At 51.2% G+C, this 45,245-nt stretch carries 40 protein-coding genes and 1 tRNA gene; 31 read left to right on the top strand and 10 right to left on the bottom strand.

All coding sequences use genetic code 11. The features are described 5' to 3' along the window. A partial coding sequence (locus tag H6F91_RS23200; protein WP_190789512.1) for a CHAT domain-containing protein occupies positions 1 to 1,024 on the top strand: 1,024 nt, incomplete at its 5' end. A gap of 219 nt (positions 1,025 to 1,243) precedes the next feature. On the opposite strand, the gene H6F91_RS23195 is transcribed toward H6F91_RS23200, so the two are convergent. The 5 genes from H6F91_RS23195 to H6F91_RS23175 form a co-directional block, all read right to left on the bottom strand. Beyond that, the gene (locus H6F91_RS23195) at positions 1,244 to 1,993 is read right to left on the bottom strand and encodes a DUF928 domain-containing protein (RefSeq protein ID WP_190772697.1); all 750 of its coding nucleotides are present in this window, start codon (positions 1,991 to 1,993) and stop codon (positions 1,244 to 1,246) included. Positions 1,994 to 2,280: 287 nt separating this feature from the next. Then, on the bottom strand, positions 2,281 to 3,117 hold the full coding sequence (locus tag H6F91_RS23190) for a DUF928 domain-containing protein (protein WP_190772696.1): 837 nt from the start codon (positions 3,115 to 3,117) through the stop codon (positions 2,281 to 2,283). A gap of 457 nt (positions 3,118 to 3,574) precedes the next feature. After that, entirely contained in the window at positions 3,575 to 5,569 is a 1,995-nt protein-coding gene (locus tag H6F91_RS23185; RefSeq protein WP_199308011.1) for an adenylate/guanylate cyclase domain-containing protein, read from the bottom strand. Positions 5,570 to 5,859: 290 nt separating this feature from the next. Then, the gene (locus H6F91_RS23180) at positions 5,860 to 8,502 is read right to left on the bottom strand and encodes a chloride channel protein (RefSeq protein WP_190772695.1); all 2,643 of its coding nucleotides are present in this window, start codon (positions 8,500 to 8,502) and stop codon (positions 5,860 to 5,862) included. A gap of 397 nt (positions 8,503 to 8,899) precedes the next feature. Then, positions 8,900 to 9,655 carry a DUF1997 domain-containing protein gene (locus H6F91_RS23175; protein ID WP_190772694.1) on the bottom strand — a complete coding sequence of 252 codons (756 nt, stop codon included), beginning with the start codon at positions 9,653 to 9,655 and terminating at the stop codon, positions 8,900 to 8,902. 522 nt (positions 9,656 to 10,177) lie between these two features. Here H6F91_RS23175 and H6F91_RS23170 point away from each other — a divergent pair. From H6F91_RS23170 to H6F91_RS23150, 5 genes are all read left to right on the top strand, one after another. Beyond that, entirely contained in the window at positions 10,178 to 10,837 is a 660-nt protein-coding gene (locus tag H6F91_RS23170; protein WP_190772693.1) for an SDR family oxidoreductase, read from the top strand. A 42-nt stretch (positions 10,838 to 10,879) separates the two neighbouring features. Further along, positions 10,880 to 11,590, top strand: coding sequence for a glycoside hydrolase family protein (locus H6F91_RS23165; protein ID WP_347280075.1), 711 nt, complete (start codon positions 10,880 to 10,882; stop codon positions 11,588 to 11,590). 658 nt (positions 11,591 to 12,248) lie between these two features. Beyond that, the gene (locus H6F91_RS23160; RefSeq protein ID WP_190772692.1) at positions 12,249 to 12,530 is read left to right on the top strand and encodes an HU family DNA-binding protein; all 282 of its coding nucleotides are present in this window, start codon (positions 12,249 to 12,251) and stop codon (positions 12,528 to 12,530) included. A 26-nt stretch (positions 12,531 to 12,556) separates the two neighbouring features. Next, positions 12,557 to 13,651 (top strand): threonine-phosphate decarboxylase CobD, encoded by a 1,095-nt coding sequence (gene cobD / locus H6F91_RS23155; RefSeq protein ID WP_190772691.1) that lies wholly within the window; start codon positions 12,557 to 12,559, stop codon positions 13,649 to 13,651. A gap of 13 nt (positions 13,652 to 13,664) precedes the next feature. Continuing rightward, positions 13,665 to 15,041, top strand: a complete 1,377-nt coding sequence (locus tag H6F91_RS23150; protein ID WP_190772690.1) for an FAD-dependent oxidoreductase — start codon at positions 13,665 to 13,667, stop codon at positions 15,039 to 15,041. A gap of 117 nt (positions 15,042 to 15,158) precedes the next feature. Here the strand turns inward: H6F91_RS23150 and patD are convergent, their stop codons facing one another. Beyond that, complete coding sequence (gene patD / locus H6F91_RS23145; protein ID WP_190772689.1) at positions 15,159 to 15,530, bottom strand: heterocyst frequency control protein PatD; 372 nt, start codon at positions 15,528 to 15,530, stop codon at positions 15,159 to 15,161. 493 nt (positions 15,531 to 16,023) lie between these two features. Between patD and H6F91_RS23140 the strand changes: the two genes are divergently transcribed. Further along, positions 16,024 to 18,288 carry a bifunctional (p)ppGpp synthetase/guanosine-3',5'-bis(diphosphate) 3'-pyrophosphohydrolase gene (locus tag H6F91_RS23140; protein ID WP_190772688.1) on the top strand — a complete coding sequence of 755 codons (2,265 nt, stop codon included), beginning with the start codon at positions 16,024 to 16,026 and terminating at the stop codon, positions 18,286 to 18,288. A 495-nt stretch (positions 18,289 to 18,783) separates the two neighbouring features. On the opposite strand, the gene H6F91_RS23135 is transcribed toward H6F91_RS23140, so the two are convergent. After that, positions 18,784 to 18,870 (bottom strand) — tRNA-Ser (locus tag H6F91_RS23135). A 493-nt stretch (positions 18,871 to 19,363) separates the two neighbouring features. Here H6F91_RS23135 and H6F91_RS23130 point away from each other — a divergent pair. From H6F91_RS23130 to tsaB, 8 genes are all read left to right on the top strand, one after another. Beyond that, the gene (locus H6F91_RS23130; protein WP_190772687.1) at positions 19,364 to 19,732 is read left to right on the top strand and encodes a 2Fe-2S iron-sulfur cluster-binding protein; all 369 of its coding nucleotides are present in this window, start codon (positions 19,364 to 19,366) and stop codon (positions 19,730 to 19,732) included. Positions 19,733 to 20,003: 271 nt separating this feature from the next. Continuing rightward, the gene (locus H6F91_RS23125; protein ID WP_190772686.1) at positions 20,004 to 20,564 is read left to right on the top strand and encodes a thermonuclease family protein; all 561 of its coding nucleotides are present in this window, start codon (positions 20,004 to 20,006) and stop codon (positions 20,562 to 20,564) included. Beyond that, positions 20,561 to 21,445, top strand: coding sequence for an inositol monophosphatase family protein (locus H6F91_RS23120; RefSeq protein ID WP_347280074.1), 885 nt, complete (start codon positions 20,561 to 20,563; stop codon positions 21,443 to 21,445). Before H6F91_RS23125 ends, H6F91_RS23120 begins: the two co-directional genes overlap by 4 nt. 63 nt (positions 21,446 to 21,508) lie before the next feature. Continuing rightward, positions 21,509 to 22,495 (top strand): J domain-containing protein, encoded by a 987-nt coding sequence (locus tag H6F91_RS23115; RefSeq protein WP_190772685.1) that lies wholly within the window; start codon positions 21,509 to 21,511, stop codon positions 22,493 to 22,495. Then, a complete protein-coding gene (locus tag H6F91_RS23110) occupies positions 22,495 to 23,718 on the top strand; it encodes an ATP phosphoribosyltransferase regulatory subunit (protein ID WP_190772684.1) in 1,224 nt (407 codons plus the stop codon). Before H6F91_RS23115 ends, H6F91_RS23110 begins: the two co-directional genes overlap by 1 nt. 361 nt (positions 23,719 to 24,079) lie before the next feature. Continuing rightward, positions 24,080 to 24,307 carry a ferredoxin family protein gene (locus H6F91_RS23105; protein WP_190772683.1) on the top strand — a complete coding sequence of 76 codons (228 nt, stop codon included), beginning with the start codon at positions 24,080 to 24,082 and terminating at the stop codon, positions 24,305 to 24,307. 220 nt (positions 24,308 to 24,527) lie between these two features. Next, positions 24,528 to 25,256: an ABC transporter ATP-binding protein gene (locus H6F91_RS23100; protein ID WP_190772682.1), complete on the top strand. Its 729-nt coding sequence runs from the start codon at positions 24,528 to 24,530 to the stop codon at positions 25,254 to 25,256. Positions 25,257 to 25,262: 6 nt separating this feature from the next. Further along, the gene (gene tsaB, locus H6F91_RS23095) at positions 25,263 to 25,904 is read left to right on the top strand and encodes a tRNA (adenosine(37)-N6)-threonylcarbamoyltransferase complex dimerization subunit type 1 TsaB (protein WP_190772681.1); all 642 of its coding nucleotides are present in this window, start codon (positions 25,263 to 25,265) and stop codon (positions 25,902 to 25,904) included. Between the two features lie 54 nt (positions 25,905 to 25,958). Here the strand turns inward: tsaB and H6F91_RS23090 are convergent, their stop codons facing one another. Further along, on the bottom strand, positions 25,959 to 26,711 hold the full coding sequence (locus H6F91_RS23090) for a phycobilisome rod-core linker polypeptide (RefSeq protein ID WP_190772680.1): 753 nt from the start codon (positions 26,709 to 26,711) through the stop codon (positions 25,959 to 25,961). 712 nt (positions 26,712 to 27,423) lie between these two features. Between H6F91_RS23090 and H6F91_RS23085 the strand changes: the two genes are divergently transcribed. From H6F91_RS23085 to H6F91_RS23015, 15 genes are all read left to right on the top strand, one after another. After that, on the top strand, positions 27,424 to 28,239 hold the full coding sequence (locus tag H6F91_RS23085) for a phycobilisome linker polypeptide (protein ID WP_190772679.1): 816 nt from the start codon (positions 27,424 to 27,426) through the stop codon (positions 28,237 to 28,239). A gap of 82 nt (positions 28,240 to 28,321) precedes the next feature. After that, the gene (locus tag H6F91_RS23080; protein WP_190772678.1) at positions 28,322 to 29,188 is read left to right on the top strand and encodes a phycobilisome rod-core linker polypeptide; all 867 of its coding nucleotides are present in this window, start codon (positions 28,322 to 28,324) and stop codon (positions 29,186 to 29,188) included. Between the two features lie 469 nt (positions 29,189 to 29,657). Further along, positions 29,658 to 30,731, top strand: coding sequence for a DUF3365 domain-containing protein (locus H6F91_RS23075; protein ID WP_190789511.1), 1,074 nt, complete (start codon positions 29,658 to 29,660; stop codon positions 30,729 to 30,731). Positions 30,732 to 31,254: 523 nt separating this feature from the next. After that, positions 31,255 to 31,887 carry a CHRD domain-containing protein gene (locus H6F91_RS23070; RefSeq protein ID WP_190772676.1) on the top strand — a complete coding sequence of 211 codons (633 nt, stop codon included), beginning with the start codon at positions 31,255 to 31,257 and terminating at the stop codon, positions 31,885 to 31,887. Between the two features lie 239 nt (positions 31,888 to 32,126). Then, the gene (locus H6F91_RS23065; protein ID WP_242035944.1) at positions 32,127 to 32,753 is read left to right on the top strand and encodes a sigma-70 family RNA polymerase sigma factor; all 627 of its coding nucleotides are present in this window, start codon (positions 32,127 to 32,129) and stop codon (positions 32,751 to 32,753) included. Further along, a complete protein-coding gene (locus H6F91_RS23060; protein WP_190772675.1) occupies positions 32,750 to 33,505 on the top strand; it encodes an anti-sigma factor in 756 nt (251 codons plus the stop codon). Before H6F91_RS23065 ends, H6F91_RS23060 begins: the two co-directional genes overlap by 4 nt. A gap of 164 nt (positions 33,506 to 33,669) precedes the next feature. Continuing rightward, a complete protein-coding gene (locus H6F91_RS23055; protein ID WP_242035943.1) occupies positions 33,670 to 34,608 on the top strand; it encodes a hypothetical protein in 939 nt (312 codons plus the stop codon). A 745-nt stretch (positions 34,609 to 35,353) separates the two neighbouring features. Further along, positions 35,354 to 35,533, top strand: a complete 180-nt coding sequence (locus H6F91_RS23050; RefSeq protein ID WP_190772673.1) for a DUF4278 domain-containing protein — start codon at positions 35,354 to 35,356, stop codon at positions 35,531 to 35,533. Between the two features lie 219 nt (positions 35,534 to 35,752). Beyond that, on the top strand, positions 35,753 to 36,709 hold the full coding sequence (locus H6F91_RS23045) for a calcium-binding protein (RefSeq protein WP_190772672.1): 957 nt from the start codon (positions 35,753 to 35,755) through the stop codon (positions 36,707 to 36,709). 211 nt (positions 36,710 to 36,920) lie between these two features. Continuing rightward, positions 36,921 to 38,198 (top strand): glycosyltransferase family 4 protein, encoded by a 1,278-nt coding sequence (locus H6F91_RS23040; RefSeq protein WP_190772671.1) that lies wholly within the window; start codon positions 36,921 to 36,923, stop codon positions 38,196 to 38,198. A 69-nt stretch (positions 38,199 to 38,267) separates the two neighbouring features. Continuing rightward, on the top strand, positions 38,268 to 38,498 hold the full coding sequence (locus H6F91_RS23035) for a hypothetical protein (RefSeq protein ID WP_347280076.1): 231 nt from the start codon (positions 38,268 to 38,270) through the stop codon (positions 38,496 to 38,498). 522 nt (positions 38,499 to 39,020) lie between these two features. Next, the gene (locus H6F91_RS23030) at positions 39,021 to 39,656 is read left to right on the top strand and encodes a hypothetical protein (RefSeq protein ID WP_190772670.1); all 636 of its coding nucleotides are present in this window, start codon (positions 39,021 to 39,023) and stop codon (positions 39,654 to 39,656) included. Positions 39,657 to 39,695: 39 nt separating this feature from the next. Beyond that, positions 39,696 to 40,166, top strand: coding sequence for a hypothetical protein (locus H6F91_RS23025; RefSeq protein WP_190772669.1), 471 nt, complete (start codon positions 39,696 to 39,698; stop codon positions 40,164 to 40,166). 508 nt (positions 40,167 to 40,674) lie between these two features. Beyond that, entirely contained in the window at positions 40,675 to 41,079 is a 405-nt protein-coding gene (locus H6F91_RS23020) for a hypothetical protein (RefSeq protein WP_190772668.1), read from the top strand. A gap of 187 nt (positions 41,080 to 41,266) precedes the next feature. Continuing rightward, positions 41,267 to 41,728 (top strand): DUF2267 domain-containing protein, encoded by a 462-nt coding sequence (locus H6F91_RS23015; RefSeq protein ID WP_206754965.1) that lies wholly within the window; start codon positions 41,267 to 41,269, stop codon positions 41,726 to 41,728. A gap of 60 nt (positions 41,729 to 41,788) precedes the next feature. Here the strand turns inward: H6F91_RS23015 and H6F91_RS28380 are convergent, their stop codons facing one another. Together H6F91_RS28380 and H6F91_RS23010 are read right to left on the bottom strand one after the other, a co-directional pair. Further along, entirely contained in the window at positions 41,789 to 41,920 is a 132-nt protein-coding gene (locus tag H6F91_RS28380; protein WP_277874450.1) for a hypothetical protein, read from the bottom strand. Between the two features lie 155 nt (positions 41,921 to 42,075). After that, positions 42,076 to 43,722, bottom strand: a complete 1,647-nt coding sequence (locus tag H6F91_RS23010; protein ID WP_190772666.1) for an NB-ARC domain-containing protein — start codon at positions 43,720 to 43,722, stop codon at positions 42,076 to 42,078. 629 nt (positions 43,723 to 44,351) lie between these two features. Between H6F91_RS23010 and H6F91_RS23005 the strand changes: the two genes are divergently transcribed. Then, positions 44,352 to 44,990: a GNAT family N-acetyltransferase gene (locus H6F91_RS23005; RefSeq protein WP_190772665.1), complete on the top strand. Its 639-nt coding sequence runs from the start codon at positions 44,352 to 44,354 to the stop codon at positions 44,988 to 44,990. Positions 44,991 to 45,245 lie beyond the last annotated feature (255 nt).

Raw genomic sequence — 45,245 nt, 5'->3', positions numbered from 1 at the left:
CGCTCACGGAGGATTGATTCGCTATCGGGTGCCGGAAGCGACGCGATCGCGCCTGATGGAGACTGCCCGTACCTTCCGCAATGACATTACCAACCCCGTCAACATCAACAACACCCGCTATCGCACCTCGGGCCAGCAGTTATATGAGTGGATTATTTCGCCCATCCTGGCAGATTTGCGCCGTTTGGAAATTACTAACCTAGTGTTCTTACCGGAAGCAGGGTTGCGATCGCTTCCCTACTCCGCTCTCTACGACGGTCAGCAATTTTTAATTGAGCAGTTCAGCGTTGGCCTGATGCCTAGCATCAGCCTCACGGATACTCGCTATGTGGATATTCGCGATAGTTCTATGCTGGCAATGGGTATTGCCGAAAGCACTCAGGGCCAAACGCCACTTCCAGCAGTACCGCTAGAGGTAGACGCCCTGGCCCTCCAGGTGTGGGGCGGCAAGGTACTCCTCAATAATGAGAGTACGCTTCAGAACCTTCAGGACGCCCGAGAGCAACAGCCGTTTGGCATTATCCACCTGGCTACCCATGCTGACTTCGTGGCGGGGGATGCAGGTGAATCTTACATTCAGCTCTGGAATGAGCGGCTCCGTATGGACCAGGTGCGGCAGTTGGGTTGGAATAATCCGCCTGTGGAGTTGCTGGTGCTGAGTGCCTGCCGTACCGCCCTGGGGAACGAACAGGCAGAGTTAGGCTTTGCTGGGTTAGCCGTTCAAAGCGGCGTGAAATCGGCAGTCGCAAGTCTCTGGTATGTCAGTGATGCTGCTACAGCCGCTCTCATGGCCCGCTTCTACGAAGGCCTCCAGGTAGAGCCGATTAAAGCGGAAGCGCTGCGCCAAGCCCAGATTGCGATGGCACGGGGAGAAGTTGCTGTAGATGAGAACGGCCAACTGGTGGGATTAGGCAAAGTAGAAAGCCTGCGGCTTCCCCCAGAAAGTGCCCGTGCTGTGATCGGGCAGACATTGTCGCACCCGTATTACTGGGCAGCCTTTACGCTAATTGGAAACCCCTGGTAGGAAACCTGAGTTCGGGTTAAGGGCGTTTTCGAGTGCCGTGCGTTGCGCGGCACTCGAAAACGCTCATTTTGGCGTGCGCTTTGCGCACGCCAAAATGAGCACTTCAGCTTATCCCGAACTGAGGTGAGGTTAGGAAAGCACGCCCAGCAATAAAAAGAGGGGGGCCAAGCCTCCCTCTTTTTATTGCTGGGAAGAGGAAGGCCAAGCCTTCCTCTTCTATTAATTGGCTGGACAGCTCTCCAGTAAGGGGGCATCTGTCAGGTTTTCCAGACCGATGGAACCCAGTAACGTATTCCACTGCTCAAGCGAGCTCATGTCCTCTGGTTGTAGGCAACGCTGCTGTGCCGCCGTGTTTAACGCATCAAACCAGACACCCGCCTGAGCCAATTCCCCTGCATGTTGAGTAGGCGGAGTGGTTGTGAGCTGAGCTTCCAGAGAGGTTTCCGCAGGAATGCGACGCACCCAGCCCTCTGAGATGACGTCACCGGAGCGATCGCTGGTATCACACACCACGGAGAAGAACCAGTGATAGTCTTGATTGGGCGTCAGGCGCGAAAGGGTGGAATTTTCAGCAGCCGGAACCTCGACCCCAACAATGCCCGGTGTCTCATTGGCCGGTAATGTCTCAAGATAAACCTCGTCTCCGTCCTCATCCAGCAACACAAACTCTAATGCCTGAGCATTCACTGCAGGCACATACCAATAGAGTTTGGGGGTTTCTGATACCGTAGTGCCATAGATCGATACCGTACCATCCACCACAAACTGAGGAGCCAGGGCTGTGAGAGGGCGATCGCTCGTCGCACAACCATTCCCGCGAGTTCCTCCTCCTTCCCGGCGACCGGGTAACCCGCGATCAGGCGGTGTATATTGGGCCTGCACCGGCAATGGCAGCACACTCCATAGGGTTGCCGTCAACAGAGTCAGCGAAATAGCGGCACGGCTGAGGGAATGGAACGGAATACCCATAGGAAACTCCTGAGCAATTTACGTAAGAGCGGATAGAGCTAGTAACAAGCCAATCCCAGAGATTGGTTTTCGCTTAGTTTCAAGATACCCTCAGCCTGATAGAAAACTAATTGCTTGGACGAGCATCTACTAAGCCATGTTTTAGAGCTTGCTGGCAGGGTTGTTTTTTATGGGTGAAGTACACGCAAACAACCTTATAAAGAAGACCCTAGAACGGTAGGTCCATCAAAAACTCTTGGGGTCGTAGGCCTCAAAAATTCTTGATATTTAACAACGCATTAAAGCACTTAGTGCCCAGCCGTTAGGGCTGGTTCTGAGCCAGTAGGATGGGCCGTAGACGTCAGAGGTAACAATGCGTCGGGAACTAATTCTTCTGCCAATACAGTCAGGCCAACAGAGTTGAGCAAGGTTTGCCAGCGAGCTAGCAGGTTTGGCAGTTGAGACACATTATCGTGTGAAGCACCCGCCTCGGGATTAGCGAGGCTAGCCAGCGTGTTGTACCAGATACCCCGACTGGCTAGTAGTTCGGGAAGCTGATCTGGAGCCGTGGCTTGCAGTTCTGCCTGAAGTTGGGTCGAAGGCTCCATACGTTGAATCCAACTGTCAACTATCAGGTTAGCCGAGGCATCATCTGCATCACAGACCAGGGTGAACGCCCAGTTATAGTCCTTTCCGACCTCTAGAGGAGCCAAATTAGCGGTTTTGGGTAGGTCAATGCGAAGCACACCTGAGCGATCGGAAACCCGGTAGGAAGCATGATAAACCGACTCGCCGTCCGCATCCATCAGGTCAAACTCCGCAGCGGCCGCCTGCTCCGCAAAAGACTTCGGCACATACACAAAGAATGAGGGATATTCATCCAGGGTATAGCCGAAATTTTCTGCAGGTACCAGAGCGACCAGGCCGCTACGGCTGGGATCGTTGGGGTTATACCCCCAACAGCCTCGGGTACCGCCTCCTTCACGACGACCGGGCATGCCTCGATTCGGAGGTACAAAGGTCTGGGCCTCCGCTGGCATAGGAATGGCCGAAAGCAGCAGACCCAGCAGCAGCAAAAAGCGTACAGCAAAGCGCCCTGACGAACAAAACAAGGTAAACAGCAATCTAGGTTGGGTAATATTCATGGAAGCGGGCTGGAGGAATGATAGGGGATAAGAATAAGTGAAGCTTGCAGGCACAACTGTTAGACCGATGATTACAACCATCGATCTGGCCAACAACACTCTCAAAAAGCCATTCAGCCTGACAGGGAACCCTGATAGGAACCCAATCGAACCTGAATGCACTGAGCCGAAACTTCGGAATGACCCTCAGATCAAAAACCTCTGTTCCATAGAAAATTAAAACTGGAAGCAGACTTTAGGATGCTAGCAATTTGACCCTGAATACTTAACATCCGAACACATTTGTTTCGAATACTTACGCTCTATAGATTCATGTCCACCTGGATTGTTTCCGGTATTTCCCAGATTTACAGAAACTACACAATTTTACGGCTCTGAAGCTTGGGTGGTAGAGGTGCGCGTACAACACCTTTACCACCAAAGCTTTAGAGCATAGGACTGTTCTCAGAAATACAGATTAGACGCTTGTGCTACGACCCTCTTCAGGAACCGGGATCACGTCAATCGGCGGTGGAGGTAGCAACGCATAACCCAACACCCGATAAATATTGATTTGCTGCTGCTTCCCGTGGAGTGACATAGGCCCCCAGGATTCCACCTCAAAATGCTCTTTGATGTGCACCAGCGTTTCTTCAGCGATCAAGATGCGGCAGGGATCTACCTGCCGTTCCTTTGCACAGCTCTCTAAGCGGGAGGCAATGTTGACACTATCGCCAATCACACCGTATTCCATGCGATCGCGCCCTCCCAAACTTCCTACCACCACTGGCCCCGTGAAAATACCCACCCGCATTTCCACCGCCGAAAATCCCCGCTCCTCCCAGCCTTTGTTCAACAACCGTAAACGTTTCGCCATGGCCAGCGCACACGATACCGCCCGGTATGCGTCCTCATCCACTTCCCGCTCTTCCAGGCGCGGCATCGGTACCCCAAACACCGCCAGCAAACCATCTCCCGTAAATTTGTTGATAATGCCCTGGTGCCGCTGAATTTCTTCTGTCATCGCTTCCAAATATTCGTTCAGCCATTCCAGTAACGCTTCCGGAGCCATTTGCTCGGAAATGTGGCTAAATCCACGAATATCGGTAAAAAGCATCGTGGCAACCAGCCGTTTTCCCGGCAGTTTGCCCGACTCGAGTAAGCGATCGCGCGACTGCCACAACGCATTGGCAATCTCAGGAGAGGTATTTTGACCTAGTAGCGTCATCACCATTTTCTGTTGCTGATGCGCTTGCTGCGCGCGATTGGTAACCACTAGTCCCGCACTGAGAAGAGCGGCGATCGCTGGAGCCACCGTCGGGACCCATCGATCTTGCTGAAACTGAAGCACGCAAGAACCCACCAGCAATACTATCAACCCTGAAGCACTCAACCCCAAGGCCACCGGATGCCGGACCATCCAGGCTAAACTGCCCGCCAGCAGTGACCAGGCCAGAATCCACAACCATTCCTGGGGGTCACTCCAGAACTGGAACAACGGCTCACCATCCAGTACTGTACTGATGATCTGAGACACCATCTGGGCATGAATCACAACCCCGGCCATCTGATGGTCTTCTTGCTCTCCAGCACTGTAAGGGGTGTAGAACAAGTCTTTCGCACTCGGGGCAGTGGTGCCAATCATGACCACCTTGTTACGGATCCAGGATGCTGGCACTTCATTGCGCACTACCTGAGTGAGCGTAACCGTCCGGGCTACATCCCATCGCCTCCGGTACTTGAGCAAAACCTGATAGCCTCGATCATCCAGTTGCTCATAAGCTCCTGACGATTTTCCGAGGGGATGGAACTCAACCGAGCCTATCTGCATTACGTTGGAATCCGTTGCGCTGGGTGCTGGGGTTATCCCTTCGGGTTCCAAATAAGACAGGGCCAGCCGCAACGCAAAGGAAAAGAAGGTCGTGTCTTCTGTCGAGGCAAACAGCAAATTACGCCGCACAATGCCATCTTCATCGACAGGTAAATCATTAAAACCAATGCGTTCCTCTGGCACATGAGGGGGTGGAGGCACAGCATCGGCCCGTTCGCCTAGCTTGGTAATGGCAATCAGGTGCGGTGATTTGAGTTGTTGTTGCAGTTCGGCATTTCCAGGTTCCTGTGGAACATCCCGATGCAGGTCTAACCCAATGACGCGGGGTTCGTACTGTTCCAGGTTGCGTAGAGCTTTGGCCAGGGTGGCATCGTCGGGGGTAGAACGAGCCATCGCTTGAATATCACTTTCCGTAATGCCGACAATTAACAGCCGGTCATCGGCAGGCTGGTCTTCTCGAAGCCGCACTATACGGTCAAAAGCTTTTAATTCTAGAGGCTGCAACCAACCCAGTTGCTTGGCGCCAACGACCAAACTCACAACGGTCAGGCTGGTCACGCCAATAACACGCAAGCCGGGTAAAACTTGCGGTTTCTGCTTCTCCCAAATCTGTTTGATTTGGCGGAGATCGATCCAGTTCACAGGGGAATCCCTTGAAGAGTAGATGAACAGTAGCGTGATGCACCCAGGTTGAAGCAACGCTTAGGCTAACCTGGCCCTCTAGCACAGGCAACCCCTAAGCCTGAAATCAGCGACAGATAAGCACCTCTGCAGCCAATAAAACGAACACTCTCACAACCAAACGCGGGGATCTCACCGCTTACTTCATACAACTCATCAATGCGCTGATCCTGATGAGATTTCTATTTTGATCCGATCATCCTTATTTTCCCCAGATTTTTGCCATTTCTACCACTGACAATTTCTGAAGATTAAGTAGATTCACTGGTAATAGTACCCCGAACGAGCAGAACAGTGGAAGAACTGTTACGGGCGATCGCTTCGGGTATATTCCCTTGCATCACTTGAGCTAATAACCCTTCTCGACTGGCTCCCAGCACAATCACATCGTAATGCTTCTGAGCAGCAAGGCGTACAATCGCCTCCGGCACGGAGTCGCCCCAGACAGGCTGAGCATAGATAGGCACGTTGCTGGTGTGTTGCATAAGCAGTGACGCGGCCTCTTGCAGCAAGTCTGAGTTAACCACCGGTTTGTCGATTAATAACACCTGACACAACCGCACCTCGGGCTGCTGCGCCAGGGTTAGCATCGCTGGGAGCAATTGTAGGGCTGCCTGAGAATTAGGGCCACCGGCCAGGGGCAGTAACCAACGATCAAAGCGGGGCGTGTCGCTCAGCCTGGCCAGCAATACTTCGCAAGGGGCCTGGCGCACCAAGGTATCCACCACACTACCCAACACTCGCCCCGGTGTACTGGTATTCCCCTTCCAGCCCATCAATACCTGATCAATGTGGCGCTCTTTAATGGTTTCCAACACGGCCTGCGAAACATCGTGGGCAACCCGCACCTGGGTATGAATCGAAATCGGTGCGTCCTGCCCCAACGCCTCAATGTGCCGCAATAAGCGACGACTGGCGGTGGTTCGGACGGGGGTTGTGGCTGGAGATCTGCCTCGCGACACCGGAATGACCTGGAGCAGTTCTAATTCGTACTGGCGATCCGTGGCCAGGGCTACAGCTAACTTCATCAGCAGGGGCGCGGTTTGAGGATTGCTTAAGGGAAGTAACAATCGGCCCCGCCCCGTGTTAGGCGATCGCGTCTGATACACGACGTAGGAGGGTTCCGGCTGAGGCCCAAAGGGGCGGCCATCACCGCTAATCTGATCAGACTCTGCCCGAATAATATCGGCTCGGGTAATGATGCCCACCAGCCGCGTTCCCTCCGTCACAGGCAAACGGCTGAGCTGAAAGCGGTTGAGCATATACAGCACGTCTGTCAGAGGGGCATCGGGCGTGACTGTGAGCGGTTGGGGTGTCATAATCTGCGACAGCGTTGCGGCGTCAGAATCCGGCACCTGGACTGATCGAGTTGCCAGGTCGGATTGCGTGACGATACCCACCAGCTTGCCGTCATCAACCACTGGGAAGCCTCGGTGATGCGATCGCGCAAACGCCTGCTTCGCTTCATTGATGGGAATTTGACTGGGTAACGTTTCCACCCGTGGCTGCATCACCATTGCGGCCGTCAACTGGCGCCAGGGTTCCCCCTCCACCTCCTTCCGCCCCAGCTCAATACCACTCCAAGCCAGCAGGTGTGTGTAAATCGAGCCGCCTACCAGACGATGGGCTACCAAGTAGGCAATCACCGACCCAATCATCAGGGGCAGTACTAAATTGAAATCTGTCGTAATTTCAAACACGATCACAATGGCAGTAATCGGCCCCCGGGTGACGGCACTAAAAAACGCTCCCATGCCAGCCAGGGCATAAGTTGTCGTTTCGCTCACCCCCGCTCCCACCATCAGCGGCCCGCCTATCGCTGTGGCAACTCCATGGGCCAGTAACCCGACGAGCGACCCCAGCGCCGCTCCCAGCACCAGGGAAGGCGCAAACAAGCCCCCTGGAGCACCAGAACCATAGGCCACCAGGGTCAGCAGAAATTTAATAGCAAAAGCTACCAGCAAGAATTGCCATCCCACGGAACCTGTGCTGAGAAAATCCTGTAACCCTGTGTTATCCCGAAATGCACTGGGCAGGAGGGCAGCCACTGACCCCGATACAAATCCTGCCAGAGCGATCCGCCAGGGTAGACCCATCTGCAAAACCTGACGGTTCAACCGCAGACTCGTAAAGATGCCCTGATTAAATAACGCTCCCAAAACCCCTGCCAGCAACCCCAACAGGAGAAAAAAGGGTAGATCTTGCACCGAAAAGGTCGTGTTGAGGCTGGCGATCGCCGCATCTAAACTCAAGCTCCGTCCGCCTAACACCCGCGACACTACCGCTCCAATAAAGGACGCCAGAATCGCGGTGCCTAAAGTTAAGCCCGAAAAATCCTGTAAAAACTCTTCGACAACAAATAACACTCCGGCAATAGGTGCGTTAAACCCTGCTGCCAAACCCGCTGCTGCCCCAGCTGCAATCAACTGACGGCGATGTTCCGGGGAGGTAGGAATCCACTGACTCAGTTGAGCCGCCAGCGCGGCCCCAACATGCACCGTTGGCCCCTGCCGCCCCAGGTTCAAACCAGACCCCAAAACGAGAATCACACTGGCCATTTTTACCAGAGCCACTCGCAGATTCAGCACTTGGGGTACATTCGCCAACACGGCTTTGACTGGGGGAATGCCACTACCCGCAGCTTCCGGGGCTAACCGCTCTACTAACAAGCCAGCTAACCAGCCACCTATCAAACCAATGGTAGGCAAAATAATGACCGCAGGAATGTGAGTAGCCATTTGGACTCGCCACCCACCCAAAACCCCTACACTCTGCTTCAACAGCACAGCTGCTAAGCCAGAAACCAAACCGATAACGCAGGCTTCTGTAATCGCAAACTGTTTAGAACCCACCAACCGTTGGGGAAGGTGCCGGAGCCGATACAAAACATCCATGAGGCGCGACAGGCAAAACCTCAACGACAACGCCGTAAAGACAGCAAACCCATACAATGTGAAGCAACTTCCATCACCTTACAGAATGAATAGCTGCTTCCTCTGCTGTCTGTTAACACTATGCCCCAGAGAGGGGTAGTTTTCGTGCAGGATACACTCGAAACTTACCTATCCTAAGAGACTTGAGTATTGTCAGAGCTTACGCAAGCCCACCACAGATGCGTACGCCCTGAAATGTGAAAACCCAACGAATGATGAAGCGAACTGATCCATTCCATCATCTTTTGGGTTTTTCCTTCATATACAGTTATTGGATGCCTAATTCACATACCGTGTCCACCGAGTTAGGGCTGGAATCGTGGCACAACGTTGGGGTGGTTGACTGTCGGCAACCTGATCACCCCAGGTCTTCACCGGAAAGGGCGGAGGTGTGATGGCGCGACCAGGGATACTTGCGACCTTGATGCGGGAACGGCAAGCCACGGGTCGAGTGAAAGTCTTCTTGCACCTTGTGAGTGAGGCGTCGGGAGACCTGCCGCACGACTTGATTGAGCAGGCGATCGCCCGTTGATTGGATAAGAGTGTGGGGCAGCGCATGGATAAACCTCGGAAACTGGATTGCAACGTCCAGGTGCAGTTTCCACTCCACCCGGGTAATAACATCAGGCGCACCCTTACCGGCACCATTCTGGCCTGGCTGTTCGCAAAGTTGCAACACCGCACGGAAGTCAACATCGTATCCAGGTGGTGTATAGCCGGGTACCGGAATCGTCTCGATGCGATACGAGCCGTCAGCATCCTGGGGCAACAAGTGCAGGCCAACTTTGGGCTCCACCTCATATCCCATTGCTCCAAATTTACCAATGGTCAGGGCATAACCATTGTTTCCTAAGGGATCAGCAGACATAGGACTGGCACAACGACGAAACCACTCAGAGTGAACATCCAAGTAGTCAGCTACAGTACGGGCATTGGCCCACATTTCCATGCAACTGGCGTAATACCCGTTGAAATGAACCGGTTCCATGGCAGTTGGGGGAGCGTCTTCGTGAGTTTCACCAGCCTCTCGGCCGACGTCTCCAAAGGAGGTTGTCAGCCCCAATAAAGCTGATGAGGGATCAATAGATTGATTATCTAAGGAATTTGCTTGCATGGCTTTCTCACAGGGACGGTCAGCGAAGGATTTCGGCCAGCCAAGCTGGCAGGAGATGGGGGAAGAAACCCCCTGATTTCAAGCAGAACGCCAGTCTTCAGACGCATCAGGGAGACCCCAGCCTGCAACGAAGCCACTGAAACTAGCATAGTCTTGGTACAAAACCATGTAAACACAAGGGTTTTACGGAAAAAGTAGAAAAAATCTCGGAAGTTTTATCCAACAGGCCGAAGAATAGGTGAGAAATTCGGGGGGAATTACCGATAGGAGGAGATTAAGGCAGAGGGCAGGAGGCCGAGCAAAGAACCGTTACAGTACTGTTTTGTTTTGCAACTTCTATGCTTTTCAGTCTTAAACCTTCTACCCTTTCCCCCTCGCCCTCTACCCTCTGCCTTTTTCCTGTCTTACCTTCTGCCTCCTGCCCTCTGCCTTCTACCTTTTTCTTCACTCCGATAGATTCCATTTGCCTGGATTCCTGGGAAACGTGTATGGGTTAGTAAAAACCTTTCTTAGGACAAGACAATGAAAGCATTTGTAGCAGGGGCGACAGGTCGAACAGGAAGACGGATCGTAGAACAGCTTGTGGCACGGGGAATCCCGGTGCGGGCTTTGGTGCGGAGTTTAGAGCGGGGCCAGGCAGAGTTGCCGCCTCAAGCTGAGTTGGTTGTGGGAGATGTATCAGATATGGCGGCATTGAAGGAGGCGATCGCTGACTGCACCGTCGTCCTCTGCGCTACGGGAGCGCCTCCTAGCTTTGATCCCAGCGGCCCCTATCGGGTGGATTTCGAAGGCACAAAAAACCTGGTCAATGCCTCTGTTGACAAGAAAATCGACCAATTTGTTCTGGTATCCTCCCTCTGTGCATCTAAATTCTTTCATCCACTCAACGCATTCTGGTTGATTCTGTTTTGGAAGAAGCAAGCAGAACAGTATCTGCAAAAAAGCGGATTGACCTACACCATTGTTCGTCCCGGTGGGCTGTTGGATACTGACAACACGGATGGCCTGGTTATGCAGGGAGCAGACACCCTATCCGAGGGCCGCATCCCTCGAGAGAAAGTAGCACAGGTCTGTGTAGAAGCCTTGTCAGACCCCAATGCCCGCAACAAAGTGTTAGAGATTATCGCAAAACCGGACGTTAGCCCTCTACCAGTAGGAGAACTTTTTGCTAAGGTGGCGTAGGTTCAAGTTTGACTAACCTCGCCCTTTTATTGGAAAGGTTCTGTGCGTTCCTCCACTTCCCCGGCTGATTCCAGTAGCAGTGAACCCACAACGGCCTCTGAAGCCCGCCTGCCCTTGATGCAGCGGGTTATGGTCATGGGGGGCCTGGCTTTGATGGCCGGGGCGGTTTTTATCGATGGATGGCATATAAACCAGAGCATTAACGAGCCCCGATGGGAAGGATATGAGCCAGCTCCCTTGGTGATGGAGGGGGGCGACCCTTATATTCGGGCATTGATGCGGACAATTTCTTACAGCGAGGCCAACGACCCTCAGCCCTATTCCCTGTTGTATGGGGGTGAGCATGTGGAGGACTTAAGCCAGCATCCTGACCTTTGCGTACCGATTGTGGCTGGGCCGAATGTGGGGGACTGTACGACTGCTGCCGGGCGCTATCAGTTTATTACCACCACATGGGAAAGTCAGGCCCACCGTTACCATCCCGATCCAGATGGCTTTTGGATCTGGCAGGAATATAGCTTTGCCCCCGAGTATCAGGATGAGGTTGTTTACGGCTGGTTAAGTGACCCGACAGACTGGGGAACTGACCTATCGCAGCTCTTACGGGACGGACAGTTAAATGAGGTCCTCTACATTCTGTCTCCGACCTGGACAAGTTTAGGGCACGGTATTGAGACCAATGATTTATCTAACGACCTGCCCTGGGTTTACGAGCAGGTGCTTCAGGAAGAGTTGGAGACTGTGTCTCCATAAGAGGCCTAATCGCCTAGTTATAGATGGGGTGTGGTGAAAGGGGCACTTTGTTCTCCTTTCACCACACCCCATCCACATTTGTACGACCTCAGCATCAATTTTAGCGACAGCTATTTTCGTTAGGAGATCAGGCAAGAGTGTGTGCTTTGCACACACTCTTGCCTGATCTCCTAACGAAAATAGCCAGGCGTATAGGGACAAATCTGATGATCGAAGCTGTATTTTTGAGCAAAACCCCCGTAAATCAGTGTGTCTTAGCTAAAAATTTCGTTGAAATTAGGGATTCTAATCAATCAATTTCGTAGCCCAGAAAACTGAATGGGTGGGCTTTTGAGCTTGATAGACGTGAAGTTAGGTAGCCTGATCGCGCAGGCTACCCGTGACGCCTACTAATGGCTAAATTTGCCGATTTTTGCCCAAAAACCGAAGGTCATTTTTTGGATTAACGGAAAAATGAGGCGAAAAATTCCGGAAGTCTACATAAATTAAAGGTTTTGGCGATCCACATTCGATCAGTTGCAACTAGAATGAAGCATTGAAAATCCTGGCTCATAAGGGTTTCAGCCATTTTGTGCTAAAACCGAGCCACGGATCGCCCATGGGTCTCCCTGGAGGCCGACATTTCAAATCCTGCTAGAACAACTCGAAGGAGATTCTCATGAACAAAGGTGAACTGGTAGACAAGGTTGCCGAGAAGGCCAACGTCACGAAAAAGGTTGCTGACGGCGTCCTGTCCGCTGCGATCGAATCCATCATGGAAGCTGTATCTCAAGGCGACAAAGTAACGCTGGTCGGCTTTGGTTCTTTTGAACCCCGCGAGCGTAAGGCTCGTGAAGGCCGCAACCCCAAAACTGGGGAAGCGATGGAAATTCCTGCTACCAAAGTGCCTGCGTTTTCTGCGGGCAAGTTGTTTAAGGAAATGGTTGCCCCTGAGAAATAAGCCTGGGAATTTGTGCAGAGTTTCCTGTGACAAGCTTTTTAGACGGAACGCAACCTGCACATGGGGGGAACTTAGCCTGGGCAGCTTCGCTGACAGGCTGTTCCCCCCTTTCACTGTTGGATTTTTCTGCCAGCATCAATCCTCTTGGGCCACCAGAGTCCGCGATCGCTGCCATTCAGGCCAACCTCCAGCAACTTCGTCATTATCCCGACCCTAGCTATAGAGAATTGCGCCATGCCCTGAGCCAGTGGCATAAGATACCAGCCGAGTGGATTTTGCCGGGAAACGGAGCGGCTGAGCTGCTCACCTGGGCTGGACGCGAGTTAGCAGAGCTGGATGCAACCTACCTGGTTAAACCGGGCTTTGGGGATTACACCAGAGCTTTGACGGCTTACCAGGGCACTATCCTTCCTCTGCTATTGCCGTTGGATCGATCGTCAGGGAATCTGGCTCGACCCTTTCCCAAAGTACAGGCGTTACCGGGCCGCACCGGGTTAATTATCAATAATCCCCACAATCCAACGGGTTATCTGTTTTCCCGGACCTCCCTGAGGCCAATTTTGGACCAATTTTCCCTGGTCATTGTGGACGAAGCCTTCATGGATTTTGTGGGGCCGGAGCCTGCCGAGAGCGTGGCTCGTTGGGTGATGGAGTTCCCCAATCTAGTCGTCATTGGTTCCCTGACGAAGTTTTATAGTTTTCCGGGGTTGCGACTGGGTTATGCGATCGCCCACCCCGATCGCCTCCGTACCTGGCAGGAATGGCGCGACCCCTGGAGTGTGAATAGCTTAGCTGTGGCAGCGGCGATCGCCGTCCTTCAGGATCACACCTTTCAGCAGCAGACTTGGAATTGGTTGTCCGGAGCGCGTTCACAACTGTTCGAAGGGTTACAGAAGATTCCTGGACTAGAACCCTTTCCGGGAACCGCTAATTTTTTGTTGGTGCAGTCAAAAATCTCGGCTATTGCCCTGCAACGGCAGCTTCTTCAGCAAGACCAGATTTTAATCCGTGATTGCGTTAGCTTTGCAGAGTTAGGCGATCGCTATTTCCGGGTCGCTGTTCGCACCCAACCTGAAAATCAACGCTTGCTGGATGCTCTCCAGCGATTGGTTTCGACGTAACGTAGCAGGGATCATGGCCGTTGATTACGATCTCATCATTTTAGGTGGCTCCTCCTTGGGCCGAGATGTAGCCTTAGCAGCAGCCCATTACAAAGCACGGGTGGCCCTGGTTGAGCCACCAACTACAAGGAGTTGGACAGCCGATCTCACCTTTCATACACTTCGCCAGTTGGGGCAGACCCAGAGCGCGACCTCCACTGCCATCCTACCCGGTACTTCAGAGGCCGCTTTGAAGCTGGCTCGGCAGCGGCTCGAGAGTTTTCAGGAAGCACTTTCTATTGCCCATCTCAACAGCCTCGGGGTAGACGTCCTGGAGGGAGAGGCAGAATTTACCTCCCGTCCCTGGGTCAGCCTGCGGGTCAACAGGCGAGTATTGCGATCGCGCACCTACCTGCTTCTCCGCCCCCACCGCACCCTTCTGCCCAACATCCCAGGGTTGGATAACACCAACCCCCTTGTGCCAGAGGAGCTTTGGGAATCGGATATTTGGACTCAATCTTCCCGGCGGATTACAGTCCTGGGAGGCGGAGCGATCGCCTGCGAACTGGCTCAACTGCTTGCCCGCTTTAGCCACCATGTCACCCTGATTTCAGAAACCGCCCTTTTGCCTGACCAGGAACCAGAGGCAGCACGGTTACTTCAGGCAGTTTTGGAATCGGAAGGGGTTACAGTTATAGCCCCGACAGCCATTAAACGGGTACACCTGGAAGCAGGGCAGGCTCAGGTACAAACGTTGGTGGGAGCGATCGCCAGTGACCTCCTGATTGCCACAGGGTCAGCGATCCCCGATGTCAGCACGCTGAACCTGGAAGGCATTGGCCTAAAACTGATGGGGGCCAACTTACCAACCAACGCCCGCATGCAAACTAGCATCCCGAATATTTATACCTGTGACACGCTGGCTGGTGCTCAAGTTGCGCTCAAAAATGCGCTATTCATGCCCATTTTTCGCATACCCCGACGGCATATTCCCCAGGTTGTTTTTACAGATCCACCCCTGGTTTCCTTTGGGCTCACACAAATCCAGGCCCGACAACGGTATGGAACTCACTACCACTGTCTTCGCCAGGATTTTCTCAGTCGGTCCAAAGCTTATACTCGGCAACAAATCACCGGACATTACCAAATTTTGGTACACTCCTCAGGCCGAATCTTGGGCGGCTATGTTTTCGGCCCTGAAGCAGAAGAGTGGGCAGGCCTCTTTATCATGGCCCAACGCCACCGCATTCCTTTGCAGCAGCTCCTACATCTACCGCTACCTTCACCTAGCTTTGCTTCGGGGGTACAGGCGATCGCCCAGGACTGGCAGACCCTCCAACTAACCCAACACCCCTGGCTGCTCCGACGACTCGATCACTGGTTTGACGCTCGCAGGTCCTGGATGCGGTGATCTCGGTTGAGTGGCGATGCGATGTAGCGCTACATGCTCTTATTTTTGAGAAGCCGCAGCGAATGCGACCCCACAAAAATAGAGTGTCCTGGTCAAGGTGTATCAGGCTATACACGGTTAACCCTGTAACACGCCATCGCAAAATTCCAATAGCTTGGTGAGGCGATCGCACACTTGCTGCAACCGTTGCTGTTGAGTTGCGACTTGTCGTGCTGATTGTAGAAATGCCACATCCGTACTCAAGAGCCGCAAGTTCCGGTTGATTTCAGTCTGAACGGATTGCACGAGGGAAGGCAGCTCCAGTTCAGCCGAAGTTGCCAGAATTTGCTGCTGAAAATGCTGCTGAATAGCCTGAAAGCTTTTTTGGAGAGCGCTAGTATGTAGAGAAGATGGAGCCATTAGGGCGGGTTGGGCGATCGCCTGCATCGCGTCTAGCATCTGCCGCAGGTCAACATAAGGCTGGTGGAGAGGCTCTGGCAATATGCTCATAACGGCATAGGGGCGGGGGATAAATCAAGAGGTTAGTCTCTGCCCAATTATCGATGATGCCGCTGCATGTCTTACGCCATTTTCAGGGGAAAGGGAAGCATCAAGCCTGTTGTTAGCGATCCCCGTGTAGCGCTTGTTACGAGATTGTGAGCGCGAAATTAAGCGAATGTAAAGAAGTCTGTATATACTTATAAAACAAGAATTGGAAGTGGTTTTCCCATACGGGCAAGCTGCTACATTAACGTAATCCTTTCACTCCGTTTCCTCTGGCCTGTCGCTTTCTGGCCGCCATGGGGAACAATCCAATTCAACTCCTCATCCAGCGATCGCTCTCGGCAGCGCTGCTACGATTCACCTTTCAATACCAGAAATTAGAATTTGGACTCCCCAAACTCTACTATTCTACATCTACCTATAGAACATTAGATCTACAAATTTCTGTTTTAGATTTTAATTCGCATTTACCCTCCGCCCTGCGTTCAGGAGTTGCCTTATGGTAGTGGCCTCTGCTATTCCATTCGATATTGTGTTACCCGACTGGCTGCAATCGTGCTTGTTGTCGGAACGATCGCCGACTCTCGAACCGACAGAGCACCCCGAGGCCGATCGATCCCTGGTGTGTGAGGCGTTTCAGTTTGCCTATAGCCTGCACGAAGGCCAACGACGAGCATCGGGTGAGCCTTACATTGCCCATCCTGTCGCTGTGGCGGGATTGCTGCGAGATTTGGGCGGCAGCAGTGCCATGATTGCCGCAGGTTTCCTGCACGACGTCGTCGAGGACACTGACGTCACCCCTGAAGAACTGGAAAAGCGCTTCGGCTCAGATGTACGACATCTTGTGGAAGGAGTCACAAAGCTTTCAAAATTCAACTTCTCCAGCAAAACCGAGAGGCAGGCCGAAAACTTCCGGCGCATGTTCCTGGCGATGGCCCAGGACATTCGGGTGATTGTGGTGAAGTTGGCAGATCGGCTTCATAACATGCGTACTTTGGAACATCTGCCTGATAGCAAGCGTCGCCGCATTGCCCAGGAAACCCTGGATATCTTCGCTCCCCTGGCTAACCGTTTGGGGATCGGACGCTTTAAGTGGGAGTTGGAAGACCTATCCTTCAAATACCTGGAGCCAGAAGCGTATCGAGGCATCCAAAATCTAGTTATAGAGAAGCGGGCTGACCGCGAAGCCTATTTAGACGAAGCGGTGGAGCTTCTTCGTCCTGAGCTAGCTCAAGCGGGGATCAAGATCGCAGAAATTAATGGACGTCCAAAGCATCTCTATGGCATTTACCAGAAGATGCAGCGACAGCAGAAAGAATTCCACGAAATCTACGACATCACTGCGATTCGCATTATTGTCAAAGCTGCCGAAGAGTGTTACCGAAGTTTGGCGATCGTCCACAACCAGTTCCGCCCCGTTCCTGGTCGCTTCAAGGACTATATTGGGCTTCCCAAACCCAACCGCTACCAATCCCTTCACACGGTCGTGATTGGCCCGAATGGGCGTCCCATTGAAGTGCAGATTCGTACCGAGGAAATGCACCACATTGCTGAGTACGGGATCGCCGCCCACTGGAAGTATAAGGAGGCTGGGCACTCGGCAAGCAAGCTCTCCTCTGATGACGAAAAGTTCACCTGGCTGCGGCAACTCCTGGATTGGCCGAGTGATCTGAAAGACGCTCAGGAATACCTCGATAATATTCGCACAAACCTTTTTGATGATGAGGTATTCGTTTTTACACCCGGTGGTGATGTTATTGCCTTAAGCCAGAAGGCGACTCCAGTAGATTTCGCATATCGCATTCACACCGAAGTTGGGAACCATTGCGCTGGAGCCAAAATCAACGGACGCATGGCGCCCCTGGAAACTCAGTTGAAGAATGGCGACATCGTCGAAATCATTACCCATAAGAACTCACACCCCAGCCTGGATTGGCTCAACTTCACCGTCACCGCCGGGGCGCGCAACCGTATTCGCCAATGGTATAAGCGATCCTATCGAGAACAGAATGTACAGCGGGGCCGTGATCTACTGGAGAAGGAATTGGGCAAACAGGGATTTGATGCCCTGCTCAAGTCAGAACCTTGCCATGCCGCTGCTGAGCGATGTAACTATCACAGTGTCGATGATCTGCTAGCGGCTCTTGGTTATGGCGAGATCACCCTCAACCTAGTAGTCAATCGCCTGCGGGAGGAGATCAAAGCTCGCCAACCTATCGCACCTGCCAGCCATCAGGAAGACATTAACAACCTGATCCCACTGCCTACCACCCAACCGGCTCGCCCAGTCAACCGTTCCAGCGATTCACCTATCGTGGGAGTTGAAGGGTTGCTTTATGGCCTGGCGGGTTGCTGCAATCCCATTCCTGGGGAGCCGATTATTGGTATTGTGACGATGGGCAGTCGCGGCATTTCTATCCACCGTCAGGGATGTAGCAATGTAGACCATATCCCGGGCGATCGCCTCATCCCAGTTAGCTGGAACGTCGCGTCTGAGCACGACAGTCGTCCCCATACCTATCCTGTTGAAATTCAAATTGAGGTAATTGACCGGGTTGGGGTTCTTAAGGATATTCTGTCCCGCCTCAGCGACCATAACATCAACGTGCGTAGTGCCCAGGTCAAAACCTTCCCCGGTCAGACTGCCATTATCAACCTGGGAATTGACATTCAGGACCATGCCCAGTTGGAGCGCACATTCACGCAAATTCGCAAGATGAGTGATGTGCTCCAAATGCGGCGAGTCTGCCAGGTTGAGGATTAATTTCCCTAGTTGTTCGCCAGGCGAACTTTGACACGTTGAGGAACTTTGAGGGGTTGATGCAGTGTGCTTCGCGCATTACCCCCTCAAAGTTCTTTTAGTGAACGACTAGCAGCAGAAATCAAACATAGGCAGACTTAGGAGGTTTCTGCATAAGAATCTACCCAAGATGTTGGTGCTTTGCCCGCTTCGCGGGCAAAGCACCAACATCTTGGGGGTAATTTCATTGTTGGAAATCTCCTTAAGCCGTTAGGTGCCGGGGCAGATGTGAATTTTCAGGAGAGAGAGTTGAGGCCATCCCTCCTGAGAATTCACATCTACCCAAACCATTGTGGACTAGTAGGCTGAGGCCTAAGTTCGCAAACTATGTTTTTGTGTAGGGTGCTTCGCACCCTACACAAAAACATAGGTGATGGATTTCCGCCTCAGCGTACTAGTAAAGAAGGCAGTGGGTTAACCACTGCCTTCTTACTCGTAACTGCGTCTTCAGCTATCAAACGGAGAGAGAGGGATTCGAACCCTCGTTAGAGTCACCCCTAAACAGCATTTCCAGTGCTGCGCCTTCAACCGCTCGGCCATCTCTCCAGGGGGGTTCACCGCATTTAGCACTCTTTTTAGAAGGGCCAGGAGGTGAAAAGTTATTTATTCAATTCCGAGTTTTGATAGTAGCAGAGAAGGAGGTCACAAGCAAAGTATTTTTTTGAAATTGCTAGTTTTGGCATAAATTCCCGAGGGAATCTTGGTTTCTCCAAAAATTTCAGGACTTACGCAAGCCCGCTATCTGTAGTGTATTTGTGTTGTAGGTGGGGTGCTTCGCACCCCACCTACAACACAAATGCGTAAGTCCTGAATTTATGCCAAAACTAGCAGCAAGCTTTCTCCACGGAATACCTGAGAACTTATGCATTCTTTTATATGTGAGGTGCTTCGCAACCCATACAAAAGAATGCATAAGTCCTACATCTATTTTCTGTAGAGAGGATAGAACTAGCTCCGCGCTCTCCGCACAAAGCAGGCAGTAAGGATATGATGACGAATGGATCTTATTTGAGTTGTGCCAACGAGCAAGCCGCTGATTATGCCCAAGTTATATCCGGTTCACATCCACTATCGCCAACAGGGAACGCATCACACTGTGGAAGTGCCGGGCGATCGCTATATCCTTCAATCGGCCGAAGAGCAGGGTGTCGAGCTGCCCTTCTCCTGCCGCAACGGAGCCTGCACCGCTTGCGCTGTGCGTGTCGTTTCTGGCGACCTGCGCCAACCCGAGGCCATGGGTCTTTCCCCTGAATTACGTGCCCGTGGCTATGCACTGCTCTGCGTTAGCTATGCTTGCTCAGAACTGGTGGTTGAAACCCAGGACGAAGATGAGGTTTACGAACTGCAATTTGGTCGCTACTTCGGACGGGGCAAAGTGCGGAGAGGATTACCGTTAGATGAAGAGTAAGGTCTGTCAAGGTCATTTTTTCGTGCACGAAGCACACGAAAAAATGACTTTGCAACCAACTTTAAGACACACCCTGGTTTGGGAAAGTGATGAGGGGGGCACAACATGCCCCCCTCATCACTTTCGGGGTTAGGTCAACTTGGTAGGTCACGATATTCGCGGAAATTCGGTTGCAGAAATGAACATCAGGAAATAAGGGTATTTACGGCTTTTCCTAACCAGAAGCGAGGGAACCATAAGGGCGATCGCAACTCAGGATGTTTCGCGACTGATGGTTCGAACTGCGGCCTTACTGATTCAGCTTTTTCTCATCGCTGTAGTGACCTGTGGGTTACTGCTGGTGGGAGGGCGTTCACCCGCTGCATCGCCTCCCGTCGATGAGCTGGTGCGGGTAGCTGCCGTTCACAGTGGTCAATCTCTAGAAGTGTCGAGTGCGCGATCGCCCCTGGCAGAATCCGTGCGGTTATTAGGCATTGATGCCCCTGACTCACGGCAAGAACCCTGGGGTCCAGAGGCGACCCATCAACTGGAACAGTGGTTGAAAGGCCAAACGATAAGACTGGAATTTGACGGCACGCTCCAGGATGCTTACGGCCGTAAAGCAGCCTACGTATGGTTGGGTCATGAGCTCATCAACGAAAAACTTGTGACCGAGGGATGGGCATTAGCACAGGGGAGCATGGCGTTCTCCTCCGGCACCCGCTCCACCCGTTATGAGCAGCGACTGATTGCGGCCCAGGAAAAAGCCCGCCTTTTACAGCGGGGTATCTGGAGTGCAACAGCACCGCTGCACCAAACCCCGGGAGAATTTCGGAAGCAGGAGGCTCTATGATTCATAAGGGTTTATCCGTGCTCTCCCTGAATCCTTCATTCGCCATTCCTATGCTGACGCCCGATCAACTGCGCTGCCATTTGGATATTGCTTCAGAAGCGGCTCTGACTGCTGGAGCTATTTTGCGATCGCACTTTGGCAAATTAGAATCCATCCAGAAAAAAGGAGCATCGGGCAACTTGGTCACTGAGGCCGATCATGCCGCAGAAGCTGCCATTCTCGAAGTACTGACCCGACATTATCCTGACCATGCCATTCTGGCAGAAGAAGGGGGGCGCTTAGGTAACGCAGAGAGCCCTTATCTGTGGGCGATCGACCCTCTGGATGGCACCACAAACTATGCCCATCAATATCCCGTCTTTGCGGTGTCTATTGGTTTACTTGTGGAAGGCGTGCCCTATCTAGGTGTCATTTATGACCCCATGCGGCAGGAATTGTTTCAGGCAGGGAAAGGGTTAGGTGCATGGCGAAACCGTCAACCCATGCAAGTCTCTGAAACCGACTCGCTTCAAGAAAGTTTGCTCGTCACTGGATTTGCCTACGATCGCCGCCAAACTTCGGATAATAATTATTCCGAATTTTGTCATTTGACTGACCTCACCCATGGTGTTCGACGAGCAGGAGCCGCAGCCCTGGACCTGGCCTATGTTGCCTGTGGGCGTTTGGATGGCTACTGGGAACGGGGCCTTTCCCCCTGGGATATGGTGGCAGGAGTTATGTTAGTCGAAGAAGCGGGAGGCCGGGTAACGGCCTATGATCAGAGCCCTTGGGATATGCATTCTGGCCGTATTCTGGCCACAAATGGAAGCATTCATGAAGAGCTAAGTAAATCGTTGATAAACTTCAAACCTTTATCGGATTTTGTCCGAACGAATACCTAGAATACAGGTTAGCGAAGTAAACTGATTAAAGCCTTTTGCAAAGTCAATTCGAGTCCCCCCGGCATGTTATTCAAGATTGAGCAAGGTCTATTTACTGCCGAATTCACCGATTATCACGCTGTTTTGGGCGTGCCGGTTGATGCGGAACCGAAAGACATTCGCAAGCATTATCTGAAGCTCGCGCGTCGCCTCCATCCGGATAGTTGCGCTAAGGAAAGTGAAAGCGATCGCAAACGTGCCGCCGAGTTTCTCTCCAAAATGGTGAACCCGGCTTACGAAAAGCTTTCCGACGAAAAAAATTACACCGAATATCAGCTGCTTCTCAAGCTGAAAGGGCAACAGGCCTTACGTCAGCAGGACACCATTATGTTGTCCAGCGACGTTGCCCGCAAGCTTGCCACCGAGCGAGGCGCGATCGAAGCGGCGTATCAGAATGCCCTTAAATCGCTGGCGAGTGAACAGTATCACCATCTAGACAGAACCCTTGAGCTGACCGGGCAGATCAGTGAGTTGAACATGATCTACCTGATGCGGAAGGCCAGCGAAGGCGACATGCCAGCGATGGGTGGGCCACGCCCCGCGCAAAGCGCTGCCGCTGGGACAGCCGCTACAGGGAGCAGCCCTGCGGCTACTGCAGCTCCCACAGCGACTGCTCAGAAAACTGCGCCCACACGGGAGTCCATTGTGGCATCCTACCTACGGCGGGCTCAGGAATTTGAAAACAAGCAAAATTACACCGCAGCCATTAAGGAGCTGCGGGATGGTTTGCAGATTGATCCCCAAAACGGCACGACCCACTGTCGGCTGGGGGTGGTGTACATGAAGGCCAACCAGGCCACAATGGCCAAGATTCACTTCCGCAAAGCACTGGAGATCAACCCGCAGGATACGGTTGCGCAGCAGGGGATGAAGCGCCTCGACCCTAACAACCAGAGCGCGGCTGCCGCTCCCCAGCATAACGCTCCAGCAAAGGGAGCCAAAACGCCACCAAAAAGTGGAAAATCAGAAGGTGGCGGCCTATTCGGCCTATTTGGTGGGAAGAAAAAATAATGGTTTATCAACCGCCCACGGGGGCGCGGGATTTATTCCCGGTCGATGTTGCACAAAAACGATGGATTGAAGATCGCCTGCAACAGGTTTTCCATCGGTGGGGTTATCACCGCATTATTACCTCAACGCTAGAGCGGATGGACACGCTCATGGCAGGTGGTGCCATTGAGCGATCTACGGTGATTCAGCTCCAGGACCGCGATGAAGAGTTGGGAATGCGGCCCGAACTCACCGCATCGATCGCTCGGGCAGCAGCAACTCGTATGGCTGGGGCGGCTGAGCCGTTGCGCTTCTACTACAACGCGAATGTGTTTCGGCGATCGCTCCAGGACGACTTCAACCGTCAGCAGGAGTACTACCAGGCGGGCGTCGAGTTGTTGGGGGCTGGAAGTGTAGCCGCTGATGCTGAAGTGCTGTGGCTCCTGAGCGACTGTGTGCAAAACCTGAACCTGGAGAGTTGCCACCTGGTTCTGGGAGAAGCAGGACTGACGCGATCGCTCTTCTCAGCCTTTCCCGAAGCGGTGCGTAAGGATGTGCGGGAAGCGATCGCTACCCTTGATCGCATTGGGTTAGAGGCTCTGCCGCTGTCGCCAGAGTTGCGCGATCGTGCCCTGCTGCTACTGGATTTGCGAGGTCGCCCTCAGGATGTGCTACAACGGGTTTCCAGCCTGCCATTGGACGAGAGCCAGCAGGAGATGGTGCTGCGGCTTAAAGCCCTGGTTGAGCTGCTAGAAGACCAGGACGCAGGCACAGTGCTTCCCTCGCTCATTCTAGATTTGAGCCTGATCCAAACCTTCGATTACTACACTGGAATTGTCTTTGAAGTGGTCAGCTCACCCGAAAGCGGACGGCGAATTTTGGCACAAGGCGGACGCTACGATCAACTCTTGGGTCTTTACCATCCCCAGGGACAAAGCAGCCCCGGTATCGGGTTTGTATTTAATATCGAAGATCTGCATCAGGTGCTCCTGCCATCGGGGCAGCTCCCCCTGCAAACGGCTGAAGTGGATTGGCTGGTGGTTCCCCAAACCCCTGAGGCAATGGGAGCGGCCTTTGCCCATGCAAAGCATCTCCGGCAATCCGATTCTGTCTGTGTGGAGATGGAGTTGGGGTTGGGGTCATCGGCCGATGAGGTGCGGAACTATGGGCGCGATCGCCGTATTCGCCAGATCGCCTGGGTAAAAGCAGATGGCAGCGTAGATGTAGAAACGCTACGATCTTGACCCTTTCTGCAAGAGGACCAGACCCGGATGTTCTTAGGAACATCTGGGTTGCGTTCGTTTAGCCCCTAATAGGCTAAAAACCCTTGCGGCAGCGTTGTTGCATCCAACGACACTGCCACAGGAGTTCCAGCACAGCAACACTTCGATAACCTCAGTTCGGGATAAGCTGAAGCGCTCAATTTGGCGTGCGCTTTGCGCACGCCAAATTGAGCGCTTTCGAGGCGCACTTTGCGCTCCTTAAAAAAGCCCATTTTGGCTTATCCCGAATTGCAGTTAAATAAGGCAGGCTAGAACTAGGACAGACCTGTTAGGCTGAAGTATGAACCGTTTGTAACAAGCCGATTTCCTGAGACGAGACACCATGCCCCACACAATTGTGACGAACACCTGCGAAGGCGTGGCCGACTGCGTAGACGCGTGCCCTGTTGCCTGCATCCACCCCGGCCCCGGCAAGAATACCCAGGGTACCGACTGGTACTGGATCGATTTTTCTACCTGTATTGATTGCGGCATTTGTCTGCAAGTGTGCCCGGTGGAAGGTGCGATCGTTCCCGAAGAGCGGCCCGATTTGCAAAGCACGCCAAGCTAAATTCAGGTTGAATTACCGTGTGCATCGTGCATGGTAATTCAACGGATACCCCTTCTCATTTGGGTAAGACACAGGGAAGGATATGGGACACGCCTAAACCCCTTCTCTGTGTCTTACCCAAATGAGAAATGCTGTGGGGCTTGAATTTTCATGCGAGATCTACTGAAAATCCAGCTCAACGAAACAATAATTTTAACCCTGTTGAATTTTAGCCTCTGCCATGAGCGATCCCATTCTCATCGTTGAAGATGTGTACGCTGGTTACATTAAGGATCTGAATATTTTGCAGGGGATCAACTTCCGGATCTACCCTGGGGAATTGGTGGCCGTGATTGGCCCCAATGGCGCAGGAAAATCGACCCTGGCGAAGACGATTTTTGGGTTGCTCACCCCCAATCAAGGCACCATTACCTTTCAGGGGCGATCCATTGCGGGCCTAAAGTCTGACCAGATTGTGCAGCGGGGCATGTGCTATGTGCCACAGATTGCCAACGTGTTTCCATCGCTAACCGTTGAAGAAAATCTGGAAATGGGAGCGTTTACCCGCAATACGCCGCTGGCTCCCTTAAAGCAACGCATTTTTGACGCCTTTCCGGTACTGGCAGAGCGGCGGCACCAGAAAGCCGGAACGCTTTCGGGCGGTGAACGGCAACAACTGGCGATGAGCCGGGCCCTGATGCTCGATCCACAACTGTTAATTCTGGATGAGCCATCCGCGGCGTTATCACCCATTTTGGTGAACGAGGTATTTGAGCGAGTACGGCAGATTAATCAGATGGGAATGGCCATTATGCTGGTTGAGCAAAATGCCCGTAAAGCGCTTGCTATGGCCCATCGAGGATATGTGCTGGACTCAGGGCGCGATCGCTTCGAAGGCCCTGGCCCTGACCTCCTGAATGACCCCAAAGTGGGTGAACTCTATCTGGGAGCTGCTTCGCTGCAACGGTAATCGCTCATGACCGACGTATTCTACGCCCTTGCCCTACATACCAGCAGCCCTGATCTGGGGCTGGCCCTGAGCAACTTTGCCGGGGACGATCGCCAACAGGCGTGGGACTTGGGGCGAGACCTATCAACTCACCTGCACGGTAAGTTAGCGGAATTTTTGAAGCCCCAAATCTGGGCTGATCTAAAGTTTATGGCAGTTGCCACTGGGCCTGGCAGTTTTACCGGAACTCGTATTGGTGTAGTAACGGCCCGAACGCTGGCTCAGCAACTCAACATTCCTCTATATGGCATTTCGTCCCTGGCCGCGATCGCTCATCACACTTACCAACAGAAATTCTCCGGACAACCAGAACAACCTTACCTAGCGATCGCCCTCCCTGCCCAGCGGGGCCAACTCCACACGGCCATTTTTGCCTGGGAATCAGGGCAGTTAAAAGAAGTGGCAGGCGATCGGGTTCTTTCCCCTGAAGATTGGAAGACGCAGTTATCTCAACACGCACACCCTTGTGAGGTGATTACCGTTGAAGGGGGATTGGGACACACGACTCTAGATGTTTTGCAGTTAGGTTATGGAATGTGGCAGAGGGGCGATCGCCGAGAATGGGCATCAGTCGTGCCTTATTATGGTCAACATCCAGTCGAACGTTAGTAGAAGAGGGTGGGGTACTTGGTACCCCACCCTCTTCTTTTGAGCTATGACAGCTTACCGTTTACGATAGGGAACCGCATTTGCGATATCGATGTCGTAAACAGAGCGTCGAGCCGGAGAAGGAGACACCGGAGCCAGGCTGCGGGCCATCTTGGAAAACAGTGCAGGATCGCCACTCTTGGGCTTTTGGTCGTAGGGCTTGTAGCTGCGTACCACATCTTGCCAAATGGTTTGGGGGAAGCCCAATTGGTTACGGTAGTAGGCGTCGTAGCGGGGCGAGGTGATGTTAAAGGGAATCTCGCCAAGCTCACGGCTAGGTAGGAGACGACGACGATGGTAAGGAACTGTGTTCTCACCAAAGTTATCGATGTACTCATCGCTGTTAAGGAGTTCATCCACAAAGCCTTTCACACCTTTGGTCATGACAACAGCTGACCAGGCGATTTTTTCACGCTCATTGTAAACTTTGCGTCCTAAGACCTTTTCAACGCAATGTTCAACGAAGCGGTAGTTGCTGTTCTTATTGTAGAAACTGTCGATAAAGGTTTTGGATAACAACAATCCACGGATGAAATCCCGGACAGTAATTTGCCGATTACGCAACTGAGATTCAAGGGCAACTTCACGATCCCATGCAAAGGCATGGAAAAAGATTTGACGATAGGCTGCGTTGATTAAATTGTCTACTTCGGATGGGGAGTAGCAATCATCAGTGGAGTAAATAATGGCTTCATCGTCCCTTGCCCCCAGCGCGTCGACGCGCTGATTGGGACAGGAAGGAGGATACGCTAATAGAGGAATAGCCACGTTTACATAAACTCCCAACTTACTAAACTTGCAAGAGTATTTCGAACATCATAAGGGGATCAGCGAACCCAATCTGTATCTGCTCGGTAAAATGTTACAGACTTTAATTGTTAGAACTTTTTGAAGAAATATTAAGCTTTTAATTTTTGCCAGCCTCATATTTTTGTGAGTTTGTCTTCAGTTTTTTAAACCGAGCTGAAAAGCTAGATGCGGCGAAGAACATCCGTCCATCTAGCTTTTCAGCTCTATCACTTGATCAAAATTCTTGTGGTGAAGTGTAGTTTTTCTTCATATTTCTTAATTAACTCCGCCTTGCAAGAAAAATATTTGCACAAAATATGCACAAATAGATTGGTTTAATCAGGGCAGTTCAAAAACCTATGGGTTCTTGACTGATCGGGTTAAGGTCCAACTTTTCCAGCATATTTGTGGGCGGGAACACTCGCACACCTTTGATTGTTGTCGATACCCTGTCGGTTGTAGGCAATTTACTTTCAAGGTGTATTCAATCCACTTAGATATCCTGGAGAAATGAGGTTGATGAAACGAATCTGATTGTTCGTGACTTCACAAATAACGGCTTTCATTAAATGGAATGCAGTGCCATTTTATGTGGCTATTTTGACGTGCCGTTATTTGCAGCGTTAATTTTTCAAACACCTTAAGAATCACGGAAAAGTTCTTACTTCATCATCTTAGTGGGGAAGCAAATATGGCTGGATTACAAGAAGCATCAAAACTAGGTATTAAACCGTTTGAAGATGTGAAACCCGTTGAACTGCGGGCTAAGCGTACTGAAGACGATGTGCAAGCGGTAATTTGGGCAGCCTATCGCCAGGTTTTAGGGAACGAGCACCTGATGGAGCGCGATCGCCTCGTCGGTCCCGAATCCCTACTGCGTCAGGGCAGCATCACCGTTCGTGATTTTGTGCGGGCGATCGCTTTATCCGACCTCTACCGGGAGAAGTTCTTCTATCCCAACTTCCATGTGCGGTTTATTGAATTGAACTTTAAGCACCTGTTGGGACGGGCTCCTTACGATCAAGAAGAAATTTCTTCTCATCTGGATATCTACATCAACCAGGGCTACGAAGCAGAGATTGATTCCTACATCAGCTCTGAGGAATATCAGAATAGCTTTGGCGATCACGTGGTTCCCCATTACCGCGATTTTCAGGTAGATCATCCCGGTAGCCGGGCGGTTGGCTTTAGCCGTCTGCTTCACCTCTACCGTGGCTATGCCAACAGCGATCGCTCTCAGGGCCAAAAGCAACCCAAGCTTACCTGGGATGTAGCCCGGAATGTGGCTTCCCCCGTCAGCGTTCCAACGTCCGGTACTCTGTCGGGTGCCGTCGGCGGTAGCCGGGGTGATGTCTATCGGCTCCGTGTCCAGCAGTCGGCTTCCCCCAACTCGGCCGTTGTGCGGCAGAGCACGGTAGAACTGCTCGTACCCTATGACCAACTGACTACCAAGCTGCAACAACTCAACCGCGCTGGGAAGAAAGTGGTCAGCGTTACGTCAGTCTAGACCCCCAACCCTGGATTGGTATAAAACCCATACCAATCCAGGCGGTTAATCCCATCAATGATTACTGAAGGAGAACTTATCGGTGGCTATTACAACAGCGGCAGGTCGTTTAGGAACCTCTGCATTTGGCGATGCATCCCCTATAGAGTTGCGCCCCAATGCGACCCAAGGTGAGATCGAGGCCGTTATTCAAGCGGTTTACCAGCAAGTATTGGGCAATCCCCATCTGCTCAAGTCAGAGCGACTGGTGATTGCTGAGTCTTTGCTGCGCGATCGCAAAATCACCGTACGGGAATTCGTGCGGCAGGTGGCCAAATCCAGCCTGTACAAAGAGAAGTTTTTCCACAGCAGCTTCCAGAGCCGCACCATTGAGCTGAACTTCAAGCACCTCCTGGGTCGGGCTCCCTATGACCAGGCAGAAATTTCTGAGCACCTGGATCGCTATCAGAACGAAGGCTACGATGCCGATATCGATTCCTACATCGATTCTGCTGAGTACGATGCCTTCTTCGGCGAAAATATTGTGCCTTTCTACCAAGACCTGGTAACCACTGGGGTTGACCAAAAGTCCTCGGGCTTTGCCAACCTATTTGCTCTGTATCGCGGTTATGCGAGCAGCGATAGCGCCCAGTTCGCGGGTGGTAGCCCTCGCCTGGTAAATGCGCTGGCTCGTAATGCTGCGTCTACTGTGGTGCCTCCTTCTGGTGGAGCGGGTGGCTTTGCCTACCAGGCTTCCGCAAAAGGGAATGCGTCTTACAGTGCCTTTGGGGGTTCCAAAGCCTTCTCCAGCCAGCTCTACCGCATTGAGGTTGCTGGCATTGCCGGGCCAGGCTATCCCAAAGTACGCCGGGTTAACAAGTCGGTGATTGTTCCTTATGAAGAGCTGACCGTTCACATGCAACGGGTGCAGCGTCAGGGTGGCAAGATCGCTAGCGTTACCCCTCTCTAGATTTCATCCTTTGAATCCGTAGGAAATGGCGTGGTGCTTTACACCACGCCATTTCTTATATAGCCTTTGCGTTAGTTCAATACCTTCATCATTTTTCCCAAGGGCTTGAGAAAAATGGCGAACATGTTGTTAGTTAACCTGAGTTCGGGTTAAGGGCGTTTTCAAGTGCCGCGCGTTGCGCGGCACTTGAAAACGCTCATTTTGGCGTGCGCTTCGCGCACGCCAAAATGAGCACTTCAGCTTATCCCGAACTGAGGTTAGTTAGGACGTACTTTGAGGCCGACTAAAAGGGTCATTTCACGCATGAAGCAAACGAAGAAATGGCTTTTAAGACAGACTCTCGTCATAGCTTCAGTAAGGGCGGGCAATTTGCAGGATGTTAAGCTCTTGAGAAAGTATCTGTCTACAGGCGGAAGTGTTCGTATTTTGCATAAAGCCTGTATTTGAGGCGATCGCAAGAGGATCATCCATGTTGAGCCGCGCCAAGCTGGGAACCAAATTTACGGTTATTCTGCTGCTAGTCTTGTTGCTTGGTAGTGCGCTGGGAGGATTGGTGCTGTCCAAAATCTTGCAACACCGAGCAGAAGAAAAAATTACGGCTGAAGGATTGGTATTAATGGAATCAATCAAAGCCGTGCGCACCTACACGGATGAACAGGTGCGTCCGCTCCTGGAGGCACAACTTGCGCAGGATGAGTTCGTGCCAGAAGTGGTGCCGGCCTATGCTGCTCGTCGTACCTTTGAAAATTTTCAGGCTCGGAGTAGCCAATTTAAGGACATGCGCTACAAGGAAGCGATGCTCAATCCGACGAATCCTAGAGATAGAGCGGACGCCTTTGAGGAAGATTTAATCAAGCGACTGTTGGCATCATCAGAACCCGAAATTTCAGGGTTTCACACGGTTCCCGGGCAGGGGCAGATGTTTTATAGCGCTCGCCCCATTGTGATTGAATCCGAATCCTGCCTGCGCTGTCATGGACGGGTAGCCGATGCTCCTGCGCAGATGATCGCCCTATATGGTACGCAACGCGGCTTTAATTGGAAATTGAATCGAGTGGCAGGAACGTCGGTCGTGTATGTCCCGGCCGAGACGGTGTTTCAGGAAAGCCGCCGGGCTTTTTCGTCCGTCATGAGTATTTTTGTGGGGGCGTTTGCGATCGCCCTCTTTGGTCTCAATCGCCTACTGAAACCCGCAGTGATTCAACCCGTTCAACATCTGGCCCGAATTTCACAAAGGATCTCTGCAAACGAAATTAAATCTACCGACGATCTGGAATTGGCTGACAATCATCGTCTCAACACCTTGACCAAGCGCCAGGACGAACTAGGACAGTTGGGTCGCATTTTCCAAACCATGGTGAATGAAGTGCTGGCGCGGGAAGCCCACTTGCGACAGCAAATTCAGACATTGCGCATTGAAATCGACCAGACACGAAAACAGAAGGAAGTCGATGAGATTGTCGAGAGCGATTACTTCAAGGAATTGAAAGCCAAAGCTAAGCAGATTCGCAAACGCAAGAACCCACCTAGCGAAGGAACATAATTCACCACTACACTAGCAATTCTCAGTATGGGCTTCAAAACTGAGAGTTCGTGCCCGAAGGGCACGAACTCTCAGTTTTGAAGCCCGAAAATAGCCCGCCTTCAGCGGGCTATTTTCGGGTTGAATTCCAAGATGAGAATTGCTGCCACTAAACCAGAAACGTTTGAAGAGGATAACTTGTTATCCCCTTCAAACGTTTCTGTGTGAAAAAGCCGCGCAACGATTCAGGCAGAAAGCTTGATGCATCAAATCCGAAAAATCTTTCGTGTTGGATGCATCCAAGAACCCATGGCTCACGTACTACGTACAGTTCTTATTAATCCGCATAGGTCTTGGAAAGGTTGTTTTTCTGAGCGCTAAGCGCAAGAGACATCATCCTTTTGAAGGCTGCTCAACCATGACCAGAAATTTTGAAACGTTGATTTTCCAGGGGTGTTACCCGCGATAATCAACCTCTTCAAAACGGTTCAATCCTCTTAGATGCGGGTAACACCTGTATGTCCTTTTGCCGGAAGAAACTACTATGAAGCCTCTCAAAAAATTGGTTCGTAATGCCCTCCTGGGCGCTTTAGCCTGCCTTTCTCTGGTGATGGTTACTCCTGCCGTGGGCACTGCTGTCTCGTCCCAACCCCACTCCTTCGTTAGCACCCATTCCGCTGATTCTCTGGAAGGTAGCTTGACCGCCAATCTACAAGCAGCAGAGTCTGTGTTACTGGCTCAGGGCATGACCAATGGCATGATGACCTCCTATGTCGCCATTCTGAGCAAGAACAATGTCGTACCGACATCTCCCATGACAGAAGCACGGGGAACGGTAGGTGCTGTACTGATGGGCGATCGCCTCGTCGTACGGGGCAGCTTCAGGAACCTATCCAGCCCCATGCGAGACTACGCCACTGACCCTGTTGACCCACCCAACCCCAATATCACTTCGGCCTTCCACATTCACCGGGGTGAGCCTACTGCAAACGGGCCATTCCAGTACGCCTTGCAGGTCATGATGGATGACACGGGGCGAGGAGGTATGGCAATGGGCGAGTATACACTGACCCCTGAACAGTTGCAGGCCCTATCGGCTGGGCAGTTGTACCTCGATCTGCACACAACCCAGAACCGCGCTGGGGAACTGCGTGGCATTCTCATGCCTGCCGCTTAGAGAGCAGCTTTTGCTTGTGTGTGCCCCAAGGGCATACACAAGCAGCTTCATTCACTTACATAGCCATCGAATCAGCCCTTGCTCTGCGAGGGGCTTCAGTCCCTTATTCAAGCGATCGCCCCAAAGCAAAGGGTTTTAGCCCTTGTTTCAGAAGATTAGATATTTCATGCACTGTATACGCCAAATATCAACTCTTCAAACACGGCTCTATAGGGTTTAGTATAGGTGTCTCAATGCGGATGAAATCTGCGGGAAGTGTTCTCGACCCTGTATGTATGCAGCCTGAGCTAAGCAGCAGTGCGGACAACTTGACCCTGACCGATGCGGCCTTGTATAACGCAATGCGAGCTGGCCAGAGGTATGCCCTGGGTCAACTGTACGCGCGGCACGCTGCCTTAGTGTACGGTCTGGCCCTGAAGGTGCTGGGCGACACCCAGGAAGCCGAGGACTTAACTCAGGATATTTTTCTAACTTTATCTCGCACAGATTCTTACAACCCTCAGCGCGGATCACTGCGTACCTATCTGGCGATTTTGACGCGATCGCGCGCCATTGATCGGGTGCGATCGCGCAAAACTGCTACCAATCTCCTCAGCCGATTCAATTCCAGCAACGAGCAAGACGCTGCTAATTCACCCATGGATTATGTCTTTGAACAGGAACAAACCCAGGAGGTACGGGCAGCACTGGCGCAGTTGTCAGAGCATCAACAGGAAGTGCTGCGCAAAGCCTATTACGAGGGCATGACCCAGGCCAAGATTGCTGAACAACTTGATCTTCCTCTGGGTACCGTCAAAGCCAGAGCACGGCAGGGATTGATCAAGCTGCGGCAGGTCCTACAAGCACAGGAGAGTGAGTCACCATGAAGGAACCCCTCTCAGCCGAAGCGCTACAGGAATTAATTGCCGGATATGTCCTCTATGACCTCACACCCGAGGAGTCGGAGTTACTAGAGGGTTTGATGGCGAATAATCCAGCGATCGCCACTGAAGTAGCCCGCATGCAACAGGCACTTGAAGTTTCCTATGAGGTGGCAGAGCTGGCTCCCCCAGCCCATCTACAAGAGGCCATTCTAGCGGCCAGCACGGCCCCTGAGCCATCGGTTGTAACCTTGTCCAAACCCGTTCCATTGATGCGTCCTGCACGACGTTTTCCGGCGTGGGGAGCAGTGGCAGCAGCGACCATTGTGGCGTTGGGAATCAGCAATGGGGTGTTGTGGCGATCGCTTCAAACCACTCGGCAACAATTGGATCAAGCAGAAGCCGTGATCCTGGCACTCCAACCCACTGATTCTCAAGTGTCGGGAAATGTGACGGTAGCCGTCAATCCAGAGAACTTAGCCGCAACCCTTACAGCCGAAAACTTACCTCCCTTACCTTCAGGTAAAGTCTACGTGCTGTGGACGGTACTGGAACCCGACGCCCCCTTCACGACAGACGCCAAAAATGCAATTCTGACTCAAACCTTTACGGTGGACGCCAGAGGCCAAAGTTCAGAGCAACTCGTAATGCCAGCGGCTTATCGGAGCACAGAATTAGCGGCGATCGCCATCACCGTCGAAGACGCCAGTGCTCCCCAACGGCACCAATCCAAACCCATTCTGATTCGTAAGCTGTAATCAAGACCTACATTCTCGTGTCGGGAACCTGAATTCAGGTTGAGGACATTTTGCAGGCCAAAATGGGACTTCAGCTTATTCCGAACTAAGGTTAGGAAATTGACAGAAACTCCATACTTTTCACGAACGACAAACTGAAATAACTCGCTTAATCTATAGGGGAGATGCACCTGTTCGACCTCCTTATGGTTATGCAAACCTTTACCTACGAGTCGGTTTGGCGCGATTCCCAGAAAGTAAATTGGCGGGTGGACGACCTGATTGGGCCTGACAAACCCCTCGATTTCACCAAACGCTTCTTGCCCGAGTCCCTTGCCCGAGTTGAGGAACTGACGTGTCTCAACCCCAAGGAGCAGCTCATTCTTAACCACATTCGGGGCAATAGTTATTTGCACCTGTTTGTTTTGGTAGAAGCCTTCATCATTCCAATGGTGTTGGATCAGGTGAAAAGAATGGGATACGAAAACATCTTCGCGGCCCAAGCTTTATTGGGATTTGCCGAGGAGGAAGGGAAGCATATTCATCTGTTTCAACAATTTGCGAAGGCATTTGAGCAAGGTTTTGGTAGCCCATGCCTCTGTATTAGTCCTCCTGAAAAAATTGCTGCAGCTATCCTCGATCGCCATCCTCTGGGAGTGTTGCTCTTGACGTTGCAATTTGAGTGGACGACTCAGAGTCATTACCTGGAGAGTGTTCGTAACAACAACGAAGATTTAGACCCGCGATTTTGTGACCTGTTAAAGTACCACTGGCTGGAAGAAGCCCAGCATACCCGGTTGGATACTCTGCTGGTTTGTGAGTTAACCCAAGTCCTTGAACCCAGCATGATTGAGCAGGTTATGGAGGATTACCTTAAGGCGGTACACCTCCTCCACAATACCCTCATGCAACAGGCACAGTTGGATTTGCAAAGCCTGGAGCAGGCCATTGGGCGATCGCTCTCTCCCCCAGAACGGGACACTATCCTTGCGGGGCAGGAACAAGCCTATCGGTGGGGCTTTCTCTGTGCAGGGTTAACGCATCCAAATTTTATCGGTGTCCTTGGTAATCTCAGCCCGTCCTATAAAACACGGGTTACAGAGCTGGCTAAAACCTGGTCCTGAGATTACGGATATTGTTCCAGACACCTATGAGATTCAATAGCCGTTCTAGAGATTGTTTTTTCGTGTGATGCCTACAGAAAAACAAGCTAACAAGTTCCAATCAATTGCTGAACTACAAGAAGCCGCAATTCCCAAAGAACTGCGGCTTCTATGTTTTCTACAGTAGTGTTACGTCAGTTCGGGTTAAGGGTTTTTTCGAGTGCCGCGCTTCGCGCGGCACTCGAAAAAACCCTTAATCCGAACTGAGGTTAGTGTTCTAGCCGTGTGGATGTGGGGTGTGAAATACACTACATCTACACGCTATATAGGGTTAGATGCTTGCTCAAACTCATTCAACTTCATAGCAGACTTGGTTTATTCCTGAATACTTTTACAAGTGAAATTGCAGATTAACAGTTTACATACTTACCTGAACTTACCTGAACTTCGTCTTGTTCTGTTTTCATACTCTTCTCCATACTTTCCTGTAAAGACAAAGCCTTTCATCTTCCGTATCGTAGAAGCATGGAGGTTATCCAAACCAAGCAGCCCTCCAAACAACGCTCAGACAATTCAACCATTCACAGTTGATTGAATTGAGCCGGAAGAGAAAGGGCGATCGCAAGCTTTCAAGCTGAATTCGGTTCTGGAACCCCTTTGGGTTTTAGCAACAACAGTCTGCTTCCCCTTGAAGCAACGGCTGATAGATTGCTGTGCCCAAATCACTTAAGTTCGCTGCTTCATTCACCTAAAAGGAAAAACGATCATGCAACTCAATTATCGTGGTCAAGCTTACCCGTTATCCAACAGCATTGTTGAACGGATGGAAGCAAAAACCCAGGTTCAGTATCGTGGGCAGTCTTACTCCCTGCGAGGTGTGATCGAGCCATCGAAAAAGCCTACCGCACAACGGTTACGCTATCGTGGCATCTCCTATGAATGCTAGTAGTCGTGTTGATGGTGAGTGAATTGCCCTTCATTCACCATCGCATTGAGCGAGTCATTCACAAAATGGCGATCGCTCAATCATCCACTCTTAGCGAATTGAATTCATCATTGGATTCTTCTAAACATTCGCTATCTCGTCATTCTGACATTTCAAGTTCTATATCTCTGCGATTTCTAAGGTCGCACTCGTTCACTCGTTCTCTAGAAGGATACTCAAATGGCAGTTATTAATTTACGTGCTGGCGAAATCTTTGCGGATTCAAACGCATCCAACGTCATCAACTCTCCGATTGGTAATAGCAGCGAAAATATCAAAGCCAATGGCGGTGATGATACCGTCAATGCTGAAGGTGGTAATGATACCATTGACGGCGGTAAAGGCCGAGATACCCTGCGTGGCGGTGATGGCAACGACTCCATATTCGGTGGTGCCGACGATGAACCGCTGTTTGGAAGCAACACCTTTTTCCGAGATGACCTATTTGGTGGTAACGGCAATGACACCCTGAAAGGTGGCGGCGGTGGTGATTTCCTGGATGGTGGTGCAGACAATGACTTCCTGTTTGGTGGTACCGGCAACGACACCATGCTAGGTGGCACTGGCCTCGACAGCCTGGAAGGTGGAGACGGCAGTGACTCGATGGACGGCGGCACAGGTAATGACACCCTCCGAGGTGGCAATCAAAGCGATCGCCTATTTGGACAGGTCGGCAACGATAGCCTATTCGGGGATAGTGGCAACGATACGCTAAATGGTAGCCGAGGCAGCGACAGCCTGAACGGTGGAGATGGTGATGACCTTTTGCAAGGTAGCAGTAACATCGCCCTGTTTGATAACGATACGCTGACCGGCGGAGGTGGCAACGATACCTTTGTGCTGGCTGACAGCCTGGTTACTCACTATGTTGGTGAGAACAGCGTCACGGCTGGTTTTGCCCTCATTCAAGGATTCCGAAATGACAGCGGTGGTATCATTGGTGCCGCCGAGCGAGACAAAATCCAGCTCTCCAACACTGACTCTATCGCTGGGCGTTATAGCTTCCGTACCATGACTGGATTCGGCAGCAGCACCAAGGCAGACAGCGGAATCTTCTTCAACAACGATCTAGTTGCCGTTGTTGCTGACTTCAATCTGAATGACAGCAACGATCATAACTTCGTGAACTACGTCTAACGACCATTTGAATTCATGTGAGCCCTGCTCACATCAGCTAAGTCTCTCCAGAAGCAACTTGAAGGGTTGATGTGGGTGTTCTCATTCACATCAACCTATTTCTTCACTTCTCATCTGCGATCGCAACATCAAAGTTATATCTACATAGTTTGTGATCATCTCCAATATCCATTCTGCTGTATCAACTCCTCATTCTTGCTGAGTTATTATCATGCGCATTCTATTCCTGCATCCCAACTTTCCAGCCCAGTTTCGCCACATCGCAACAGCCCTAGCGCAAAACCCTAACAATGAGGTCGTCTTCGGCACTCTGCGTCAGGAGGGTGAGTTACCGGGTGTGCGTAAAGTTCTTTGTTCGCAGCCCCGCGAGCCTCGGCCTGAAGCCCACGCCTACTTACACTCCACAGAGAAGGCTGTTTTGATGGGCCAAGCAGCCTATCGCATGGCCGCGCAACTCAAAGCCGAAGGGTTTGTTCCTGATGTTATCTACGGCAGTTCTGGCTGGGGGCTGACGTTGTTTATGAAAGATATTTTTCCGCAAGCTCGACTGCATTGTTATTTTGAATGGTTCTACCACGCCCATGGTAGCGATGTAGATTTCGATCGCGCCAAACCTGTTGATGTGGATTTGGAAGCCAGTCTACGAATTAAAAATATGCCGATTTTGTCAGATTTGTGGAGCTGCGATCGCGGCCTCTCCCCAACATACTGGCAGCGATCGCAATTTCCTTCCGAGTTTCACTCTAAAATTACCGTCCTCCACGATGGTATTGATACCACCTTTTTCAAACCGAAACCTGAGAGAAAGCTAGTTCTGCCCCAACTCGGGTTAGATTTATCCCATGTCGATGAGATTGTCACGTACACCACGCGTGGCATGGAGCCTTACCGAGGATTTCCCCAATTTATGGAGGCGATCGCATTACTGCAAGAACGTCGCCCTAACTGCCATGTGGTAATCGCTGGAGAAGATCGGGTGTGTTATGGCAAGCCATTACCCGATGGTAAAACTTACAAACAGCTGATGCTAGAAACATTGCCATTAGAGTTATCGCGCATTCACTTTACAGGCTCATTACCCTATGAGCAGTATCTCCAGGTTTTGCAGGCATCCTCTGCCCACGTGTATCTCACGTATCCCTTCGTATTGTCATGGTCGATGCTAGAGGCCATGGCTACAGGATGTCTGGTAATTGCCTCAGGAACAGAACCCGTCACAGAGGTGATTCAGAATGGCTACAACGGATTACTCATTGATTTCTACTCACCCGCTTCTCTAGTAGAGCAAATTGATGATGCATTAGAACATCCTGAACAAATGGAGATAATTCGTACACAAGCACGGGAAACCATTCTTCGATCCTACGACTTGAAGAACGTTTTACCCCAACATTTGAAACAACTGCAAGGAGATAGCTCCCAACAGTCCAAAATCATTTCTCTACATTCCCATACCCGCAGTTATTCAAAGGGTTTTGCCAAATGCTGATGATACAAAGCATTCAAGACACAACACGCTAATTTCACAATGCTGATGACCAAGGAGATCTTAACCGTGATGATCCAAATTTTTGATACGACGAAAGCTGAAGCCTTTGCAGAACGGATGCTTGGCATTTTGAACAGTGGTGCGATCGCCCTGATGACATCCATCGGCCATCGCACTCAACTTTTCGACACCCTGGCAAAAATGCCCCTTGCTAACAGCCAACAAATCGCTGATGCCGCAGAGCTTCACGAACGGTATGTGGGGGAATGTCTGAATGCAATGACCATAATCTCTACATAAACAGTCGCTTCTAAGCATCCCAATCTAATTCAACATTCAACCAGAAAGACTGTGCTGCCGTATGAGTACCACAGTCTTTCTGATTGAATCCTAATCCCTGATTTAGAAGAACGGCACTCGAAAACGCCCACTTTGGCGCGTGCTTCGCGCATACCAAAATGAGAAGTAACGGCTGAATGAGCATCTCACAAATACGCTCCCAATAACAAGGGAAGATAGCGCCAAGCAGGGCTTAAAGGCCAGTGATAACTCAAAATGATTTAAGGTCTTCTTATTGAGAATTACTCTTAATAGACTTGTAGCGTGTACCAGATTGATGCTACTGTCTGTCAATAATCCACTGCCCTTTGAGCGCCAGGAACAAGGTAGAAAGTCTCTATCTTTCCTTTTGCTGCGGATGTTTGCAGGCTGTCCTGCCTACACATCTCGCAGAGCTTTGGTTTGCCTAAACGTAGGCAATAACAAGCACTATGCCTCGGTGCAGAGTTATCATTCTGCAAATTTTCACCTGGAGTACGACTGATGTATCGCGCAGACGCCGATCCACTCGCAACAGAACCGATCCCGTCTCAATTTCCTAAAACCTTAGACATCGCAACCGTTAGCGTCTACGGGTTAGCCATTCTTTCGGCTGGTCTTTTTCTATTTCTCCCCTTTGTCAACCTGCTGCATCCCAGCCCGTGGCAGCGATCGCTTGGCCTTATTCACGGCGTTGGAGCGATGCTATGCACAGTTGTTGTAGCCTATGCCGGACACCTTGCATTTCCACTCCTACGAGGATCGGCGAAGGTTTTACCTCAAATGCGAACGCTAACGTTCTGGTCAACGGTCATTACTACCCTGGGAATTGCCACGGGTAACCTGGCTTATATGCGCTACAGAGCCGACTTGGATTTCGGCGGAGCACGGGCCTGGCTGAAGGAAAATTCGCCCTTAGCTCAATACGTCTTGATGGAGTACCACGAGTTTAGCGTGCTGTTTACGCTGCCACTGGGTGTCGCTTGCACCTGGATTCTGTGGCAATATGGCGACTCCATTTTGGAGAAACAAAACCGTCCCGTTTTGGCAGCCACCTGCATCGGTTTAATGGCCATGATGTTCTTTGCAATGGGTGGATTTGTAACGGGTTTAGGTATCGCTAAAATCCATGCGCTGTAGGATTTCTCTAATCTAAGGTAACGCAGAAGGTAACGAAGAATGACTTCATACAAATCACGACTATCAGGTCAATCACTGCCGTTCTACATTCAGCTATGGAACGAGTTAAAGCGGTTCCCCAAAGCCCTTCACGAAGGGTCACAAAACCCACCCACAACTTCTGGCCCAGCGGCTGCTTTTCTCATCAGTGGCGGAATTGGTGCCGTGACCATGATGGTCGCCCATCACTTATCAGATACTTCGAAGGCGCGTGAGGCGTTTCTTCGCACCCTGGGCAGCTGGATACCTGGCAGTGTCAGTACCGACCCGATGTGGGGCAATATTGGCAGCTATGCAGGCAAAGAAACGATGTTTCTGATTGGCTGGTTAGTAAGCCTGGCTATTCTTTATCCCACGCTGAAGGATAAGAACGTTAAGCCAAGAACCTTATTCTTTTGGATGCTGAGTCTCTTCACTCTGGCAACAGTGATGACATGGCATCCTCTGTTTCCCTATCTTCCATTGCATTAGGCATTGCTTTGAAAGTTACTTTTATGTGCAAGACGCATAGAAAAGTAATTCTTCTACGCAGTTCTCAAGCATGAATCAAGCTTTCCCCAAAAGTTGATATTCCATGTACTTTGCTCGCGGTATATCAACACTCCAAACCAATTGACACGAGTACGACGAAGAATACTGAGATGAAACATTCCAGCTTCAAAATGCACAAGTATGTGTGGGCATGGGTTGCTATATTTGCCGCCTTTGCGGCTTCTTTTCCAATGGCGATGCTGCGGGTGAGCCAAACAGAGAAGTTTGCAGGTCAGCCCTTCAAGTCTTTGACCTGTGAAGGACAATCCCCGACGCAACAACAGATCACACAATTTTCGAGCTGTGCTCAGTTAAATCTAGAAGCAAGCTCAGCGCACTAATATGACCTCCCGTTGAAGAACCATAATATGCCGTGGTGTGTTGCGCCACGGCATATTATGGTTCTTCAACTAGATCTGATGTAAGACGCAAATCTGGATTCCTAACTATGCGGCGATCGCTTCCACTCCTCATCCTCCTGGCACTGCTATTAGCAGCATTTCTGGCTGTAGTTTGGAGTTTTCGCTTGACGGGGGAACCCTGGCAGTTGACCTTTGTGGGCGAAGGGGGGCAGTTGCGTTTGGCGATCGCCTGCGAAAAGCCACCCATCCCAAAAACAGAGGTTCTCTTCAACAAACTCGACCTAAGGAATCCAGTTCAAGGTCAGGTCATCATTACGGCTCCTGATGTACCACTTCCCCTGGGGCAGATCACCTTTGCAGATCTCACTACGCTACCCGGTCGCGTTACTATTTCTTTGTTCGAGCAAGAAATTGATATCATGCAACGGGGCTTGATTATCAACCAGATCGAGCATGAGTGGGGGAAGCCCATAACCTTACAACCGTCATAGATTTGAATGTTGAGCTTCCTTCAAAAAAAGCGATATACCACTCCAATGAGAATTTCATTTCTGCCCTAAGACCCATGGCTCAGCCAGCGATCGCCGACACACTACAAGGAGTGCGATAACCCGCTAGCACGCAGCATTTATAAGCATTATGCATGAGGCTGATGCAGGTTCTCGCTTGTAGTTTTGAATGACGGTAAGAATTATGGTGAAACAGGCACAATCCTCCTCGTTTATTGATAAGGTAATCGAGCGCAGCGAACTGGACTCAGAATATGATGCAAAGCGAGCCTCTTACATCGTGTTCCGAATTATGCGCGACATGATGCTGAATAAGACGAGCGATAGCATCGAAGCCGATCTCAAAGAAAATGCTCCGGAATCTGAGCAGGATGTGGTGGAGCTGTGGCACGACCCCAACGTCATGGTGGCCTTCTTTAGCCGCATTAGCCCCGTCCAAGACTTACATATCAAGCCAGGCACCTTCATGCTGCGTCTGCGCCAGGAAGGGGCACTGCCGGAAGGTGTGTCTGCTGAGAATGTGACACAGGCTGTCTTCTCGGCAACGAAGGAGATTCTGCCACCAGAACGCAATAAAGAGATCGAAAATATTCTTGCAGGCGAGCTGCGGGATCTTTGGGCTCAGGCTTAATAGCCGTTAGAAAAAATGGGTGATGATCAGAAATGCGTGGTGCAGAGCACCATGCATTTCTTACTGTTCGATCGCCCCCAGCACTTTGAGCACAGACTTCTGGGCATCCGTCAGCCCTGTCACACCCGTGATATTCATCCCTTCGCAGGGGCGATCGCCTCGCCAGGTTCGCGAACACTTCCCGGTGGCCACATCCTAAAGCTTGATGGTTTCGTCTTCACTACTACTGGCTAGTAGGCTGCGGCCTAAGTTTGCAACCTATGTTTTTGTGTAGGGTGCTTCGCACCCTACACAAAAACATAGGTGATGGATTCCCGTCTCAGCGTACTAGTGTGGTTCCATCCGCGCTAAATTTCACGGATCACGTGGTTGGAGAAATCAAACCCGGATAGATCCACGTCTAGCGATCGGCACAGGTTGATGAAGTTGCCCAGCCCATAATTCGCTGAAGGCGATTCTGCTTGATGAAGAACGGTCAAAACTCGCGAGATTTCTTGCTCCAACGACATTTGAGGTCTGAGCTGATTACGCCAGCGCTGAGCGATCGCCCGCAAAATCAATTGCTCCTGGCTCTCACGAACATAGTCTTTGACATTCGTTTTGACTAACGCGTGACGGAGTAGCAGAAAGGGAGATCCTGTATCCAACTCTTCCAAAACCTGAGTAATTAGACGTTCAATCACATATTCCATCACCACAGGTTGCTGGGTGTAGTAGCCAGCCAGCTTCTCGATCAGCGATCGCCAGCTCAACGACTCCAGCACCTCCAGCAAACCCAGCCGAGAGATGCGAGGCACAATATCCTCTAATAACTCCGTTACGGAAGTCCATTCTCGGTTGATAGCAAGCCAGTACATAACGGTTTTCTCCAGGGGAGAAAGCCGTTCAAATTGTTGATCGAGCAACCGCCGCAAGCTACTCAGAATCAGCGTGTCTTGCTCTAAGAACAGCGCAATATCGCTATCAAACAAGCCCCGCACGGAAGCGGCTACAATTTTGAGCGCCAGGGGGTTGTTGCCGTAATGCTCACACAGTTTCTGCTTGTCTTCTGGCGAGCCGATGAGCCGATTGGCGTTAAGAAGGGCCTGGGATGCTTCCCAGGAACCCGTCAGGCAAAGGGAGCGCATCCGTCCCCCCTGCTCCTCCATCATGCTGAGCTCCAGGAGCTTTTCCCGACTGGTAAACAGGATGCAGCTTTGATGAGTGGATTCGCCTAAAAGCCGAAACAGCTCGCCGTAACCCTCATAGCCAGGTTGGTAGGAACCTGCGCGATCGCCCGCCTGCATGATCATCTCAGCATTATCAAGAACCACCAGACAACGCGATTGGCGTAACCAGTAGAGCAATCGCTCGGGGCGCGCCTGCACATCCTGATGGTTTGAGAGGAACGTTACCAGATCTGCCAGCAGGGTATCGAGGGATGGGGCATTGCGGAGCGATCGCCAGATAATGCAATCAAACTGCGATTGCACATCAGCTGCGATTTTAGCCGCCAGGGAACTTTTGCCCACTCCACCCATACCGAGCAGTGCAACAAACAAGCAACGTTCCTGCACAATCCAGCGGGAAAGCGTTTTTAACTCCTCCTCACGGCCATAAAATAGAGACACATCGATCGCTTCACCCCAATCTATACGGGACAAGGTGGGGAAAGAAGCACGCGGGACTGGGGGAGCGGGTAAGGATTGAGAAAATGAGGGCTGTTGAGTAGGCTGTAAGCTTGACTCTCGAGCTCGTTGCATCAAAATGGCCCGGGCATTGGTCTTATTACACTTACGGCCAAACCCATCGCTCAGAAGTTTCCAAAACTTGGGGCCAACGTCCCGTTGCAGATAGTTCAGAGAGTAGCCGGAGTTTTTGGCGATTTCTTCATAAGTAAGGTTGTCCCAGGCTCCCTTTAGCAGTTCAACCTCAAGGTCACTAAGGGTACGATCTACCTGAGCCAACAAGACGGTCTTGACAGCAGCAACGGCCTGTTCAAATTCGTTCTCCATGGCTCTCAGTCGTTGACTTCAATGTAACTCAACTCACTCGATAACACGGGATGAGGAAGTGTATCCGTCAAAGCTCTAACTTCCAACCTCATCCTTACTGCCTGGGCAATAGATAGATGACCACTTGAAAGATCAACATCCTTTCAATGAAGGGCAACCCGATGACAGTTGAGAACAGCACTTTAGAGGCTTCAAAACTCTGCTGTTCTTTTCCTAGATAACTAATAGAAACTCGGCTCATTCCATACTTTGCCTAGTTTTACCATACTTTTCCCTGAGTTTTTCTGAAGCCGACTCCATACTTTTCTGCAACGACGTTTACCTTCTATATCCTTATCGTAGGAAGTGTGGAAAATATCTTATTCATCCGGTTTCCCAAACGTGCTTGCAAAGCTCGTTTTCACATACATAGCTTATAAACAGGTGGTTCTATGAAGGCTTTTCAGACCATCTTTAGAAATTGTTGAGCTATGTATACGGAGCGATTAGGGAACGATTTGGGAACGGTTTTAGAGCGCTAAAAAACAGTTAATGTTTTTATCCATCAAACATTCTCGCCCTCCTGATGGGAGTGGTAGATCTCGTCATCACATCCCATATATTTGTATCCCACAAGGAATGGTTCTACGATGGTTGCTGACTTCATCACAAACGAACGCATCGCGTCCATAAATCACCCTTCTTATCCCACAAAGTCACGGCGGATTCCTGAATCTAAAATTCTGGACGATCGCCCCTCTCCTTACCAGATCCCTACTGAACTCTCCATTCGCCACGCCACACCCGAAGATAAAAAAGCATTGTTCGAATTATTTACAGAGCCCAGTGTTATTCATTGGCTCGTGAACGTGCCGTACATTACTACGGAAGCTGACTTTGATGCAGTTACCCAACCGACCCATGACAAGTACACCCTAACGGCTCAAGGATCATCCGGACTGATGGGTAGCGTAACGCTGGCGGTCAACCCACTGCCTCGATGCCGCAACTCAGCCCATGTCAGTGCCGTTGCCGTACATCCCCTTTATCAGGGTCAGGGCGTTGGCTATGCACTTATGCAAGCAGTCGTCGATCTGGCCGATAACTGGCTCAATCTACATCGGGTCGATTTGATGGTGTATCCGGACAATGAGGGGGCGATCGCCCTCTACAAAAAATTCGGCTTTACAACCGAAGGTATTCTAAGAGATTACAGTTTTCGGGCTGGCATCTATTGTGATGCCATGACAATGGCTCGCATCCGTGCAAGCAATAGCCATTTTGGTTAAGACATGAGCAGGAGTGCTCCGCACTCACTCCCTTCTCGCGTCTAGTACGCTGAGGCGGAAATCCATCACCTATGTTTTTGTGTGGGGTGCGAAGCACCCCACACAAAAACATAGTATGCAAACTTAGGCCGCAGCCTACTAGTGGGTCATTTGACTCGAATATCGCCATTTTTTATAGGCGGCTGTCAAGATAGTAGGGAACCCTTGGGTGCCCTGCTATGACCCGTCGCCAAAAACATCCCCTGCGTGATCTGA

The organism is Leptolyngbya sp. FACHB-8 (assembly GCF_014695575.1).
Lineage (GTDB): Bacteria > Cyanobacteriota > Cyanobacteriia > Elainellales > Elainellaceae > Vacuolonema.
This window is presented reverse-complemented; position numbering and strand designations above follow the sequence as displayed.

What these genes read in the sequence shown, in the direction of transcription:
- H6F91_RS23065 (WP_242035944.1), top strand. Translation starts at nt 32,127, where the DNA reads ATGAAATCTGCGGGAAGTGTTCTCGACCCTGTATGTATGCAGCCTGAG.
- H6F91_RS23010 (WP_190772666.1), bottom strand. Translation starts at nt 43,722, where the DNA reads ATGGAGAACGAATTTGAACAGGCCGTTGCTGCTGTCAAGACCGTCTTG.
- H6F91_RS23195 (WP_190772697.1), bottom strand. Translation starts at nt 1,993, where the DNA reads ATGGGTATTCCGTTCCATTCCCTCAGCCGTGCCGCTATTTCGCTGACT.
- tsaB (WP_190772681.1), top strand. Translation starts at nt 25,263, where the DNA reads ATGACCGACGTATTCTACGCCCTTGCCCTACATACCAGCAGCCCTGAT.
- H6F91_RS23025 (WP_190772669.1), top strand. Translation starts at nt 39,696, where the DNA reads ATGACTTCATACAAATCACGACTATCAGGTCAATCACTGCCGTTCTAC.
- H6F91_RS23060 (WP_190772675.1), top strand. Translation starts at nt 32,750, where the DNA reads ATGAAGGAACCCCTCTCAGCCGAAGCGCTACAGGAATTAATTGCCGGA.
- H6F91_RS23110 (WP_190772684.1), top strand. Translation starts at nt 22,495, where the DNA reads ATGGTTTATCAACCGCCCACGGGGGCGCGGGATTTATTCCCGGTCGAT.
- H6F91_RS23170 (WP_190772693.1), top strand. Translation starts at nt 10,178, where the DNA reads ATGAAAGCATTTGTAGCAGGGGCGACAGGTCGAACAGGAAGACGGATC.
- H6F91_RS23160 (WP_190772692.1), top strand. Translation starts at nt 12,249, where the DNA reads ATGAACAAAGGTGAACTGGTAGACAAGGTTGCCGAGAAGGCCAACGTC.
- H6F91_RS23070 (WP_190772676.1), top strand. Translation starts at nt 31,255, where the DNA reads ATGAAGCCTCTCAAAAAATTGGTTCGTAATGCCCTCCTGGGCGCTTTA.
- H6F91_RS23105 (WP_190772683.1), top strand. Translation starts at nt 24,080, where the DNA reads ATGCCCCACACAATTGTGACGAACACCTGCGAAGGCGTGGCCGACTGC.
- H6F91_RS23140 (WP_190772688.1), top strand. Translation starts at nt 16,024, where the DNA reads ATGGTAGTGGCCTCTGCTATTCCATTCGATATTGTGTTACCCGACTGG.
- H6F91_RS23150 (WP_190772690.1), top strand. Translation starts at nt 13,665, where the DNA reads ATGGCCGTTGATTACGATCTCATCATTTTAGGTGGCTCCTCCTTGGGC.
- H6F91_RS23125 (WP_190772686.1), top strand. Translation starts at nt 20,004, where the DNA reads ATGGTTCGAACTGCGGCCTTACTGATTCAGCTTTTTCTCATCGCTGTA.
- patD (WP_190772689.1), bottom strand. Translation starts at nt 15,530, where the DNA reads ATGAGCATATTGCCAGAGCCTCTCCACCAGCCTTATGTTGACCTGCGG.
- H6F91_RS23035 (WP_347280076.1), top strand. Translation starts at nt 38,268, where the DNA reads ATGATCCAAATTTTTGATACGACGAAAGCTGAAGCCTTTGCAGAACGG.
- H6F91_RS23005 (WP_190772665.1), top strand. Translation starts at nt 44,352, where the DNA reads ATGGTTGCTGACTTCATCACAAACGAACGCATCGCGTCCATAAATCAC.
- H6F91_RS23180 (WP_190772695.1), bottom strand. Translation starts at nt 8,502, where the DNA reads ATGGATGTTTTGTATCGGCTCCGGCACCTTCCCCAACGGTTGGTGGGT.
- H6F91_RS23030 (WP_190772670.1), top strand. Translation starts at nt 39,021, where the DNA reads ATGTATCGCGCAGACGCCGATCCACTCGCAACAGAACCGATCCCGTCT.
- H6F91_RS23100 (WP_190772682.1), top strand. Translation starts at nt 24,528, where the DNA reads ATGAGCGATCCCATTCTCATCGTTGAAGATGTGTACGCTGGTTACATT.
- H6F91_RS23040 (WP_190772671.1), top strand. Translation starts at nt 36,921, where the DNA reads ATGCGCATTCTATTCCTGCATCCCAACTTTCCAGCCCAGTTTCGCCAC.
- H6F91_RS23120 (WP_347280074.1), top strand. Translation starts at nt 20,561, where the DNA reads ATGATTCATAAGGGTTTATCCGTGCTCTCCCTGAATCCTTCATTCGCC.
- H6F91_RS23055 (WP_242035943.1), top strand. Translation starts at nt 33,670, where the DNA reads ATGCACCTGTTCGACCTCCTTATGGTTATGCAAACCTTTACCTACGAG.
- H6F91_RS23045 (WP_190772672.1), top strand. Translation starts at nt 35,753, where the DNA reads ATGGCAGTTATTAATTTACGTGCTGGCGAAATCTTTGCGGATTCAAAC.
- H6F91_RS23130 (WP_190772687.1), top strand. Translation starts at nt 19,364, where the DNA reads ATGCCCAAGTTATATCCGGTTCACATCCACTATCGCCAACAGGGAACG.
- H6F91_RS23050 (WP_190772673.1), top strand. Translation starts at nt 35,354, where the DNA reads ATGCAACTCAATTATCGTGGTCAAGCTTACCCGTTATCCAACAGCATT.
- H6F91_RS23075 (WP_190789511.1), top strand. Translation starts at nt 29,658, where the DNA reads ATGTTGAGCCGCGCCAAGCTGGGAACCAAATTTACGGTTATTCTGCTG.
- H6F91_RS23020 (WP_190772668.1), top strand. Translation starts at nt 40,675, where the DNA reads ATGCGGCGATCGCTTCCACTCCTCATCCTCCTGGCACTGCTATTAGCA.
- H6F91_RS23175 (WP_190772694.1), bottom strand. Translation starts at nt 9,655, where the DNA reads ATGCAAGCAAATTCCTTAGATAATCAATCTATTGATCCCTCATCAGCT.
- H6F91_RS23190 (WP_190772696.1), bottom strand. Translation starts at nt 3,117, where the DNA reads ATGAATATTACCCAACCTAGATTGCTGTTTACCTTGTTTTGTTCGTCA.
- H6F91_RS23085 (WP_190772679.1), top strand. Translation starts at nt 27,424, where the DNA reads ATGGCTGGATTACAAGAAGCATCAAAACTAGGTATTAAACCGTTTGAA.
- H6F91_RS23115 (WP_190772685.1), top strand. Translation starts at nt 21,509, where the DNA reads ATGTTATTCAAGATTGAGCAAGGTCTATTTACTGCCGAATTCACCGAT.
- H6F91_RS23015 (WP_206754965.1), top strand. Translation starts at nt 41,267, where the DNA reads ATGACGGTAAGAATTATGGTGAAACAGGCACAATCCTCCTCGTTTATT.